The organism is Candidatus Poribacteria bacterium, assembly GCA_021162805.1.
Classification (GTDB): domain Bacteria; phylum Poribacteria; class WGA-4E; order B28-G17; family B28-G17; genus JAGGXZ01.
In genome coordinates this window covers 1-57,671 of record JAGGXZ010000190.1, presented here as the reverse complement: position 1 = coordinate 57,671, position 57,671 = coordinate 1, and the positions used below count along the sequence as shown (strand labels likewise).

The 57,671-nt window shown below is 53.7% G+C and carries 41 protein-coding genes (1 of these 41 running past the window's edge); 22 read left to right on the top strand and 19 right to left on the bottom strand.

What is annotated here, in order from left to right:
• A protein-coding gene (serS, locus tag J7M22_15585; GenBank protein MCD6508029.1) for a serine--tRNA ligase crosses the window boundary here: on the top strand, nucleotides 1–1,068 show its 3' portion. Its footprint begins 207 nt before the window's first position; 1,068 of the gene's 1,275 nt are visible here — the last part of the coding sequence; its start codon lies off the left edge, out of view; its stop codon occupies nucleotides 1,066–1,068.
• Nucleotides 1,069–1,088: 20 nt separating this feature from the next.
• Nucleotides 1,089–1,685: a class I SAM-dependent methyltransferase gene (locus J7M22_15580; protein ID MCD6508028.1), complete on the top strand. Its 597-nt coding sequence runs from the start codon at nucleotides 1,089–1,091 to the stop codon at nucleotides 1,683–1,685.
• Between the two features lie 28 nt (nucleotides 1,686–1,713).
• Here the strand turns inward: J7M22_15580 and J7M22_15575 are convergent, their stop codons facing one another.
• A complete protein-coding gene (locus J7M22_15575) occupies nucleotides 1,714–3,999 on the bottom strand; it encodes a serine hydrolase (GenBank protein ID MCD6508027.1) in 2,286 nt (761 codons plus the stop codon).
• 130 nt (nucleotides 4,000–4,129) lie between these two features.
• Nucleotides 4,130–5,572: a CehA/McbA family metallohydrolase gene (locus tag J7M22_15570; GenBank protein ID MCD6508026.1), complete on the bottom strand. Its 1,443-nt coding sequence runs from the start codon at nucleotides 5,570–5,572 to the stop codon at nucleotides 4,130–4,132.
• 222 nt (nucleotides 5,573–5,794) lie between these two features.
• On the opposite strand from J7M22_15570, the gene J7M22_15565 reads away from it, so the two are divergent.
• From J7M22_15565 to J7M22_15550, 4 genes are all read left to right on the top strand, one after another.
• Nucleotides 5,795–8,632, top strand: a complete 2,838-nt coding sequence (locus tag J7M22_15565; GenBank protein MCD6508025.1) for an alpha-mannosidase — start codon at nucleotides 5,795–5,797, stop codon at nucleotides 8,630–8,632.
• Between the two features lie 111 nt (nucleotides 8,633–8,743).
• Nucleotides 8,744–9,739 carry a M23 family metallopeptidase gene (locus J7M22_15560; protein ID MCD6508024.1) on the top strand — a complete coding sequence of 332 codons (996 nt, stop codon included), beginning with the start codon at nucleotides 8,744–8,746 and terminating at the stop codon, nucleotides 9,737–9,739.
• Between the two features lie 44 nt (nucleotides 9,740–9,783).
• Complete coding sequence (locus J7M22_15555; protein ID MCD6508023.1) at nucleotides 9,784–10,686, top strand: hypothetical protein; 903 nt, start codon at nucleotides 9,784–9,786, stop codon at nucleotides 10,684–10,686.
• 3 nt (nucleotides 10,687–10,689) lie between these two features.
• Complete coding sequence (locus J7M22_15550; protein MCD6508022.1) at nucleotides 10,690–11,979, top strand: hypothetical protein; 1,290 nt, start codon at nucleotides 10,690–10,692, stop codon at nucleotides 11,977–11,979.
• A gap of 38 nt (nucleotides 11,980–12,017) precedes the next feature.
• Here J7M22_15550 and J7M22_15545 read toward each other — a convergent pair whose 3' ends face one another.
• From J7M22_15545 to J7M22_15520, 6 genes are all read right to left on the bottom strand, one after another.
• Nucleotides 12,018–12,830: a tryptophan synthase subunit alpha gene (locus J7M22_15545; protein ID MCD6508021.1), complete on the bottom strand. Its 813-nt coding sequence runs from the start codon at nucleotides 12,828–12,830 to the stop codon at nucleotides 12,018–12,020.
• Nucleotides 12,827–14,029 (bottom strand): tryptophan synthase subunit beta, encoded by a 1,203-nt coding sequence (trpB, locus tag J7M22_15540; GenBank protein MCD6508020.1) that lies wholly within the window; start codon nucleotides 14,027–14,029, stop codon nucleotides 12,827–12,829. Before trpB ends, J7M22_15545 begins: the two co-directional genes overlap by 4 nt.
• Nucleotides 14,030–14,101: 72 nt before the next feature.
• Nucleotides 14,102–15,133 (bottom strand): tRNA preQ1(34) S-adenosylmethionine ribosyltransferase-isomerase QueA, encoded by a 1,032-nt coding sequence (gene queA, locus J7M22_15535; protein MCD6508019.1) that lies wholly within the window; start codon nucleotides 15,131–15,133, stop codon nucleotides 14,102–14,104.
• Nucleotides 15,134–15,135: 2 nt separating this feature from the next.
• Nucleotides 15,136–15,333 (bottom strand): DUF2905 domain-containing protein, encoded by a 198-nt coding sequence (locus tag J7M22_15530; GenBank protein ID MCD6508018.1) that lies wholly within the window; start codon nucleotides 15,331–15,333, stop codon nucleotides 15,136–15,138.
• 33 nt (nucleotides 15,334–15,366) lie between these two features.
• A complete protein-coding gene (ruvB, locus tag J7M22_15525; protein MCD6508017.1) occupies nucleotides 15,367–16,359 on the bottom strand; it encodes a Holliday junction branch migration DNA helicase RuvB in 993 nt (330 codons plus the stop codon).
• A gap of 5 nt (nucleotides 16,360–16,364) precedes the next feature.
• Entirely contained in the window at nucleotides 16,365–17,282 is a 918-nt protein-coding gene (locus J7M22_15520) for a PorV/PorQ family protein (GenBank protein MCD6508016.1), read from the bottom strand.
• 249 nt (nucleotides 17,283–17,531) lie between these two features.
• Between J7M22_15520 and J7M22_15515 the strand changes: the two genes are divergently transcribed.
• The 13 genes from J7M22_15515 to J7M22_15455 all read left to right on the top strand — a co-directional run bounded on the left by J7M22_15515 (nucleotide 17,532) and on the right by J7M22_15455 (nucleotide 30,270).
• Complete coding sequence (locus J7M22_15515) at nucleotides 17,532–18,590, top strand: Gfo/Idh/MocA family oxidoreductase (GenBank protein MCD6508015.1); 1,059 nt, start codon at nucleotides 17,532–17,534, stop codon at nucleotides 18,588–18,590.
• A gap of 5 nt (nucleotides 18,591–18,595) precedes the next feature.
• Complete coding sequence (locus J7M22_15510; protein MCD6508014.1) at nucleotides 18,596–19,147, top strand: Fe-S-containing hydro-lyase; 552 nt, start codon at nucleotides 18,596–18,598, stop codon at nucleotides 19,145–19,147.
• Complete coding sequence (locus J7M22_15505; GenBank protein MCD6508013.1) at nucleotides 19,135–19,242, top strand: hypothetical protein; 108 nt, start codon at nucleotides 19,135–19,137, stop codon at nucleotides 19,240–19,242. Before J7M22_15510 ends, J7M22_15505 begins: the two co-directional genes overlap by 13 nt.
• The gene (trxB, locus tag J7M22_15500; GenBank protein ID MCD6508012.1) at nucleotides 19,239–20,192 is read left to right on the top strand and encodes a thioredoxin-disulfide reductase; all 954 of its coding nucleotides are present in this window, start codon (nucleotides 19,239–19,241) and stop codon (nucleotides 20,190–20,192) included. The genes J7M22_15505 and trxB overlap by 4 nt, the downstream gene beginning before the upstream one ends.
• 22 nt (nucleotides 20,193–20,214) lie before the next feature.
• Nucleotides 20,215–21,033 (top strand): carbon-phosphorus lyase, encoded by an 819-nt coding sequence (locus tag J7M22_15495; protein ID MCD6508011.1) that lies wholly within the window; start codon nucleotides 20,215–20,217, stop codon nucleotides 21,031–21,033.
• 13 nt (nucleotides 21,034–21,046) lie between these two features.
• Entirely contained in the window at nucleotides 21,047–21,697 is a 651-nt protein-coding gene (locus tag J7M22_15490) for a riboflavin synthase (GenBank protein ID MCD6508010.1), read from the top strand.
• A gap of 14 nt (nucleotides 21,698–21,711) precedes the next feature.
• On the top strand, nucleotides 21,712–22,992 hold the full coding sequence (locus J7M22_15485) for a bifunctional 3,4-dihydroxy-2-butanone-4-phosphate synthase/GTP cyclohydrolase II (GenBank protein ID MCD6508009.1): 1,281 nt from the start codon (nucleotides 21,712–21,714) through the stop codon (nucleotides 22,990–22,992).
• Nucleotides 22,949–23,416, top strand: coding sequence for a 6,7-dimethyl-8-ribityllumazine synthase (locus tag J7M22_15480; GenBank protein ID MCD6508008.1), 468 nt, complete (start codon nucleotides 22,949–22,951; stop codon nucleotides 23,414–23,416). The genes J7M22_15485 and J7M22_15480 overlap by 44 nt, the downstream gene beginning before the upstream one ends.
• Nucleotides 23,364–23,843 carry a transcription antitermination factor NusB gene (gene nusB / locus J7M22_15475; GenBank protein MCD6508007.1) on the top strand — a complete coding sequence of 160 codons (480 nt, stop codon included), beginning with the start codon at nucleotides 23,364–23,366 and terminating at the stop codon, nucleotides 23,841–23,843. Before J7M22_15480 ends, nusB begins: the two co-directional genes overlap by 53 nt.
• Nucleotides 23,840–25,615 carry a hypothetical protein gene (locus tag J7M22_15470; GenBank protein ID MCD6508006.1) on the top strand — a complete coding sequence of 592 codons (1,776 nt, stop codon included), beginning with the start codon at nucleotides 23,840–23,842 and terminating at the stop codon, nucleotides 25,613–25,615. Before nusB ends, J7M22_15470 begins: the two co-directional genes overlap by 4 nt.
• Nucleotides 25,584–26,144 (top strand): redoxin domain-containing protein, encoded by a 561-nt coding sequence (locus J7M22_15465; protein ID MCD6508005.1) that lies wholly within the window; start codon nucleotides 25,584–25,586, stop codon nucleotides 26,142–26,144. Before J7M22_15470 ends, J7M22_15465 begins: the two co-directional genes overlap by 32 nt.
• 349 nt (nucleotides 26,145–26,493) lie before the next feature.
• Nucleotides 26,494–26,772 (top strand): hypothetical protein, encoded by a 279-nt coding sequence (locus J7M22_15460; GenBank protein MCD6508004.1) that lies wholly within the window; start codon nucleotides 26,494–26,496, stop codon nucleotides 26,770–26,772.
• Between the two features lie 117 nt (nucleotides 26,773–26,889).
• Nucleotides 26,890–30,270, top strand: coding sequence for a hypothetical protein (locus J7M22_15455; protein ID MCD6508003.1), 3,381 nt, complete (start codon nucleotides 26,890–26,892; stop codon nucleotides 30,268–30,270).
• Between the two features lie 89 nt (nucleotides 30,271–30,359).
• On the opposite strand, the gene J7M22_15450 is transcribed toward J7M22_15455, so the two are convergent.
• The 11 genes from J7M22_15450 to J7M22_15400 all read right to left on the bottom strand — a co-directional run bounded on the left by J7M22_15450 (nucleotide 30,360) and on the right by J7M22_15400 (nucleotide 42,579).
• Nucleotides 30,360–32,048 carry a DUF4910 domain-containing protein gene (locus tag J7M22_15450; protein ID MCD6508002.1) on the bottom strand — a complete coding sequence of 563 codons (1,689 nt, stop codon included), beginning with the start codon at nucleotides 32,046–32,048 and terminating at the stop codon, nucleotides 30,360–30,362.
• 40 nt (nucleotides 32,049–32,088) lie between these two features.
• Complete coding sequence (locus tag J7M22_15445; protein MCD6508001.1) at nucleotides 32,089–32,673, bottom strand: PilZ domain-containing protein; 585 nt, start codon at nucleotides 32,671–32,673, stop codon at nucleotides 32,089–32,091.
• 1 nt (nucleotide 32,674) lies between these two features.
• Complete coding sequence (locus tag J7M22_15440) at nucleotides 32,675–33,010, bottom strand: hypothetical protein (protein ID MCD6508000.1); 336 nt, start codon at nucleotides 33,008–33,010, stop codon at nucleotides 32,675–32,677.
• A 207-nt stretch (nucleotides 33,011–33,217) separates the two neighbouring features.
• The gene (locus J7M22_15435; GenBank protein ID MCD6507999.1) at nucleotides 33,218–34,474 is read right to left on the bottom strand and encodes a phenylacetate--CoA ligase; all 1,257 of its coding nucleotides are present in this window, start codon (nucleotides 34,472–34,474) and stop codon (nucleotides 33,218–33,220) included.
• Nucleotides 34,455–36,419 (bottom strand): BatD family protein, encoded by a 1,965-nt coding sequence (locus J7M22_15430; protein ID MCD6507998.1) that lies wholly within the window; start codon nucleotides 36,417–36,419, stop codon nucleotides 34,455–34,457. Before J7M22_15430 ends, J7M22_15435 begins: the two co-directional genes overlap by 20 nt.
• Before the next feature lie 6 nt (nucleotides 36,420–36,425).
• Nucleotides 36,426–36,950 carry a tetratricopeptide repeat protein gene (locus J7M22_15425; GenBank protein MCD6507997.1) on the bottom strand — a complete coding sequence of 175 codons (525 nt, stop codon included), beginning with the start codon at nucleotides 36,948–36,950 and terminating at the stop codon, nucleotides 36,426–36,428.
• Nucleotides 36,908–37,939, bottom strand: a complete 1,032-nt coding sequence (locus J7M22_15420; GenBank protein ID MCD6507996.1) for a hypothetical protein — start codon at nucleotides 37,937–37,939, stop codon at nucleotides 36,908–36,910. Before J7M22_15420 ends, J7M22_15425 begins: the two co-directional genes overlap by 43 nt.
• A 202-nt stretch (nucleotides 37,940–38,141) precedes the next feature.
• Entirely contained in the window at nucleotides 38,142–39,002 is an 861-nt protein-coding gene (locus tag J7M22_15415) for a sulfite exporter TauE/SafE family protein (GenBank protein MCD6507995.1), read from the bottom strand.
• A gap of 286 nt (nucleotides 39,003–39,288) precedes the next feature.
• Nucleotides 39,289–40,398 carry a tagatose 1,6-diphosphate aldolase gene (locus J7M22_15410; GenBank protein MCD6507994.1) on the bottom strand — a complete coding sequence of 370 codons (1,110 nt, stop codon included), beginning with the start codon at nucleotides 40,396–40,398 and terminating at the stop codon, nucleotides 39,289–39,291.
• A gap of 60 nt (nucleotides 40,399–40,458) precedes the next feature.
• Entirely contained in the window at nucleotides 40,459–42,171 is a 1,713-nt protein-coding gene (locus J7M22_15405) for a carbon starvation protein A (protein MCD6507993.1), read from the bottom strand.
• Between the two features lie 12 nt (nucleotides 42,172–42,183).
• Nucleotides 42,184–42,579 carry a hypothetical protein gene (locus J7M22_15400; GenBank protein MCD6507992.1) on the bottom strand — a complete coding sequence of 132 codons (396 nt, stop codon included), beginning with the start codon at nucleotides 42,577–42,579 and terminating at the stop codon, nucleotides 42,184–42,186.
• A gap of 267 nt (nucleotides 42,580–42,846) precedes the next feature.
• On the opposite strand from J7M22_15400, the gene J7M22_15395 reads away from it, so the two are divergent.
• The 3 genes from J7M22_15395 to J7M22_15385 all read left to right on the top strand — a co-directional run.
• Nucleotides 42,847–47,736, top strand: coding sequence for a response regulator (locus tag J7M22_15395; protein MCD6507991.1), 4,890 nt, complete (start codon nucleotides 42,847–42,849; stop codon nucleotides 47,734–47,736).
• The gene (locus J7M22_15390; GenBank protein MCD6507990.1) at nucleotides 47,729–49,363 is read left to right on the top strand and encodes a sigma 54-interacting transcriptional regulator; all 1,635 of its coding nucleotides are present in this window, start codon (nucleotides 47,729–47,731) and stop codon (nucleotides 49,361–49,363) included. Before J7M22_15395 ends, J7M22_15390 begins: the two co-directional genes overlap by 8 nt.
• Nucleotides 49,364–49,567: 204 nt before the next feature.
• Nucleotides 49,568–57,671: Ig-like domain-containing protein (locus J7M22_15385; protein ID MCD6507989.1), on the top strand; the 8,104-nt coding region annotated here is incomplete at its 3' end.

Genomic DNA, 57,671 nt, shown 5'->3' with positions numbered 1-57,671 from the left:
GAGATCATCTCACAGATGAAATCGGTCTCACAAAGGGTCAGGAAGCTCGAAGATGAGGAGAGAGAGCTTAAAAGGAAAATCGATGATCTGCTCCTGATGATCCCCAACATTCCTCACGAAAGCGTTCCCGTCGGCGAAGACGAGACGGATAACGTGGTGGTCAGGGAATGGGGTGAAAAGCCACAGTTCGACTTCGAACCCAAACCCCACTGGGAGCTCGCCGCCATACATGACATTGTTGATTTTGAACGGGCGGCTAAGCTGGCGGGATCGAACTTCGTCATGTTCAAAGGACTGGGCGCTAAGCTTGAAAGGGCGCTTATAAACTTCATGCTGGAGCTTCATACGTCGAAACATGGATATACCGAGATCTTTTCCCCGCCGCTGTTGGTCAATCGCAGGACGATGACCGGCACAGGACAGCTCCCAAAGCTGGAGGAGGATATGTATCGGTGTGAGGTGGACGATTTTTTCCTCATCCCCACCGCTGAAGTTCCCGTGACCAACATCTTCGCCGATGAGATCATAGATGGCGGGAGGCTTCCCATCTACTACACCGCCTATACCCCCTGTTTCCGGAGGGAGGCTGGCTCCTACGGCCGCGAGACGCGAGGGTTGATCAGGATTCACCAGTTCGATAAAGTGGAGCTCGTCAAATTCGTTCTCCCAGAGACATCCTATGAGGAGCACGAAAAACTCCTTCACGATGCCGAGGAGGTTCTTCAGCTCTTGGGGTTGCCCTATCGCGTAGTCGAGCTTTGTACCGCCGACCTGAGCTTTGCTGCCGCCAAATGTTACGACCTTGAGGCATGGGCTGCCGGCGTCGGCAGATACCTGGAGGTCTCCTCATGCAGCAACTTCGAGGATTTTCAGGCCAGAAGGGCGAACATACGTTTCAGACGGAAGAAGGGGACGAAGCCGGAATACGTTCATACTCTCAACGCGTCCGGCGTGGCCCTGCCTAGAACGGTTATAGCCATCCTTGAAAACTACCAGCAGCCTGATGGAAGCATACTGATCCCTGAGGTTCTCAGACCTTACATGGGAGGGATCGAGAGAATAGGTTGATCGAGAGGGCGGAACACCAATTGCGCCTTCTTGCCAGGCGATACATATTCGTTCCGCCTCTGATCCCCTACATCCTTCCTTTTATCCCTCGCAGGGGATTGATTGTGGATCTGGGGGCGGGATATGGAACTGTTGCGATTATGCTGGCAAAGCAACGCCCGGACTGTCAGTTTATCGCCGTCGACCTTGATAAGACAAGGCTCCGGATCGCCCGCCGCCTGGTTTCATCCCTCGATAACATCTCGTTACTAAGGTGCGATATGATGGGTCAGGATTTCAGAGATGTCTCCGTCTTTCTGCTCATCGATTCCATCGGATATCTATCGCCCCCGAAACAGACGGAGCTGTTGATCAGATGTCGCCGATCGCTTCTACCAGGAGGCTATCTCATAATCAAGACCAACGATCACCGTCCCGCCTGGAAATACAGATTCGCCTTGCTTGAGGAAAAGGTTCTTTCGGGTAGAAGGATGTTCTATCCCGACTCGGCCTGGCTCACAGGGAAACTGCTTGAAACAGGGTATAATATCTCAGCGATCCATCGGGTGTATAAGTTCCTGCCCTATCCAGGTGTGATCTACATATGCCAGTCCCCGCCGAGTCGCTCCGAGATATGAGCGGTGTCCGGCGCCGGCCTGTTCGCGGTTATTGGCCTTTCGATTTTACCTCCCAGTAGATGTAGACCGCCACCTCAGATCCGATCCCTGAGGGTCGAGGCCAGGTTTGATCGCCCCCTTTAACCTGGACGTCGCTCTGAACGACGCTCTTTCCCGTTATGGGATCGAACCATCGGAACGTGTAAGTACCGGCTGTCATCCCCTTCAATCCGATCCCGACCTTTCCTCTCGAGGTATAAGCGATGTAGCTCTCGCCGGGCTTGGCCAGCACGTATTCGGTGTCCCCGCAGCCCAGCTCATCGTGAGGCGCCATCTCGTAAAAGTTGGTGGACTCGAAGAAACGCGCCAGGTGTCCGCATGCCTTTAGATCGTCCGGCGGTGTATGGGCGATATCCATCCTCAGGACCATCACATATGCGCCTCCCATAGCGCAGGCCCATAGCTTTCGTCGCAGTTCCGCGCCTGTGCCGAAGTTCGCCGCCTCCGCCATATTCAAGTTGTACCGCCCGGCAGCATTCCTCCAGGCGGTGACGATCCCATGATGTAGGGCTTCAGCCGTCTTCACGTTGTATTGTATGGCGAACTGATCTATGTTCGGATCATCGGCGAACTCCGAGAAATCCAGCCCATGCAGCTTATGAACGGCTATGGGATGGTCATACTCATCGGCAGCTCGGATCTCGGCGGCAAGGCGTCTCACTCGCTCCGGGCTGAATGCCTCCTGATACTCTTCCGCCACGCACCAGATCAGGTTTCTATGATGCTCGAAACGATCGACGAGTGTATGGATGAACTCACGCTCAGCTTCCTCCACCTCATCTCCTGTGTCCCAGATCCGAGCGCTGTCATCATAGAAGATGAAGAAGATGACGATGCCGTTTCTGTCCATTTCGGTGAACCAGGTTTCCCACTGATCGAGCACCTTGTGGTTGATCCCCTTCGCCGGATCGTGGTCTATAAAGGGATTTTGCGTTTGATCCCCATCGCCGCCATGTGAGCGGACGGCCATCAGATAGATGCAGTTAGCGCCTGTGTCCTTCAACTTATGGATAAGCTCCATCTGATCGCCGTTACGCGTGCCATCGGGATTGAGCCGACCACGATAGAGGAAATCCTCCGGATCGCCAGGACCGCACATGAAAAAAGGACGGCCGTCCCTGTGGCGGAGCCATTGAGGATGTCTGGGATCGGCGATAATGAAGTCGAACGATGAAGGGACGATGCTAACTTTTGATCGCTCCTTTCGAGCGGAAGCGACAATCGGTTGCAGGAAGGGTTTGAGGACATCGTAATGGCCGTCCCAACCGCGCTGCCAGGATCTCCCCGCCCTGGCAATCACGATATCGAGGGAAGGGATAACCACTATCAAACTGTCGTATAATCCCCACGACCAATAGGCATCGCGCGGAACACCGGGTAATGTGCCATCGCCGTTGTTCCACCAGAGCAAACCATAGTGATCGGAGGCGTTGCCGTATTTTTCGGGATCGTATTCGGGCAGACCGATCAAATCGGGTACGGGCCTGCGAACGGTATCTACGAACTCTTTCGGGAGGATCTGTCTCCCGCTCCACCGTCCCTCGCGCAGATAGAGATAGCCGATACGAGCCATCGCGTCCACATCAGCGCTGATGCCCGAACCGAACTCCCGTCGTTTGATGCCGTTGATGGTGTGTGGACGGTAGGCGTTTTCACGCCATTTCAGATCGCTCGGCTTGATGCCCAACGGCGTGAACACACGCTCGAAGAGAAGGTCCCTCAGGTCACATCGATAAACAAGGGTTATGCACTCCACCAGCCAATTCGGGCCGCTGTCGCTGTAATGCCACATCGTCCCCGGCTCGAAAAGCAACTCGGTGTATCCCCCGGGCTTGGCGAAACCCGCCGTCTGTGTTGCAAGGTGAAGGATGGTGATCTCGTTGAGCCAGCCGGTTTTACGGTTGCTCTCGGGCGGCACGCCCAAGCTTGGATGATATCTGATAGCCTTATCGTCCAAGCGCATTTTGCCGTCCTTGATGGCCAGGCCGAGGGCCGTGACACCGATGGATTTCGTGGTGGATTTAAGGTCGTAGAGCCGCTTCGGATCGCCCCAAGCCATAACCACCCTGCCATGCCGGATAATGAGTCCCGAACCACCGCCGCTCAGCGCATAATCCCGAGCTCGACGCAGCAGAGACTCATCCAGACCCATCTCCGACGGTGTGGCGCGGGACCATTCCGGAAGCGGCCAGATCCCTTCATCAAGCGAGGAAACAGCCATCTTTGGAACCACCACGAGCAGAAACAGTATCATGGTGATTTCCTCGATCCTCATGCTTGTCCTCCGTTTGAGAATCTACTGAGCTTTCTCGGAGGGAAATCCTATCGCAAAAAAGGGGGGATTTCAATTTCTTAAATCAATTGCGGCGGTTGATATATTCGCGATACGCCGGAAGAGCGGCAGGTTATCTCTTGATCCAGATGGGGCTTGACCAAGCCATCTCACCATCTATGCGAGTCACCCTCACATAATACCAATCTCCATCTTCGGGATCATCGCTGAAATCACGGACTAACTCTCTGACATTCGGATACTCGGTGTGGAGATCATCGCCGTTTTTCACCAGGTCGATACGCGCGATTGGCACCTCGCTTGCGATCTCCAGGAGAAAATGAACCTCATTGTTCGCTTTCACCTCTGAACCCATCGGCGATCCATCGGCGCTGAATTTAAGGAATATCCTCACATTCGTGGTGGCGAAGACACGGCGGTTCCACAGTGCCTCGAAGATCGCTTCTCGTGTCAGTTTTCTCGCCCAGATGCCCGTTATTCCCTGACGCCAGAGCCTGCGGTAGCTTTCAGGTCTCCGTTGTAGGGTATGCAGTTCATCGCCAGGTCTTCCATCGTGAATATCTCCCCCGCCTACAATTCCGAATCGATAACCTCGCCTGAGAGCATCGACGACGTGTCGTCCATCTCTCTCGCCGCCGTTGACACGTATAGGTCTGGGATTTCCCTCTCTGGCGGGGCGTTCACTATTGCCCCAGATGGAATAAATTTCTACAAGCCGTTCTACCTCCGGATCATGTCCGTTGTCCCAGTTAATGCCCATCTCTTCATTCGCTGAGTGATGGGGAATCAACAAAGCTCCATATTCCCTCGCCGCGGCGTAGAGATCTTCCAAATCGCTGAACTTAGGATCTAGGCATCTCCAGATGGGACCGTAATCTCCGGGGAAGTAGGCGTTCCTGTGACCCCATTTCCCGCTGGTCCACTCCTGCCCCACCAAGGTGACAAACCGCCCCGGGCAGTTAAAATCATTTGTAACGGCCGTGAAGTAGTCCCATTGCCTGTCGGTGAGGGCTTCGGAGTGATCGGAAAGGGCAAATACATCGAGGAAAGCTTCGTCTCGGGCGAAGCGATAAAGTTCCTCAGGGCAGCGTAATCCATCGCTAAAAAACGTCTGGCAGTGAAGATCCGCCCAAAAAAGCCGTTCCTCGGGCTCTCCGGGCGAGACTCTGATGGGATTGCTCACGAACGTATTTCCACTTCCGGTTTCGATGATCTCAATGAATTTAGTGCCCGGCCTTGAGAAGCTCAAACCTTCTATCCGTGCGATTGGTCTTCTGTCCCCCGGGAAAGGGCTTGTCTTACCATCAAACACAAATCGTTCAGGCCCGTTATAATCCTCCCCTCCGCGGATTTCGATTGTCCCTTGCCACTCAGGTGGAACGTTATCCATGTAAATGATTCCGCGTGGGGACGAATTAAACGGGCTTTTCACCGGATGGGAGTGCATATAGCAGGAAGCGCCGACAAAATAAGGATGCGTGCAGATCTTAACCCCAATGGAGAACCTCTCCCCTACTTTGACCGTTGAGGGCGCCACAGCAAATATGTTTAACATCGCTTTCTCCCCTCGAAAAAGCGGAATTCCTCATCTAATCCTATCAGAACCTGGGGGAAAAGTCAATAAGTAATACCAGTTACGGTGGGTAGCAGCCTCGAGATCCCCACGCCTGACGGTGATATGATCGGCACAATACGAGCAAATAGATTTGACCCCTTCCGCCGTATAGGTTATAATCAAGATCGATCTTCAGAAATCCATCATCGTCAGGAGAGAAGAATGGAGGAACGGCTTGAATCGATAAGATCTTCGGTCAAAGGGGAGAGGAGATACATCGACAGGTTCTATCACGAGATCCGATTCTCCTTGGGGTTATGTGAGGCCAGGCCCGAAAAAAAGGAGGAGTGGCAGCGGCTTATAGAGAAGGCCGTTCAACATGTGGAGTCGAAGCTTAAGGAAGGGGAATCGGACCTAAAGTCCGCCGTCGAAGAGGCCGAAAAAATACTCAAACCGATCGGGAAGGTGGCGAAAGAATACACGATCTACTGCGTCGGGCACGCTCATATAGACATGAACTGGATGTGGCCTTGGCCGGAGACGGTCAGCGTCATAAACGACACTTTCTCCACGGTGGACAGGCTCATGGATGAATTCCCCGAATTTCGATTCTCTCAAAGCCAGGCTTCCACCTACATGGCGTTGAAGGAGTATCTGCCCGAGCTCTATGAGAGGGTTAAGGAGCGTTTTAAAGAGGGAAGATGGGAGATCACAGCCAGCACCTGGGTGGAGGGAGATGAAAACCTCAGCTCTGGCGAGATGATCTGCAGACATCTGCTTTACACTAAAAGGTTCATAAGTCAGGAGTTCGGAGTGCCGGTTGACGCCATTAAGATCGACTGGGAGCCGGATCTCTTCGGCCATCCTCACACGATGCCCTCCTTTCTGGCAAGGGCCGGAGTGAAGAGGTATTACTTCTGCCGCGGCGGGAAGGGTCATAAGCTGTTCTGGTGGCGGGGCCCGGACGGATCTAGGGTGCTCGCCTACGATGATTCAGAGCTCTGGTATATCGGCCACATGAACCCGGCCGATAAAACCCCTATGGGCGGACCGACTGGAGGGGACATAATCTCTGCCCTGTTCAAGTTCGAAAAAGAGACGGGTTTGAAAGACTACCTCTTCGTCTACGGCGTCGGAGACCACGGAGGCGGGCCGACGAGACGGGATCTGATGAACGTCATTGAGATAAACTCCTGGCCGATCTTCCCGAAAATCAAGCTCAGCACTACGGAGGAGTATTTCTCGGTTATAGAGCCTAAGCTTCCTGAAGATCTAACGGTCGTGGACGATGAATTGAACTTCGTCTTCAGAGGGTGTTATACCTCGCAGAGCAACATCAAACGGGCCAACAGATATAGCGAAAACCGCCTCTTCGAGGCTGAGGTGGCTGCCGTCATCGGCTCCCGGCTCTTAGGGATGCCCTATCCCGTGGAGGATCTCGCCGTGGCCTGGCGAAACGCCATGTTCAATCAGTTCCACGACATACTTCCGGGCTCCGGAGTCCATGCCACATATGAATACTCACAGGGTCTTTTCCAGGAGATACTTGCAAGAGCCGGTATGATCAAGACCAGAGCCCTACGTTCACTGGCATCACGGGTGGATACAACGGGGATGAATGGATCGGCCGGAGATCTCGGCGATAACATCGGGGCGGGAGCGGGAAACGAGAGTGCCCTCGGAAAAGTCTCGAGCATCGGGACCGGCGCGATACCGATCGATCCTTTCATCGTCTTCAACCCCAATCCGTGGGAGAGGGATGAGCTGGTGACGGTTAAAGTCTGGGATAAAGATCTCCCCGCCGATCGCGTTAAGGTCATCTCACCTTCAGGCGAGGAGATACCCGGCCAGGTGGTCGAGCAGGGCGGATACTGGGGACACCGGTTCACGAGCGTTCTCTTCCCGGTCAGGAAACTGCCGCCGGTCGGATATAGGGTTTATGCCGTCGGCCTTTCCGAGTCATCCCTTAAAGCCGAGCAAGCTGTTAAGGTTGAGGAACCGAACGTGATCGAAAACGAGTTCCTGAGGGTCGAAGTGGACCCGAGCTCGGGGGCGATCTCCTCGCTGGTGGATAAGAGAACGGGATACGATCTAGTCCCCGACGGCGGCAAACTTGGCCTGCTTCGATGGCTGCTTGAAGAGCCACACGGCATGACTGCATGGGAGATAGGTCAAATAGTCAAACAGGTCGATCTCATCGATGGCGCCACGTTGGAGGTCGTTCATAAGGGGCCATATCTGGGCCTCATCCGAGCTCATCGGAAGCACAATGAGTCGCGGTTTACAACCGAGATCTCGCTCAAGGCGGGGATCCCCTGGGTGGAGCTCAGGCTTGCCATCGACTGGCTGGAGATAGGCAGACCCGATTACGGCGTGCCGATGTTGAGGATCGTCTTCCCCATAGCGGTGCGCAGCGGCAGAGCCAGGTTCGAGATTCCCTGCGGCCATATCGAAAGGCCCACCAACGGCGAGGAGGTACCGGCGCTGAGGTGGGCCGATCTGACGGGCGAGAGGCTGGACGGCAAAGGCAATGTGGGTGTGACGCTCCTGAACGATTACAAATACGGCCATAGCGCGACCGAAAATGAACTCGCACTGACGCTCATACGCAGCAGCTACGATCCCGATCCCCTGCCGGAGCTTGGACGGCATGAGATAAAACTCGCTCTCCTGCCGCACGGAGAGGATTGGACTCCGTCCTATGCTATCAGAGCCGGATATGATTTCAACCGCTCCATTGAGATCGTGGCGACCGATGTGCACGAGGGCGATCTGCCGAAGGAGAAAGGATTTATCGCCGTCCATCCCTCCAACATCTTCATATCGGGACTTAAGAAGGCTGAGGACGGGGATGGGCTTGTGATCAGGCTGTACGAGACTGAAGGCAGAGCCACTGAGGCCGAGATCAGGATAGATCCCTCGCTCGTCAAGCCCGACTCCGAGGTCGTCGAGGTCGATCTGCTGGAGAGGCCGATCCGGAAGGAGACGTTGAAGATGGAGGGAGATCTTTTGAAGATTCAGGTTCCATCTTTTGGCATAACCACGATTAGGATCGGGTAAGGGAGGTATCGGCGGGGTTTTACGCCCCGCCGGAAAATTTATATTGACCTTTCATTAAAAATCTGTTAATATTTAGTCACCTTCACATGTCGGCATTTCAGGAGGAGATTCGTGGGTGAAGGTCGCAATTTCAGGCTATGGATGTTCGTTATATTACCTCTCTTCATCGCCTTTATCCTTACGGTTATGAATCACCGCTCTCCGGTTCAATCATCAGAAACTCCCCCCCTTGCTTTGAGACAGGCGGACTCTGTCCTTTTTGAGGAGATTCCCTCGGTCAAAGGCGAGGAGATATTCGGCGGGGATGAGTTCAACGTCATAACCGATGAGGAGAAGAGGGAGGCTCGCAAATATCCCCCGGTTAAATTCCAGGAGTATAAGGTTAAAAACGGTGATAACATCTGGAAGATAGCCAAGAGATTTGGTCTGGACTTCTATACCATTTTGAGCGTCAATAGGTTGAGAGATGCCAACTATCTCAAGCCGGGGCAGAGGATCCGCATTCCGAATCAGAGGGGCGTGTTACATAAGGTGAAGCCGGGGGAGACACTCGAGGACATATCGCTCATGTATGACGTGAGCATTGCGAGGATCGTAGGTGCCAACGGTATCACCGATCCGAACCAGATACATGCCGGTGCTGAGCTTTTCATACCGGGCGCTAACCTCACCTATAGTAAGCAACGGGAGATAGCCGCCTCCAGTAACATTCTCCCGACCTTCATAAAACCGGCTTATGGCAGGATCTCCTCCGGATTCGGCTACAGGATTCACCCTGTCTATCGCAGGAGGATGTTTCACGCGGGCATCGATATCGCTGCTAGATACGGAAGCACGGTTTATGCGGCGAGGTCGGGCAGGGTGAAATATGCCGGATGGCTCGGAGGATATGGGAAGGTCGTGGTCATAGATCATCGGGATGGATATGAAACCCGATATGCACATTGTTCATCCATTTTGGTCCGGAAGGGCCAGTGGGTCAGGCAGGGCCAACCTATAGCGAGAGTGGGCAGGTCGGGCGTGACGACCGGAACCCACTTGCACTTCGAAATACGTCGTAACGGGAAACCGGTCAATCCGATGAAGTTTCTCTCTCGTCATCGATAAGGAATTCCTACCCCCTAAAAATAAAAGGGAATCGGAGGTTTTCTATGTCTCGAAGATGGTTCATCTCCTTAGTCGTTTTCACCCTCTCACTATCTCTCTTCGGCTGTGCTACTAGGGAAAGGGAGGAGATAACCGCCCCCGGTTCAACTCCAAAGGCCGATGAGGCCGTTATGAGGGCGGAGCAGATGATGGAGTCGGCCGGAATATCGATATCCTTCGATGAGCTGGGCTCAGTGGCGGATCTGAAGGAGATTCTACCCGAGCCGATATTGATAGCGCAGCTCGAAAAGAGCACCGTCGAACAGTCGGTCTCATCCCTCTATGAAGCCCTTGACGAGCTCGGCGATGTGACCACGCCGGCGGGAATGGCACCATCTGTTAGCGGAGAAGTCTCACGAAGCGATCTGGCCATGCTCCATCTGCATATAGCATACCTCTACGTCCTGGAGGCTGTTAGAAGGCTGATGATCGTCAGAGATAACATGTATACGATAAGCTTTCCTAAGGAGGTGGAGACCGAGAACATGGAGATCTACCAGTTCGAACTTTCGCCTCAGGCTGAGGCGAGGTTTAAGCAGCTCGATGCCGATCCCACCGCCACGCCTTACGATTACCTGAAGGAATTCAACGAGGATCAGAGACAGGCGATTTTGGACGCTCTGGTGCTTCTGACAGGCGTGGAGGTCTACATCGAAGCCAACCCATCAGAAGGTATAGTCGCTCAAAAACCAGATGTGGATCGGACGATCTTCCGCCGAGATGCCCTCTATCATCTGGAGAAAGCGCTGGGATACGCCGTCAAAATCGCCCCCGCCCTGCAGGATGCCTTCGTCGAGTTCAAGAGGACCGTCGAAGAGCAGTTCTCCTATAAGCTGCTGGAGGATGCCAGAAAGTGGGGATTCACCGTCAACAAGGAAACCTTACCTGAGGATCTGAAGAGGGGGTGAGCTATGAAAACCGGAACGGTCCTGATAGTTCTATCTCTTCTACTCTCGATCCTCCTTGCTGGCCCATCATTCGGCCAGGATGCTCCGCTGATGATGTACAGAGATGCTAGGGCGATGGGGATGGGGAACGCCTTTGAAGCGATAACTTCCGATACATCGGCCCTCCATTACAACCCGGCAGGGCTTGCAAGGGCTGAGAAAACGAAGTTTGAATTCCTCCTCTTCAGAGCTCGGATATCATACGATCTCGCCTCTGAGCTGAAGGAGACCAACGATCTGATCGATAACATCCGCGATATAGTAGCCAGCGATGATCCCCTTAAGGATAAATCGTTAGAATCACAGAGGAGATACGTCGTTGACAGATTGGAGGAGATGTTGACCGAGAGGCTTGGAATGTTGGGCGAAACCCCCGGACTGGCGCTTGTGGTGCCCACTCGGATAGGTAGAATGACCTTATCTCTGGCCGGAGCCATATATACCCAGGGCAGGTTCTCGATGTATATAGAGAGAAGGGGCATCAGATGGAGCGATCCGATCAAGGACATGCTGGACAACTACATCATCTATGACCTCTCGGCACAGCTTAACTACCAGTTCGCCTGGGCGGTCGGCCTGCCCCTCGGGCCGACAAAGCTGTACGCTGGGATGAGCTTTCGAAAGATCAACCGCCATGTCTTCACCGATATGGGAGATCCCATGACGGTGGAGGATATGCTTAATCCCGATGGGCCGGATGGGATACCGGGAACTGAGGACGATTTCCAGAAGAGGTTCTTCAACTACGAGGAGGAGGATCGAGTCAAGCTGATCCGTGAATCATTCAAGAGCGCCCCCGGGTATACGATGGACTTCGGACTGGCATCCGAACTGATGGATGGATTAAGCGTTGCGATGGCGATCAGAAACCTAGCGGGCAATATCAGATATCCGGACGGCGATAGGAATATACCTCGGAACACCGTCATCTCCGCGTCGATTCAACCGATGAAGCTTTTGAAGATGAAGAGCAGGCTGTTGGATTTAACCCTCAGCGCAAGCTATGATAACCCGAACGGCGATGACGCCCTCGGAGATTTCAAAAACGACGCTCTCAGCGATCACGTCCATCTGGGCGCTGAGGTGATCCTGTTCCCCGGAAGCTCGCTCTCGATCGGCGCGAGGTGGGGGAACAATCAGGGATATCTGACGAGCGGGCTGACGCTCAAACTCGGCGGGCTCTACATTGACGCGGCGAGATATGGCGATTTGGAGGCAGATTGGCGCGTCCTATCCGTCAAGCTCGCTTTCTAGCGGTAGGGGCGAGGCATTCATAAGGAAATGCCTCGTTTCTACTGATGTGCCGCTTCGGCCAGAGACGAGGCAAATCTCTCGACGGCCCATATGGGGTCTCGACCTGATTTGATGGCTTCCTCCATCGTCCGTATTATAGCGCTTCCAACTATCGCCGCATCGGCCACTTTTCCCACCTCTTTGACGTGTTCAGGGTTGGATATGCCGAACCCGACCCCGATGGGTTTATCGGTCAGTCTCCGAAGCCTCTCCACCATCGGCCCTATCTCATCTGAGAGTCTCTCCCTTGCCCCTGTTACACCCGTGATCGATACACAGTAGATGAAACCGCTTGAGGCCGACGCTATCAGCCTGAGCCTGTCAGGCGAGCTTGTGGGTGCGGCCAGAAATACAGTTGCCAGCTCATACTTGTTCGCCAGTTCCAGATACTCGATCGCCTCTTCGGGGGGCAGGTCGGGGATTATCAATCCGTCAACCCCCACCGATGCGGCGTCACGGCAAAACCTCTCCAGGCCATACCTGAAGGGCAGATTGTAATAGGTCATGAGAAATATCGGTATCCCGCTTTCACCTCTGATCCCTTCGACCAGCGAGAGGATCTTCCTCAAGTTCGTTCCGGCCTTCAAGGCCCGTCCCGTGGCCCGCTGTATGGTCGGTCCGTCGGCTATCGGATCTGAGAAGGGAACGCCCAGCTCCAGTATGTCGCTCCCCGCCCTCTCCAGGACAAAGACGAGCTGTCGGGTCACATCAAGCGAAGGGTCCCCCGCGCAGATGTAAGGGATGAAAGCCGTTTTCCCTTCAAGACGCAGCTTCCTGAAGAGATCTTCAACCTGTTTGATCCCTCCGCTCATAGGCTACCTCCCATGATCCTCGAGACCGTTTCGACGTCTTTATCCCCCCTTCCGGAGAGGCATATGATGATTATCCGATCGGGATCGAGCTTCGGCGCGAGTTTGGCGGCATATGCTATCGCGTGGGCGGATTCGAGCGCAGGGATGATCCCCTCCGTCTCAGATAGCAGTTTAAACGCCTCAAGCGCCTCCTCATCTCTAACGGCCACATATTCTGCCCTTCCCGTCTCCCGATAAAAGGCGTGTTCCGGTCCGACGCCAGGGTAATCCAGCCCGGCCGAGACGGAATGGGTGGGATGGATCTGACCCTCTTCATCCTGAAGCTGGAAGCTTTTTGCCCCGTGAAACACGCCTACCGATCCGGCGCAGATCGAAGCGGCATGTTTTCCGGTCTCGATCCCCTTCCCCGCCGCTTCGACCCCGATGAACTTCACCTCTTTATCCTCATAGAAGGGGTGAAAGAGCCCTATGGAGTTGCTCCCCCCACCCACACAGGCTATGAGGTAATCGGGAAGCCTTCCCTCCTTCCGAAGTATCTGCTCCCTGGCCTCACTGCCGATGACGGACTGAAAATCTCGGACGATCATCGGATAAGGATGGGGTCCGACGACCGATCCTAAGAGATAATACGTCGTTCGAACGTTGGTAACCCAGTCGCGCAGCGCCTCGTTAATGGCGTCCTTGAGCGTCCTGGAGCCCGAAAGCACCGGCTTAACTTCCGCACCCAGGAGCCTCATCCTGAACACGTTAAGCGACTGGCGGTGCATGTCCTCCTCACCCATGTATATCTCACATTCCATCCCGAAAAGCGCTGCGGCGGTAGCCGTGGCAACGCCGTGTTGGCCCGCTCCCGTCTCCGCGATGATCCTTCTCTTACCCATTCTACGGGCTAAGATCGCCTGACCGATCGTGTTGTTTATCTTATGGGCGCCCGTATGGTTGAGATCCTCGCGTTTGAGGTATATTTTCGCCCCGCCGAGGCGGCGGGTGAGATTCTCCGCCAAGTAAAGCGGAGATGGTCTCCCAGCATATTCACGAAGATAGTAGCTCAGTTCCTCCTGGAAATCGGCTTTCTCCTTAAGTTCCAGGTAGGCTTTCTCCAGCTCCTCCAAGGCTCCCATCAGCGTTTCGGGAACAAACCTCCCGCCATATGAGCCGAAATATCCTCTGTCGTCCGGTAACTTCGTCGATGTTTTCATCTCCTCGGCATCTCCCTTACGATGGACTAAGCGGGGAAATTATCGTTTAAAACCTCCGGATTTGTCAACTTTTCAGAGTATCAACATCGCATCGCCATAGCTGTAGAATCTGTATCTCCTCTCAACTGCTTCCTTATAGGCTTTCATCACGAACTCCCTGCCCGCGAAGGCACATACCAACATCAGGAGGGTCGAACGGGGAAGGTGGAAGTTGGTCACCATCCCGTCCACCACCTTGAACCTGTATCCCGGATATATGAACAGATCGGTGTATCCGCCCGCGGGGGCAACGTTGCCCCTTTCATCCGCCACGGTCTCAAGCGTTCTGACAGAGGTGGTTCCCACGGCGATAATCCTGCCACCTCTGGATCTGGCATCGGTTATCGCCTGGGCGGCCTCTTCTGGAACGTGGAAGAACTCCGAATGCATCTTGTGCCTTTCGACCACCTTCACCTTCACCGGCTGAAAGGTTCCCAGTCCCACATGCAGCGTTATCCTCGCAATTTCGACTCCCATCCTTTGGAGCTCATCCAGGAGCCTCTCCGTGAAATGCAGTCCGGCTGTGGGTGCAGCGACGGAACCGTTTTTCTCGGCATAGACGCACTGATATCTCTCCCTGTCCCTATCATCAGGTTCTCGTTTGATATAGGGAGGTAGGGGCGGTTTGCCGATCCGATCCAGGATCTCCCTCAGCTCCCCCTCATATCTCAGGCTGACCGTAAAAACCCCGCTTGGCGAGCGGCCCAAGAACTTCGCCTCCAGCTCCCCGTCCCCGAACTCGATGATCACGCCGGGGTAGAGCTTCTTGACGGGCTTGATAAGCACCTCCCATATCCTGGGCTTCACCTCCCTTAAAAGCAACATCTCCACTCGTCCGCCCGTTCTCGCCTTCCTCCCGAAAAGCCTTGCCGGTATGACCTTTGTGTCGTTTATCACCAGGAGATCTCCGGGACGCAGATGCTCACCTATCCTGTAGAAAAGGGTATGCCGTATACTTCCATCGGATCGGTTTAAAACCATCAGCCTCGATCGGTCGCGCTGAGGCGATGGATACTGCGCTATGAGCTCCTTAGGGAGATCGTAATCAAAAAGATCAACCCTCATCTTCATCTCCTCAGAATCACCCTGAGGATCAGCGAGAGAAGGATGCTCAGGATTATGCAGGTGACGATGGGGAAGTAGAAGGTGAAGTGTTTACGTCTTATGTATATATCCCCTGGAAGTTTGCCTAGGAAGGGGGTCTTATCCACAAACAGGAGGAACAACCCCAAAAACACCAGTATAACGCCCATTAGAATGATCATCTTGGCTATGGGCGTAAACCCGGTCAACACCGCTCACCTCCACAGCATCTCCTGTTTTTCGTCTCCGCAGGGAATTCCCAGATGTTCGTAAGCGGCTCTGTTCACGACCCTGCCCCTGGGGGTGAGGGTTATGAATCCGAGCTTGATGAGATACGGCTCATATACGTCCTCGACAGTTCTGGCGTCCTCACTGACGGCGGTGGCTATGGTGTTCAGCCCGACCGGGCCGCCGTTGAACTTCTCGATCATGACCCGCAGTATCCTGCGATCCATATCCTCCAGCCCCAGTTCGTCTATCCCATACATCTCCAGAGCTTCTCTGACGGTCTGAAGCGTGATGACACCATCCCCTTTAACCAACGCGTAGTCCCATACCCTCCTCAGATGTCTCTTGGCGATCCTCGGCGTCCCGCGCGATCGACATGCGATCTCATAGGCCGCATCCTCCTCTATCCTTATCCCGCCTTTTTCGGCGTTCATCAGTATGATCGTTTTAAGCTCCTCGGGCCGGTAATAGTCGAGCCTGAGGTGTATTCCGAACCTGTTTCTGAAAGGAGCCGTCAGCAACCCTTCCCTCGTGGTCGCGCCGACGAGCGTGAACTTCGGAAGAGGAATTCTGACGACATTTGCGCTCGGCCCCTGTCCTATTGTGATGTCCAGAACGTAATCCTCCATCGCCGGATAGAGGGTCTCCTGGACGACGGGTTTCATCCTATGTATCTCGTCAACGAAGAGCACATCACCATCCTGCAGGTTGGTCAGAATGGCCGATAGATCCAGCCTTTCCAGGGCCGGGCCTATTGTGGGCTTGAAGCTGACGCCCATCTCGTGGGCTATGATCTCGGCAAGGGTGGTCTTACCCAGCCCCTGAGGACCGACGAGGAGAACATGTTCCAGAGGCCGCCTCATCCTTTTAGCGGCCTGTATGGCGATACGCAGTTTATCCTTGACACCCTCCTGACCGACGAACTCGTCCAGGTTTCTGGGGCGCAAGGAGTATCCTTCGAATTCCTCCTCCATATTCATCACCGTTAAAACTTCGCCAGAAGCGAGAATCTGTGGGTGGGGCCGAGCTCTCCGTAGCTGGCAAAGGCGTAATCGATCTGATAGTTCTCGATGCCGAATCCCAGTCCTATCCTCAGGCCCGAGAGGGCGCCGAGGTCGTTTCCTCCGACCTCATATCTATATCCGGCCCTCAACGATAGGAGCCTCAGCGTCTTGATTCCGATGCCGAATCCTATAGAAGGCGAATCGTCCAGCGGTTTCCTCAGATCTGCCGAAAAGGCCATGTTCCCTCCCGCCAGCCTGTAGGCGATCCCTCCGCTGAGGATAACCGGCATGGAGAACTCCTCCTGTGAGAACCTCACCTTGGAACCCAGGTTATGCGCCGTCACTCCGAGCGACATCGGGCTTCCCGGCAAATCGTATATCACGCCCATATCGATCCCAAAAGCATGTGCGGAGCTTTGGTCTATCTCCTCGTTAACCGATTTGCCGGTTACGCCCATAAACAGGGTGTCGGAGATCCTGATCCCCGCCGACAGGCTCAACGCCAGATCATATGGCCTGAAAGTGCCCATGAGGTTGCCCTGAGTGTCTCGACGATCGATCTGTCCATATGAGAGATAATTAACCGTCACGGCGAATCCCCCAACCTGGCCGATCGGATGTGCGAATCCCGCGAACTCGTGCTTTATACCCTCAAACCACTCGCCGTGCATAAACCCGATCTGGCTCTGCTGCACGTAGCTCAGACCGGCCGGATTCCAGTAGGCTGCGTAAAGATCGCCCGTCAATGCCGTGACCGACTCGCCCATGCTTATCGCCTCAGCACCGATCCCGATTTTGAGGAAGGTCATCGCCATCGTCCCTGAACTTTCATCCACATCCCCCCTGGCGAACGCCGCCAAGATGAGGAGAACGAGGCAAACCCCGCCTTTCCGGATCAAAGTCGAACCTCCATCATCACTCTGCATCACGTAGATTATAGCCTGTAGATAGGGATTTGTCAATAAAGCGATGCAGCCGATCTCCACGATCAAAATGAGAGGAGGTTAGCCTATACGCCCGCAGCTTCTTGGGCCCTGGTATGTTTTAAACCATCGTGAATCGAGAACACCCTGGAAAGGATGTATTTGACTTAATTCGACCGATTATGTTACATTATACCTGTGAAAATCGAGCATGGAGAGGATAAAATGGCAGATAGGGAGATTGGATTCGGCGTGGTCGGCCTGGGCATGGGTAAACACCACGCCAAGGCGATCGTACAGGCTAAAGGGGCAAGGCTTATCGCCGTATGCGATGTTGACGAGAACAGGTTGAATTCAACAGCACAGGAGTTCAACGTCAAGGGATATAAGGACTACGATGAGATGCTGAATGATCCCGAGGTGGAAGTGGTCAACATCTGTACGCCCAGCGGCATGCATGCCGATATGGCCATAAAGGCCGTAAGGGCGGGAAAACACGTGATCGTGGAAAAGCCGGTCGATATCTCCGTTGAGAAGATCGACAAACTCATAGAGGAAGGGCATAAGGCTGGGGTGAAGATGTCCGGCATATTTCAGTCCAGGTTCACCCCGCTTAACAAACGGATCAAGAAGGCCATCGATGAAGGCAGACTGGGTAAGCTCACGGGGATACATGGACTGGTACTGTGGTGGAGAGCGCCCAGCTACTATCAGGGGCCTCACGGAAGCTGGAAGGGCACTTGGAGCGTGGACGGCGGCGGATCGCTCATGAATCAGGGCATTCATACCGTAGACCTCATCCAATGGTTCGGCGGTCGAGTCAAATCCGTCTACGGCTCCTTCGGTGTCTTCGGCCACGATATAGAGGCGGAGGATAAGACCGTGGCGGTGCTGAAGTTCGAAAACGGAGCGCTGGGGACCCTTACCACGACCACAGCCGCATATCCCGGCCTTTCGACCTACATGTACATCCACGGGCCTAAAGGGAGCATAGTCAAGGAGGACGACACGCTGAAGATATGGAAGATCCAGGGGGAGGATATGCAGAAGGAAGAGGAATACATGTTGAGCCTCTATGGCCCAAAGGAGAAGCGCGGCGTCACAACCTCCTCCGATCCCATGGCCGTCGGATCGACAGGGCACGTCGGACAGATCGAGGACATGGTCCAGGCTATACTGGAGGATCGGGAACCGTATATCACGATCGAGAGCGCCAAACATGCCGTCCAGATCGTCAACGCGATATATGAATCCGGCCGCACGGGCAAGGAGATCTTCATCTGAGTAGGATGCGATATCACGATCTATCGACGCCTCTCAGCGATAAGGATATCGCCAAGCTGCGATCAGGGGATAGGGTCAGATTGAGCGGGGTGATCTACACCGCCCGCGACGCAGCTCACAAACGGATGGTGGAAACCATCCGAGCCGGTAGATCCCTCCCTTTTGATCCGCGCGGAGGCGTAATATATTACGTCGGCCCGGCACCCGCTAAGCCCGGATCGATCATCGGCCCTGCCGGGCCGACCACTAGCTCACGCATGGACCCATATACGATCCCACTGCTGGAGCTCGGGCTTAAGGGGATGATCGGAAAAGGCGAGAGGAGCGAGGAGATTAAAAGAGCGATGCGACGTTTCAAAGCGGTGTACATGACGGCTGTGGGAGGGGCTGCTGCCCTGATATCGAAACACATAATCTCCTGCCAGATCATAGCATACCACGATCTCGGAACCGAGGCCATTAGAAAGCTAGTTGTACGGGATATGCCCCTTTTCGTCGTCAACGACATATACGGAGGCGATCTTTATGAAGAGGGAAAAAAGAGATGGCGAAGGTGAGGATATATTCGAAGGCGGGATGCCCCTTCTGCGTGAGGGGCAAGAGGATGCCGGACAAACACGGGATCGAATACGAGGAGGTAGAGGTAAGATGATCGAGGCCGATTGGGATGTTGCCATCCTGGGCTCAGGACCGGCTGGATTGACGGCGGCCATATATTGCGGCAGGGCCGAGCTTAAAACCGTGGTCATAACCGGAAGGGAGATAGGCGGGCAGATCGCCCTCACTGAAAACTTGGAGAATTTCCCCGGCTTCCCCGAGGGAGTGCCGGGGGCGGAGTTCGTCCAGCTCCTGCAAAAGCAGGCTGAGAAGTTTAAAGCTCAGTTCGAGTTTGATGAGATCACGGAGGTGGATCTATCGTCCCATCCCTTCAGACTGAAAACCTATGGGGGAGAGTTTACCTCCAAATCGGTCATAATTGCCACCGGGGCTTCGCCCAGAAAACTGGGGGTGCCCGGCGAGGCGGAGTATACCGGAAGGGGAGTTTCATACTGCGCCGTATGCGACGGATTCTTCTACAGGGATAAAAAGGTGGCCGTCGTCGGGGGAGGCGATAGCGCCGTCGAGGAGGGGATCTACCTCACGAAATTCGCCGACGAGGTGATCATCATCCACAGGCGGGATCGGCTCCGCGCCAGCCAGCTCCTGCAGGATATGGCCTTCGCCAATGAGAAGATCAGATTCGTGTGGGACTCCGTCGTCGAGGAGATAGTAGGGGATGAGAACGGGGTCAAAGGCGTGAAGATCAGGAACGTCAAGACCGATGAGCGGTCTTCACTCGATGTGGAAGGTGTGTTCATCTACATCGGACATGAACCTAACACGAAGATGTTTGAGGGTCAACTCGATATGGACGAACGCGGTTTCATACTGACTGACGACCGCCAGCGCACGAATGTAGAAGGGGTGTTCGCGGCCGGGGATGTCCAAGACCCGCTGCACAGACAGGCGGTCGTAGCCGCCGGAACGGGAGCGGTGGCGGCGATAGAGGCCGAGAAGTTCATCGCTGCCCTCGAAGGGAGGTCCTATCCGGGAGGACCATAGGCGATGGGTGGGAGGGGAAAAGATGAAGGTGAAATTCCTGGGCACGGCCGCCGCTGAGGGCTGGCCCGGGGTTTTCTGTGAGTGCGAGAACTGCCGCAGGGCGAGGGAGGCAGGCGGCAAAAACATCAGAACGAGATCCTCACTTCTGCTTAACGATATCTATAAGGTCGACCTGCCGCCCGATACATATCTGCATGTGCTGAAATATGGCCTTAACCTGGCCGAGATCGAACATATATTCATAACCCATTCACACCAGGACCACTTTTACTTTGAAGAGCTGAACATGAGACGTCCTCCTTTCGCACATATGGCCGAGGGCAGGGTTACGACCATATACGGCAACGATAAGGTGGGCGACGCTATCGCCTCTATGGTCGAAAATCCAGGATACAGGCTGAGGTTCAGAAGATGCGAGCCGCTCAGAAGCTTTACGGCGGGAGATATGAAGGTTACGCCCATGAGAGCCGATCACGCCTACGATCAGGTGGCGATGTTCTACCTGTTCGAATATCTGCCCGAGGGTAAAACCGTGCTGGTCGGGTTTGATACAGGATGGTATCCGCCCGATACATGGGAGGCCCTGAGCCAGTTTAGATTGGACATGGCCATATTCGATTGCACCAACGGGGCACGTGAGGGCAGAAGGGGACATATGGGGATAAGCGCTGTCGTGGAGCTGAAGGTGGAACTTGAAAAGATGGGTGTGCTGAGGGCCGATTCCCTCTGTTTCGCCACCCATTTCTCGCATAACGGCGGGCTGCTCCACCACCAGCTCGAGGAGGCGCTCGGTCCATACGGGATCCAACCGGCATATGACGGGCTGGAGGTAGAGCTTTAACGGAGAGAGGGCGATGTTCACGGGCCTTGTCGAGGAGATGGGTAAAATCGAGAGGATATCGACACAGGGTGAGGGGAAGAGGATGAGGATATCCGCCGAAAAGGTGTTGGAGGAAACGAAAGTAGGCGACAGCATCGCCGTCAACGGCGCATGCCTGACGGTCACTCAGATCGATGAAGATGGATTTGCGGTGGATCTCTCTCCTGAAACCCTGCGCCGATCTAACCTCGGCGATCTATCCCCCGGAGACATGGTTAATCTGGAGCGGCCGATGAGGTTGAGCGACAGGTTGGGTGGGCATCTGGTTCTGGGACACGTCGATGAGGTCGGCGTTATCCGATCGATAGCGAGGGAGGGCGAATCGGTAGTAATGGCGGTTCAGGTCTCGCCCGGTGGGATGAGATATATCGTGGAAAAGGGTTCGGTGTGTATAGACGGCGTGAGCCTCACCATCGCTGCCATAAGGGATAACACCTCCTTCGAGGTGGCTTTGATACCACATACCTTAAAGGTGACGACCTTGGGGCTAAAAGGGCCGGGTGGCAGGGTCAATGTGGAATATGATATCATAGGAAAATACGTCGAGAAGCTGCTGACCCTGAAGGAGGATCAGGATAAAAGAGGGGTCACGATTGAATTCCTTAGGGAACACGGTTTTATCTGAGGGGTGATGTCCGGATGAAGAAGGGAGATGAATTCAAATTCAACACGATCGAAGAGGTGATAGAGGATATCCGTCGGGGTAAGATGGTGATAGTGGTCGACGATGAGGATCGGGAGAATGAGGGTGATCTCCTGATGGCGGCTGAGAAGGTGACGCCTGAGAGCATAAACTTCATGGCCAAATACGGCAGGGGCTTGATCTGTCTTCCGGCGACGCGGGAGAGGCTCGAGCAGCTCGATATCCCGCCGATGACCAGCAGAAGCAACGCCCATCTCAACACCGCCTACATGGTTTCCATAGATGCCAGTGAGGGCATAACCACGGGGATATCCGCCTATGATAGGGCCGTGACGATCAGGAAGTTCACCGATCCGAACGCGGTACCCAGCGATTTCGTTCGACCTGGTCACGTCTTCCCGCTTCAGGCGGTCGAGGGCGGGGTTCTCAGGAGGGCGGGGCATACCGAGGCGGCGGTCGATCTAGCCAGATTAGCGGGACTCTTCCCGGCAGGGGTTATATGCGAGATAATGAAGGATGATGGAACCATGGCGAGGCTGCCGGATCTGATGCGGTTCGCTCGAGAACATGGCCTTAAGATCATAACGATCGCCGATCTGATAGAGTATCGAAGGAGAACTGAAAAGCTCGTCAGGAGGATCGCATCGGCCAACCTGCCGTCGATCTACGGAAACTTCAAGCTTCTGGTCTATCAGAGCCTGCTGGACGGCAAGGAGCACCTCGCCCTCGTCAAGGGAGACGTATCAAGTGACGAGCCCGTTCTGGTCAGGGTGCACTCCGAATGCATGACGGGGGATCTGTTCGGATCGCTGCGGTGTGACTGCGGCGAACAACTGCGCCAGGCTCTCAGGATGATCGAGAAGGAGGGCAGAGGCGTGCTGGTCTATATGCGACAGGAAGGGAGGGGAATCGGGCTGGCCAATAAGATCAAAGCCTATGAGCTTCAGGAACAGGGATTGGATACGGTCGAGGCCAACGTGAAATTGGGATTCCCGCCCGATCCGCGCGACTACGGCATCGGAGCTCAGATACTGGTCGATCTCGGCGTTAAGAAGATCAGGCTTATGACCAACAACCCACGCAAGAGGGCGGGCCTCTCCGGATACGGCCTCGAGATCGTCGAACGGGTCCCGATAGAGGTTAAACCCAATAAGTTCAACAGGAGATATCTGGAGACAAAACGCACAAAGCTCGGTCATCTCCTGTTTAACCTCATACCTGAGGAGGAGAAAGATGGCGAAGGTACACGAGGGGAACCTGGTAGCGACGGGTCTTAAATTCGGCATCGTCGCCAGCCGGTTCAACGTCTTCATAACCTCACGACTGCTTGACGGAGCCCTGGACGCCTTACGTCGACACGGGGCGAATGAGGAGGATATAGAGATCTTCTGGGTGCCCGGATCGTTCGAGATTCCCCCCATGGCTAGAAAGCTGGCTCTATCGGGGAGATACGATGCCGTGATATGCCTTGGGGCGATAATTCGGGGCGCCACTCCGCATTTCGAATACGTTAGCAGTGAAGCGGCTAAGGGAATCGCCCAGGTCGCCATGCAGACCGAAGTGCCGACGATCTACGGCATCATCACCGCCGATACGATCGAACAAGCCATAGAGCGTGCCGGTACTAAGATGGGCAATAGAGGTGCCGATGCCGCTGTCGCAGCGATCGAGATGGCCAATCTCTATAAGGAGATGGGCTGAAAAGGTGACCAGAAGACGACTCGCTAGAAAATATGCCCTTAACATGCTTTATCAGTCTGAGCTCAGACCTGACGAGCCTATAGAGGAGATCATCTCCCAGTTCCGGAAGAGGGTGGATGTCGATCCGGAGATCAAGCGGTTCGCCGAGCTACTGGTCAGGGGAACGATGGAGCATCTTCAAGAGATAGATGGGGTTATAGAGAAACACTGCGAGCACTGGGAGATACATCGCATGGCCACGCTGGACAGATGCATACTCCGGTTCGCCGCCTTCGAGATCCTCTTCCTTGATGATATTCCCCCTGCAGTGACCATAAATGAGGCGATCGAAATTGCAAAGGAGTTCTCCACGGAGGATTCCTCCAAGTTCATAAATGCCCTGCTCGACAGGATCAAAGATGATGTGGTGAAAGGAGAGGAGCCGTGAGAAAAACAGCTGTAGTCCTCCTGATCCTCCTTCCGTCTCTTGCCTTCGCCTTGGGAGGAGTGGATGTTCTCTCGCAATTCGGGGGAAAGGGTGAGGGCGATGGCATGTTCAGCCGTGAAACCTTCTGGGAAATCGACTCAAAAGGAGATATCTACGTCTCGGATCAGGAGCTCAACAGGGTGCAGAAGTTCTCGCCTGACGGCAAGCTTCTACTCAAGATAGAGCAACCCATAAAGAGCCCAAAATTTAGATTCAGATCCATATCGGATATCTCCATTGATTCGTCGGGCAGGATATATCTCCTGGATTGGAAGATAAAGCCCAGGAAAGGGAAAGAGGTTTATGATTATCTGGTCTGCGTTCATATCTTTTCTCCGGAAGGCAAATTTATCAGGGATGTAGATCTGAGCGGGATCGGAATGCCGAAATATCGACTGGCCTCCGCCGCCTTGGCCGTCCTGCCCGACGGCGAAAGCGGCCTCCTCATCCCACATGGGGATCCTAAACGCGAGCTGCACATGGATGTATCCCCTCTGGGCGATCGGATCTACGTGTTGGATGGAAGGGAGATATACCTCTTCGATGGGAACGGCAAGCTGTTGGGCCGTTTCGGCATGGATGGGCTGGATTCGCCCGTCGATATCAGCTTCGATGGCAAGAACATATGGGTTCCGGACGATAGCATCCACAAAATCTTCAAGCTGTCCCCTGACGGGAAGATCGAACTGTCGATCGGGGGATACGGTTACGGGAGGGGGAAGTTCATAAGCCCGTTCTGGGTTTCCACGCTGAAGAACGGATCGATCGCCGTCCTGGACAAAGCTGCCCTTAAGCGATTCGCCCCGACTATCTTGAAGCGTCGCACGGGTGAACCGGTTAAGATCGATCCCGATATGCCTGAGGAGCTGATCAAATCGACGAACAGGGTGGAGAAAGTGATCTTCAGGAGGATTCAGAGGTTCTCGCGAGATGGAGAATTTCTGGGACAGACGACCATCAGACTGGATGAAGGAGATCTGATGAAAGGAGGGCTGCAGCCTCTATGTGTCGGGCCAAACGGAGAGATATATCTCCAAAACCCCGAGACCCTCCGCGTTTTCAGGGCGATCCCCGCTCACCCCCTTTCAGAGCTGCTGAGGCGTTCGGAAAGGGAGGTATCGCTCGGCCTCGATCTGATAAGGGGAAAGGTGGAAATCGATAACCCCGACGATCTGGACGCAAAGCGAGATTATATCGAACAGGCGAAGGCGACGAGGTTTACGGGAGGGCTTAACCTGAGACATGACCTGGATGAGAGGACAAGGGCTGAGCTTTCGGGATTCGGGTACTATATATTCTATCGGTATGAGGATCACTATTCGCAGATGGACATAAGGACTAGGATGAACCAAGATGATAAAACGCTTGAGGAGATCGGCGGGGTCATGGGGCAAATCAACCTGGATATCAAGCTCAGCCCGGAGCCCTACGATTACCGTACCGCCTCCTTCTACGCCTTCATCGGCCGGGGGATATACAACTTCGTCAATGATGCATTAGCCCCCAGTAATAGGAGATACCTGGATTGGAACATGTGGTATACCGATTGGGGGGGAGGACTGCGATATGGCTTGAGCAAAAACTGGAATTTCGCCCTTTCGGTTCTCAGCACCCCCGCCTGGTATTACGACTATGAGGGAGACTACATAGACGAATACGGTTTGTTAACCAACACCTTCGCTTTAAGGGGGAGATATACAGTTGTTAGGTTTTACCTTCAGGGGAATCTCTAACGTCATCGCGGTCATTCTAATCTCCTTTCTCCCGATTGTCTGGGCTGCGGAGAAGGAAGTCGGGCTCAAAATCGGCCAGAAGGCGCCCGATTTCTCGCTCAAGGATGTCTATGACAAGGAGTATCGGCTCTCCAAGATGAAGGCCACTCTGATCATCCTGATATTCGGCAACAGAAAAACCCGTAAGGAGGCGGATAAATGGGCTATGTCAGTTAAAAGGGAGTTCGGGGATCAGCTCAAAGAGCGGGGGAAATTGATCGCCCTACAGGTGGGCGATGTCAGCAGTAAACCCTTCTTCATAACCCGATCCTTCGTTAAGAGATGGCTCAGGCGTAACAAGACGATCCTACCCATGCCGCTGGATTGGGATGGTAGGATCTTCAAGCTCTATAAGATCCCCAAGAATAGGCCGATGATCTACCTCATCCAGAATGGAAGGATCGTCTGGAAAATGGCATCCAAAATGGAGAAGGAGAAGCTCGAGGAGTTCAAAACGGCTGTTAAGCGGTTTATGAAGCCGGATACGTAAGATTTTCTCACCTCTAAGGCTGTTCCATTCTGTCTAATATTTCCTTCGATCTCTCCTCCCGTCTTTTAAGATATGCGGAGAACCTGCCAGAGTTTACAGCTTTGCAGAGCAGCTCGTCCTCCTTAGCCCGTCTCTCGAGATTTGGATCACGTTTGTCAAGGAGCGATTTCCGCTGTTGTAAGCGCAGCGCCCAACACCCCTACGGGGATACAACATGATAGGATGTGAGGTCTTGTGCTTCTAAAGTTCTCCCATCAGATATCCGATATGTAAGATGGAGAAATCTAAAGCCCAGCGCCCAAGGGGAATAAGAGCAAATTGATAAGAAGCCTAAAAAGGGGTGAGTTATGTGAGAGCCGGTCGGCTTGATGCCGCTCATCAAAATATCATGGGCAATCTGTTGAGCACCCATAGGGTGAATCGACTTCAGGATATCTCGCTCTCCAATCAGGAGAATCGATTCATCCAACAGCTTCAGCGGGCGATCGAGGAGTCCAAACCTAAGGTGAAGTCCACCCCTCAGACACAAGGCAAGAAGGTCAAGGAGAGAGAAGCCGGAGGCGGCCGTCATCGAAGGAAACGGGAGGATGAGGAGGATAAGGAACATAAGGTCGACCTGATGGTATAAAGTCCGAGTAAACCCACCATCGCCGGAATATCCTTGACAACTTAGCCCCGTAGCTTGTATAGTTCCCTTGTAGCGAAATAGCTGAATGATGAACCTCCATGAAAAGGTGCAGGTGGGATGGAGAGATCAGAAGAGATAAAACGCGAGCTGAAAGGGTTAAGCATAAGGTGGAAACTGCTTATCTTACTCGGCGGATCCATGTTATGGCTGGGCCTTTCCCTTATCATATTCGGATCGGTATTTCTGTTGGTTCGTCTGCCGATGCCGGGGATCGCGAGGTTCACGCTTTTCCTGATCGGCGTTGCCGCGACGCTGTTGCTGTTCTGGAGGTGGATCATCAGAAAGGTATTGGCCGACACGTCCCCGTTAAATATGGCCCGCAGGATCGAGAGGATCTACCCGAACTCGAACGCTGCCGTTATAACTGCCCTTCAGCTCGGAGATAGTCCCGAAGTTGAAAGGCTTGGATATCTGCGGGAGTTCCTCGATGAGACGATCCGACAGGCTGCGGAATTTATGAGGGGGATCGATCTCCGAAGGATCTACCTCGATGAGCTGAGATCGATCAGACGATCCACCCCTATCCTTCTGATCGGAGCGGTTCTGTTTTCCCTCTCCCTTCTCCTCTCGTCCGATTCGCTCGGTTTGATCTTTGAGCTGTTTCAGGGGAGGGCTGAATCGCCGATCAGGATCCTATCGCCTAAGATCGTGGAGGTCTCCCCCGGGAATTATCAGGTCAGATCAGGGCAATCGATTAAGGTGATGGCCAGGGTCGTGGATAACATCAGGGATCACCCCGTCATGCTTTTCTATCGGCTGGAAGGCGGGGGATGGCATCAGGCGATCATGACGAAGGAGGAGGCGGAGATCTACGGGATGAAACTCGAGAACCTCGCCCGTTCCATCGAATATTACGTTTCGGTTTCCGGCTCCGAATCGCCCAGATATAGGATCTCCGTCATACGGGAGCCGATGCTGAGCCGATTCAGATATGAGATCGTATATCCCGCCTATACCGGACTTTCGCCTCAGATGCTGGAACCGAACTCCGGCGACATAAAGACGCTCATCGGGAGCATCGCAAAACTCACGGCCGAAAGCACCAAACCGCTTCAGAGGGCGAGCATACAGTTCAAAAGTGGAAGGAAAGTCGAGCTGAAGATCACCGATGGCACCTCATTATCGGGCCAGTTCAGGCTGGAGAAAGAGGACAGATATCACTTCGAGCTGCTCGATACGGAGGGGATCTCCAATTCCAACCCTGTCCGTTACATGGTGACTCCCGTCGGGGATGAACCGCCTAAGCTCCAATTCATCTCACCCGAAAGGGAGGTGATCCTGGATGAATCGATGCTTTTGCCGATCCAGGTCGCCGCTGAGGACGATTTTGGGATCGCATCCCTGAGCCTCGTTTATAGGATAAAAGGAGGTGAAGAGGAGAAACGGATTGAGTTGAGAAGGTTCGATAAACCTATTACGGCGATAAACTTCGATTACACCTGGGATCTTTCAAATCTGAACCTCCTGCCCGAGGATGAGGTTCATTACTTCGTCGAGGCCAGGGATGCGAATGATCTTACAGGGCCGGGGATCGGAAGGACTGAGGTCTACATCGCCCGGATGCCCTCAGTGGAGGACCTGCTGGCGGGATTTGAGGAGAAACAGCGGAAAGGGGAGGAGACGTTGAGGGAGATGGCGCGTAGAGGGGCTGAGATCCAGGACGTCGTGGACAAGATCATCGAGAAGCTTAAAAGGGGCGAGCCGCTTTCATGGGCCGAACGTAAAGAGTTGGAACAGGTGATCCAGACACAGAGGGAGCTCGATGCCCAACGCCGAAAGATGGCCGATACCCTCAGACAGCTCACAGGGGAGATAGAGAAAAACGATCTCTTCTCGATCGAGATGGTTCAGAAGATACAGGAAATGCAAAAGCTGTTTGAGCAGGTCGCCTCGGACGAATTGAAAGAGGCGATGCGTAAATTATCCCAGGCGCTTGAAAAACTCAGCCAAACCGATCTTCTTAAAAACCTCCAATCCGCGAGATTGAACCAGGAGGAATTCCTCAAGCGGATAGAACAGATGATCGAACAGCTCAAACGCCTGGCCGTCCAGCAGCAGATCGAAAAAGCTGCCAGGATCGCTAAGGAAATAGACGAGACACAGCGCAAGATCATATCCGCCCTGGAGGAGATGCTCAACCGGGACAGGGTCGAGCGGACAAGGGAACTGGCAACTCAGGAGGAAAACCTCTCACAGAAGCTCGGATCGCTTCGGAAGCAATTGGATAGATCCGTGGAGGAGACGAAAAAAAGGAACGCATATCAGGAGCTCATCCCATACATGCAGAAGATAGGTGAAGGTGTTTCGTCTGAAAGCCTTAAAGATGATCTGAGCTCCGCGGCGCGGTATCTGCGCTCTTCCAAACCTCAAGGGGCTCTAGTTCCGGCTGGTAGGGCGATGAAGGAGCTTTCCGAGATAAGATCCGCCCTTGAGAACCTGCTGGAGACGATGCGAGGACAAGATGCATCCGAACTGGTCAACGCAATAGATTCGGCTGTCGAGGAGGGACTGGTATTGCTTGAGAGACACTCATCTCTCACGAAGAGGATGGAAAGGCTGATCAGGTCGGGGTTCATATCCGACGAAATACAGGAGGAGTTCAGAACGCTGACGCCCGAACAGCAGGTCATATCCGAAGGGGTTGGAGCGATAGCGGAAAGGTTGTCCGAGATAGGAAGGAAACAGATGGGCTTGGACGCTCAGATCATCTGGCAGATGGAATCGGCGCAGGATGGTATGAGAAGATCGATTCGGGCGATCGAGGACGGAAGACCAAACCTCGCCCTACCGATCAGCAGAGAAGCGCAGAACGAGCTCTCCTCGACGATCCTGAAGCTCCTTCAGACCCTGGATAAGATCAATCAGCAGATGACAGCCGCTGGCCTGGAAAGGATGTTCGAGCAGCTTCAACAGTTGGCACAGGAGCAGGCGAGATTGAACGAAATGGCACAAAATTTATATAACCGGATCAGGCAAAGGGGAATGACCCCAACGCTTGAGAGACTGCTTAAACAGATGGCCCTCGAACAGCAGATGATCCGTGAGGCACTTGAAAGGCTGGCCGACAGAATGGATAAACTCTCCCAGGTTCTCGGAAGCCTTAAAGATGTAGCAAAGGAGATGAGAGATGTAGAGGGGAACCTGAGAAGGAAACGTCTGAATCAGGAGACCCTTCGAAAACAGAAGGAGATCCTCACCAGAATGCTTGAAAGCGAAAAATCCCTTCAGAAACAGGACGAAAAGAGCAGGAAGCGGGAGGCGACAACCGCCAAACGGATCTTTACCCCTTCAAAGGCGAAAGGGATAAACCCCGATCTGCTCAAGGTCAGAAAAGAACTTCAAAAAGGGCTTCAGTCCGCCTTCGATGCTCCCATACCTGAGGGATATCGCGACTTGGTCAGAAGATACTATGAACTGCTTTCGGAGAGCGTGAGATAGAATCAATATACCGCACGTTAGGACGTTTAACGCTCCAACATTCAACGTTCTAACGCCTCCAGGCTGAATGCTGATAGCTCCTATAATGACTACAAATGGCTATCAATGACAACAAATGACATCTCTTGGAGGAAACTGAAGAACTCGGCGAGATCATCGGGAACGCGGTCGAATTCCAGCTTCAGCATCTCCCTTATCAGACTCAACGGATGATTTCCGTCGGCCCACCACCAGGCCGCCAGATATGGTCCCCACCATCGTGGACTGCTCCTCACAACCCTCCATCTATCCGGTGGGATTCCATCCAACGTCAGGGGACCGACGAGATATCGCCTCGGTCCCGATCCGGGTTTGCCCTGAGGGATTTTCATCGTGAGGGAGGAACTGAGATCGTCGGGCAAAACCGCGAGACCTTCGTTATAAAGCTTCTCGATCTGGCGTCGATCGAATGATGCGAGGATATAGGCAACTCCTGCAGTCAAAGAGGCCAGATCCTTAAGCGATCGGGGATCAACTTTATCGGGGGTATCCTCGCTGTTATGCCAGTAATCCCCTCCATCACCCATCTCGAACCACAGGTTGGGAACTCCGATAAGGGGTTCACAGAGGAAGTTATCCCCAGCGAGGGTATACCTGTGAAACCTCAGTTTATCCGGCCTGTGGGCGATCCTCTCATAGAAGATCTGAGCGATCCGGACTACGGCGCCGTCGATCGGAGAACGACAGCAGAGGGGATTGAGGTATATTGTCAGATTTGAATCGTCCGAATCGTAATCCCCTGCCCCACCATCGACATTTATAGCCGCCGGGGATCGGCGAAGCCTTTCGATATTTCTCGTCGTAAAAGCCATCATACCATATGATTCGGGCATCATCAGGAATCGTATGGATCTAGCGGGAGGTATCAGTTTTCCCGATCGGATCATCTCGCCCAACGCTCGAGCGGCCTCGATGAGAGCGGCTGCCCCGGAAGCGTTATCGTTGGCCCCCTGTTCGTTTATATGGGCCGTCAGGAGTATCTCCTCATCAGGCTGCTCCCTCCCCACGATTCTACCGGTAGCATATGCCAGTTCACCTTCATATAGCTCGCTCGACACGATCGCTTTGGCTTTAAGCTCATATCGGCGTGCGAGCCGGCGAAGCCGATTCCCCTCCTTCGGCGATAGCATAATCCCCCAGATCCTGCTATCCCCCTTATGCATCACCCATCCGCCGGGCGAATCGCTCCATGTGTTAATCCACTGTATTGCGTCGGGGAGTTCCTTTGATCTGATCCAATCGCTTATGATGCCGAGGGCACCTTTACGGGCAGCGATCGACTTGATGGAGACGGGATTCGACGGCGTGAAGAGAATACAACCCTTTATATCCCTCCTCTCGATTTCATCCGGAGTGCCTCTCTCAAGCAGGATCAACCTCCCCTCAACGCCCTCCGGCCTTGTGGGGGCGCTCCACATGACGAGCCGATTGGGGTTCTCCTTAAGTGTGAAGGTAAAGCGTTCATCTGTGGAGACATCGATTTCCAAGCGTGCGGCCAGCGGCTCCCATGAGAGCGGCATGATCCAATCGCCGAATTTAGTCTCGCCATCGGCCGGAAATGTGATCCTCTCACTCTCCTCCATTCCGAAGAGCCAGAGCATATCGGCGCAATATTCAGCGCTCTTCCGATATCCGTCGAAGCTCGACCACCTGTCGCGTGAGTATATCTCCGACATATATCCCCACGCCCGCTCTCCTGAAACGTTCCGGTGGATATATCTCAAAAGCTCTTCAATCATGACGACACCTTCGAGATTTCGCTCAGGGGAAACATAAGCGTTATATCTTCCTGGGTAGAGGTGTCCTGGGAAGCAAAGAGGGTTTTCCCCTGCGAAGCGAATTACAATATTCGACGATGATCTCCCTGTCCCTCTCGTTTATCTCCACGAAATCGCAGGCTATCTCCATTTTCTCTGAGAGTGAGGTTTCCCTCCTCACCGAGATCACCCTGGCCAGGAGCGATATATCGCCTAAGGACGGTATTTCCAGGGTCAGCTCAAGGAGCTCATCCTTCTCCGCCCTCACCCCTCCGGTAAACCTGACTCCCGAGCCGCTGAGGTCAATCGTCCTGCCTCTGTTGAAGGTCCGTGAGCTTCTCAGTTCAATTCCAAGGTGATCCATGATAGCGTCGAGCTTACGGTTGATTTCCTGAAGTATCTGGAGTATGGCAAGGTCGAGCTCGCGCGAGCGGAAGGAGGTGGAAGAGGATAGGGCGCGGGGGCTCATCCGTGCCCTCTCCGAAGAGGGGTGAAGCCGGATGAGCTCGCGCATACTTTCAAGCTCGGCCTCGGATACAGCGCGGTAGTAGATTGGGATGGAGGTCTTGACTCTTATGAACCTTCGTTTCTCGTCTATAATCTCCATCTTATCCGAAGGCGCTTTCGCCAGGGAGGGGCTTATTTTCACTTCGGGCGTAATCATAAAGCTGCTGACATAAGGTCAGCACATCCTCTATCAGCTCTATCCCGCAAAGCTCCCTCGCCCTTATCCAGAGGTCAGCGAACTCCACGGCTGCGACAGCGTTATCCATGAAGTTCCTCCTGAGCAGCCCACCGGCTAAAGCGTACTGCCTATCCCTCCTTGGCCAATCGTCCATCCTATCGTCCAAATACCAAAGGTCCACGAGCAGAACATCGAACGGGACCTTCACATTGAAGGATAACATCCTCTCGAACAGAAGGTTCTTGATCTCTGCAGCCATGGCGATGCTCCCTAGGCCCAAGAGAATTGGCGGTTTAACGATGTAAATTGTGAGCAACAATCATGCCAGATTCCAACATCCGCCAGGAACCCAGCGGATACGGACGTTCACAGACCTGAAGTTTAATTCGATAAACACCATCTTGCACGATCCGTGCAAGCATTTGCATAATCTGTGAAGACATTTTCACAGATCATACCTTGACCTTCAAGCATGGATTGATCTGGGCTCGACCAGCTTCACCTGCACCGGGATGCCGAGCTCCCCCTCGAGAACCTCCCTCATTCTCTCCTCCAACTCCATCAGCTTTCTGACCTCATCCACAAACATCCCCGATGACATCTCGATATGTACCTCGATCCCCTCCGGGACTCCCTCGCTTTTGAGGAGCACCATCTCAAACCGCGGTTTTTCGCCCTGGATTTCAGCCAGGATTCTTTCGATCTGTGAAGGGAAGATATTAACGCCTCTTACGACGACCATATTATCAGTTCTCTCCATAACTCTGCTCATCCTCACCGTCATCCTGCCACAAGGACATGGAGATCGATCCAGGGACGTGAGGTCTCCGGTGCGATATCTTATAAGCGGGAACGCCTCCTTCGTTATGGTGGTCAGCACCAGTTCTCCCATCTGCCCGTCAGGCAGTCTCTCCCCCGTGGATGGATCGATCACCTCGGCTATGAAGTGATCCTCGAAGATATGAAGGCCGTTTTTCCGCTCGCATTCCACGGACACCCCCGGCCCTATCACCTCGCTCAGGCCATAGCAATCTATCGCCGTTATATGAAGTGTGTCCTCGATCTTCTCCCGTACCGATTCGGGCCATGGCTCGGCTCCGAAGATGCCCACCCTCAGAGAGAGCTCCGCCGGAGCGACGCCGGATCTCTCCACAGTCTCGGCTATCTGCAGAGCGAAAGAGGGCGTGCAGGCAAGGGCGGTGGTCTTGTAGTTTCGCATGATCTCCACCTGCTTTTCGGGCGAGAGTCGGGAACATGGGATGACGGTCGCCCCTATCCTCTCAGCACCATAGTGAAATCCCAAAGCGCCTGTAAAAAGCCCATAGTCGAATGCTATTTGAACCACATCTTCCTTCGAGACGCCGGCGGCGTAAAGCGATCTCGCCATGAGCTCCGTCCAATGTTCAACATCGTTGCTCGAATATCCAACCACTATCGGCTCACCTGTGGTGCCCGATGTAGTTTGAAGCCTCACCACCTCCCTCAGCGGCAGGGCGAACATCCCATAGGGCTGATTGACGCGGAGGGTCTCCCTATCCGTGAAAGGTATCCGTCCCAGATCATCAAGCGATGTTATCTCCTCGGGGGAGATCCCCGCCTCATCGAAAAGCCTCCTGTAAAACCCGACGTTCCTGTAAACTCTGTTCAAAACGGCTTGAAGCCTCTCAAGTTGGAGCTGTTCTATCTCCTCCCTGGGGAGGGTTTCATATTCGCTCCATATCATTCCATAAGCCCTCCTGATCAAGAAGAATTAGCTTCTCCCTTTTAACCCATCCTCTCTCACCTGAGGGGATGGTTACTTTGAACCAGCCCTGCCTTCGAGATTCGATTCTGACCTTCGATCCGGCATGAAGTTGGATAAAAGCGGAAGCGGATTCAACCGGCATCTCTTTCACCTCAGCGCTATCAGCGACGATAACCCCCTCTTCATGGTTCATCGTAACCCTGAGGCCAAAAGCCAGGAGTGAGATCGCCAGAAGGAGGCCGAAGATCCGTGCCAAATTCCTCCCGATAACCCATCCCCCCCATAAATACAGGTTCAGGAAAAGGAGCGATAACCAATATAGGGTGAGGGAAAGACCGATAATCTCAACGCCGCGTATCCTTTTCAGAAGATAAAATGGGCCTGAAAGATCATCGGCGAAATCGAACCTATCCCTCCTGAGCGCCCTGGCATACATCAACGCTTTGATAAGATCATCATCGCGCGGCATCGTCTCATGGGCCCTTTCCAGCCATAGAATCGCCCCCGCCGGATCACCCATCCTCAGATATGTCAAACCGATGTCGTAATACAGCTTGCCATCCCTATACCTTTCGGCAAGGAGCAAGTATCTATCGAGCGCCTCGTCGTAGTCCCCTGACTCATAGAGCTCCGTCGCCTCTTTGAGGATCGGGTGTGGATCGATCGAGGCGAGCGCCGAAGGCAGGACGAAGATCGCCGCCACAGAGATCAACCTCCTCAACCATCGTTTTATCCTCTGGAATGTGATCTCCCTTATCACCCGGACAACTTCCCTTTTCACCCCCGGATCGATCCTGCCTCCGGGCGAAAACCTGGACATCTCACACCGGGCGAGCAGTTCGTTGAGATCGGAGACGGATTCACCGTCAAATCCCATTTCCTTAAGTGCCGATATCATCCTCGCCCTGAAGGGAGATATTGGGGAGCCGAGGATCTCCTCGATGTATCCGCGGACGGCCCTGATGATACCATCAGGATCATCCCCGATTCCGCCAAGCTCATCGGTAAACCGTCTCATCGCCAGCCAGTTCTTCATTGGCTCGTGTTTTCCGACCAGGATGAGGATCAACGGGAGAAGAGGTAGGATCTGAAGGGAGATGAACCAGGTTTCGGAGTAAAACGGCTTATCATCCTCCCTAAGCCGCTTCGGCCTTTTGAGCTTTGGAAATCCTAAACCGGGTATATCGAGACCGGTGAGCCGGAGCGCCTTGGATCGAAGCGTATGGATCCGACCGTCATGAGGATCGAAGACGGATATCTCTGCCGGTGGAATTCTCAACTCGCCGGCGCCTCGAGGTATGAGCGAATATCTGAATATGGCCTCGCTTTCGAGTTTCGGGGTGCCGATTAGGATCCGGCGATTCTCGCCGATCATCTTGACCTCTAGCCCTGAAGGCCAGCTTATCCTCGGCCTGGGGATCAGATCCGGATCGCCATCGCCGACCAGTTGGATCTCACATCCGATCTGAGTTCCCAAGAAGGTTCTATATGAGCTCAGGCGCGTCTCGATCCTCCATCTCCCCACTGGGCCGGAGAATCCCGGAGGAAGGGGATGAACCTCAAGGGAAACCTCATTTCCGATGATCTTCTCATCTTCCAGGGAGGCAGCCGCTGGCGGTATATGGATCGGCCCCGGCTTTTGCGGGAAGAGGATATACCTGAAGGAGTCAACCCTGTACTCCCCGCCGAACCGGTTCTCATATCTCACCTCAGGTTCCTCCGAGACCGCATAGGACTTCAGACCGGCTGAGGCGAAATCCGGTTCATCGAGGACGATCCCACCTGAAGCCGGATATATCCTGTATATGACCTCAATCGTATAGATCACCCTCTCCCCGACCGAGCATTCGGATCGGTCGAGATGGGATCTTACGATCAGATCGGGTTGAGCGAAGAGAAGGAGGACATATAGGGTCAGGATCATAACATCTCACCAGTCAGGCCCAGCGGCGTTTTCTTCCGTCCAGTCTGATCTCATCATTTCATCCCATGCGAGGGTTTCGCCGTGGGATGTACCCGGGCTTATCCCTCCTGGTTTAACCTTCTCTGCCTCACGCCCCTCGCGCTCTCTCCTTCCCGATCCGGCGGATATGTCGGAGAGCCGAAGGGCGATTTCGAGATTGAATTTGGCGTCCATATCTGACGGATTGATAAGCAGGGCATTCTCATAGCAGCTTATGGCCTCAGAGGGCCTACCCGATTTCAGATAGCAGTTTCCGAGGTTATAGTACGCCATCTCCAGCGTCTCAGGGTCCTTTGATTCAAGCGCCCTCTGATATCGATCCATAGCCGCTTCGAATCTTCCCTCATCGTATAGATCGTTCCCAGCCTGGAGGTTCGAGCGAGGAGTATCCCTCCGGAGAGCGCCTATGAGAACGGCGATCAGCCCCGCCATCAGGATAGCTGAGCCAGCTAGGAGTTTGAAGGCGTCCTTTCGATCTCCACCTTGACGCATCTGTAACCGGCCTCCTCATAGGCCTCTATGAGCCTACAAGCATCCTCCTCGCTCCGATACATAACTATAACCGCCCCGCCTGAGCCGGGAAATTTGGACGGCAGGCCTAGATTCCGAGCGATCTGGATCATCTCCAGATTTCTCCGCCCGATCGCCTCATCGCCATATATCTGACGGCGCAGATCGAAGTTGGCGTTCATAAGCTCGCCGACCTTGTCGTAATTTCGTCTTATCAGGGCATCCCGCATCTCGTCCGTAAATTGAGCGAAACTCCTCATCGCTTCGATCACCTCTGAATCCCCGCTTTGGAATCGGTACTTCACGTTACTGTGGATCTTGCCCGATTCAGAGGGTTCATCCGAGTAAGCGAGCAGAAGAGGAGGCATCAGACCGGAATCTATCGGCTCATATCGTCCATATCCCCTTTTTTCCATGAACTCCTCAGAGAAATCCATATATACCGTTCCGCCGTAGACCTGCACAACCCTATCCTGCAGACCGGCGCTTATGCCGAGCTCCTCCGTCTCAACGCTGAGGATCAGGTTCGGGAGTATAGGTTTCGGGATGGCGGCATATGAGATACCGTAGAACTTCATCATAGCCTTGACGGCGGCCGTGATGATGGCGCTTGAACCGCCCAATCCGACCTGTCTGGGTATGTTGGTCTCATACTCTATGGTGAAGTTCCTATCATCAAGCTCGATCTCATGTCTATCACAGAACTCCTTGAACTTCTTCCCGGCAGCGAAGAGCAACCTCAATCCACCGTAGTATCCATCTCGAATCGCCACCTCATATAGCTCTTTGAGGCTGGAGAACTCGGTCGGATCGTAAATCTTATGAGGTATTATCTGAAGTTTCGGGCTTTCCCAAAGCGTCACCTGGGCGTAGAAGTTGGTGATCGTGCTCGATATGGTCTTGCCGTAAAATCCATCCGAAGGATTCCCTATAAATCCTATCCTGGCAAACGCCTTCTCACGGATTATCATGGTCTAAGAACCTCCAAGCGGTCGATCTAGCCTTATTATACCAACCTTCAGCCCTATTTGAAAGGCATCTTGTCCCCGAGCGCGACTATAGATTGCTCCATGGCATCTCTCGCTTAAAATGATATTTCCTAGCTCAGGATAAGTCAACCCTGGAGGCGGAGATACCCATCATCTCCAGGGTATGGCTCCTTCTGCGATTAGATCAACGGAGGGTCCTGATAAGCTTGAATATCACCATCCCTGCGGCGGCGAGGGTCACGACGGAGAAATATCCTCTTATCCTTCGAGCTTTAACCCTCGATGTGAGAGCCGCACCGACCTGAGCTCCCGCTGTAGAGCCTATCATCGTATAGATCACCAGTTGAAGACTCACGTTTCCGCTTAGGGCATGACCTATCGTGCCCACAAACGCTGAGCATAGAACCAGGAAAAGGCTCGTTCCCACGGCCATTTTGGTCGGCACACCCAGAAGATAGACGAATATGGGCATGATCACCACTCCTCCTCCTATCCCGAGAAGGCCCGTCATCAGACCGATGATGAATCCGGCCATCAATATCATGGGTATGGAGACTTCGACCTGTTCCGCCACGGATATCTTGGGCGAGAGGCCTTTAAACCTCGTTCCAGGTTCACTTTCCCTTCCCGTCCACCTCCTCGCCTCCAGCCCCATCATCACCCCGATTCCCAGGAGCAGGAGGGCGAAGATGAGATTTAGGATCAGGTCCAAAGCGTTTATAGTAACGGAACCGATCCTGATCTGAGCCATGGATTTAAGCCCGTTAAGGAGATGAGTCCCCGCGAGGACGCCGGCGACGTTGCCCCCTAACATGATCAAACCGAGCTTATAGCTGATGTTGCCCAGTCGATGATGCCTTCTGAGGCCGGAGATGGAGGTGCCGATCATCTGACACAGCCCGCTTCCCACGGCTATATTATAAGGGATGTTCAAGATGATGTTCAGGGTGGGTGTCAACAGAAATCCGCCGCCGACGCCGAAGAAGCCTGAAAGCAACCCTATGACCGCTCCCACGATGATCGGTCCGATTGGATTAAGGCTCATTTTCTCCCATCTATTTACACTCAAATTCCCTTTGAGTGTAGCGGTTACCCATGAGGAGGAACGAGGAGAAAGGAAATCCGTTGCACGTTCAACGTTTAACGTTGTAACGTTTTCCGCTTCTGGTTCCTCCTTCCTTTTCGCCCTGAGAAATAAGCACTTTTGACCTCTCAGATCTTTGCTACACTCGGCGATAATATGAGCGTTTATTTAAGGTGGGGAATACCGCTGGATGCGAGAAGGGGGAAGAAGGCTCACATACACCCCCTTCCCCCTTATCAGATCACCTTTAGTAATTTTTGTACCACTCATCGGAGCCGCCGAACCCGGCGTCGGCATAGCTCTTGAATTTTCTGTGTTCGAACCAGGGTTTGGCGGCGGTATATACCTCGTAGATCTTCTTGAAATTGTTCACCCCGCTGGTCATAAGCCATTTCTCCATGGCCTCCAAATCGGGGTAGAAGTTGACGGCTTCCTTCCAGATCGCCCTTCCACAGAGCAATCCGGATGCCCCCGCTTCGGTGGCGAATTTCACGTTCTCAACGAACTCCTCTATGTCAACGCCTGCGCTCAGGATCACCCATGGTACCTGTGAAGCCTCGTCCACAGCCTTACAGAAATCCTTAACGGCATCGAGGTTATAGACGGGCTCTCTGTCCTTGCCGTCGAAAGTTCCCTTGCAGTATTCCTCCGTATACTTCAGATCGGCGGGGAATTCCAGCTTGAGTATATCGACCTTATATTCGGGCTTTGAGAACTCCTCGGCGGTGCGTCTGACGATCTCCGGTTTGCGTTTGGCGTAAACGGGGGTATCATTTGTGGGTTTAGCCGGATCGGGACTTGCTGCCACCTCATCCTCCAGAAGCGGATAGCCGACCAGTTCGAGGAGGAAGGGGATATCGTACTTCTCGCACTCCTGCCCGACGAACTTGATGAAATTCTGTTGGTGCTCGAGGGTCTCGTCTGACGCTTCGGGACGATAATAGATGAGCAGCTTGATGGCGTTGGCGCCGGCACGAACCGCCTTTTCAACCGACCATCCCTCTATCTGTCTGGATCTGCGTTCAAGCCCGTTGGCGCCGGCCTTTTCATATCCTGTTTCCTCAAACGCCAGGAGCAATCCGACGTCCCTAGGGATATAATCCACCGAATAGGGATAGCCGTAAACCGGATCGGTTAAGGTCGCGCTGGAATACGGCGAAAGGACCTTGGTGATCATCATTTTGGTTTTAGCCAGATCCTCGTACTTTATCTCGCTCGGATCCACCCCTAAGACCTTGGAAAGCATCCTGACCATTGAACCTCGCTGATCAATGGCCATCATCCTGAACTTGCCATCTGAATCTGCAAGAAGCTTTATCTTCCTCTTCTTTCCTGCCGAGATGAGAGTCTGTGACATCTTACCTCTCCTTCTTGGATTTTAGTCTCTTCATCACATTCGAGATTATACCATATTTACTCAGCTATAATCCACCTCATATTTGCCTCTGGTGAGGGCGATGATCGCCTCCACCACCAGCCAGATCATCAGAGCGAAAACCACCCAGCCGACGCAGAAGAGCAGCCAGTTATGCGTCTGATAGAACTTCTGGATGTTCTTGATCATCGCCCAGCCGGTCATGAAGATCATGAAACTCATCGGTATTCCGGTCACCCACGGTTTGGCTTTTCTGAAAGCCAGATAGAGGGTAGTCACCGTGAGCGCCAATCCCGCCAGGAGCTGGTTTATCGCTCCGAAAAGGGGCCACAGGATAAGTGCCCCCTGTCCTCCGGGCTTGACCATCGCGAGGGCGAAGGCCGAGATGACGGCGATCAAAGTGGCGATGTGTTTGCCGGTCAGCCATCCCCATCTGATGCTTCGTCCGAACTCCTGTATGATGTATCTCTGGGCTCTGGTGGCCGTGTCAAGGGTTGTTCCGGCGAAGCTGACAATAAAGACGCCCATGATGGTCATCATCAGTTCACGCACGTATCTGCTGTGGCCGAAGACATATCCGAGCATGTTCGCGGATCCGGTCACGAACGCCCCTATCTTGGCCCCCAGCCCGCTCGCCGCGGCCCAATCCTTATAGTGAGCGGCCCAGGCAGCCGATCCGGCGCTAAGCCCTTTCCCTATAGCTCCGAAACCGGCGGCAGCGGCCAAAATAACCAACGAGGCCAATATCCCTTCAGCGATCATCCCTCCATACCCGATCAACTTCGAGTCAGATTCCCTATCGATCTGTTTCGATGAGGTTCCAGAGGCGACGAGGGAGTGGAACCCGGAGATGGCACCGCAGGCTATCGTTACAAACAGGAAAGGCCAGATCGGAGGTGCTCCGCTGGGCGATGGGTTGATGGCCGGCGCGGCGAAACCGAGATGGGCGGGATCGCGGATGAAAGTTACCACCGCTCCCAGAAAGATCAAAAACATAGCGACCAGAAGCTCATGTGAATTGATATAATCCCTCGGCTGAAGTAGGGTCTCAACGGGCAGCGTGGAAGCGATGTAGGCGTAGATCATCAAGATCACAAGCCAGATCACGACCGCCTGCCCCCCGGGGATCTCCACCGGTATGAAAACACCTATGGCGACCGTGGCGTACATCGCCAGGAGCGCTATCCATGACCATAACTCCAGGCTCTTGCCTCTCCTGAAAACCATATACGAGAGGATCACCGCTATCGGTATCTCCATCCACACGGGGAAAACGGAACTGGGATACATCTTGAACAAAATCCCCATTATCATGGCGAAGATCGCTATGACCACCCACAGTTCCAGAAAGATTATGCTCATGAAGAGATACTTGGCCCTTCTGCCGATGATCTGGGTGGTGATCTCACCTATGGACATCCCCTTATTCCTGAGCGATATGACAAGGGCGGAGAAATCATGCACCCCACCCAGGAAGACCGTCCCCAACGTCACCCACAGCACAGCCGGCACCCATCCCCAGATTATCCCTATGGCCGGACCAACTATCGGACCTAAGCCCGCTATGGAGGTAAAATGATGTCCCCAAACCACCCATTTGTTCGTCGGCACGTAATCCACGTCGTCCCTAAGCTCATGGGCCGGCGTGACCTTGGAATCGTCCAGCTTGAAAATCTTTCGGGAGAGAAATCCGCCGTAGAATTTGTACATGGCGAAGAACCAGACAAGCGAGAGAACGAATATCCCAAAGGCCATATCTCAACCTCCTTAACATGGGTCCAGGCTCATCGCCCTTTTACCGAACTCCCTCAGATCGTAGACCTTGACCTTATAATGCTGGGAGTTCATCCTTTTGATCTTTCTGACCTCGTCCCTGAGCCTATCGGCCCGCTTGAATTCGATTTTCCCCTTAAGGGCAGAGCGGGTCTTCAGGTATTCAAGTACCCTTTCGCCTAGGGGTTTCCTCGCTATCAGGTACACCTTTTTGACGTTCTCATTCTGAGTGTACTCCTCAACGCCCTGAAGGTCAAGTATGCCGATCTCATCGGCGAAACCGACGAAGATCTCCTCTTTTCCCTTCTTTTTAACCCAGAACTTCATATCTTCACCGTAAGGCCGTTGTTCCTCACATATGCTAACATGAGCCGGGATTAATGTCAACATGGGCAATCTGAGTATCCTGACCAGGGCTTTTCAATGATTTGGCATAACCAGGTGTGGTAAGGACATTCCCCTGTGCGTGCCCCTGAATCTGGCAGGCATGGGGGCTTGCCACTACAGCGCTGGCGAAAAGCGTTGAAAACCCCTATATCCTGACATGGACATTTGATTTCATCCGCGAGAGCTGATAAAATTTATTGTGAGGATTTCCACGGTAAGGCGCTAGAGTCCAAATGACGTTTGGAATAATAGAAGGAAATAGGCAGTATCATGCGTGGGTTTTATGTGCTTTTATCAGTTACACTTTGTCTTGCCCTTCAGGACTTATCCCCCGCTGAAACGCGAAACCTCGTGCTTCAATTGGACGGCAAGGATGATTACGTCCAACTGCCCTCCGACATCTTCAACGATCTCTCCCAAGCCACCGTGGAGGCGTGGGTCAAATGGGAGAGGTTCGGGTATTTCTCCCAACCCCTCGGTTTCGGCAACGGGGAGAAATGGCGGGCAATGGCGATAAATAACAACATGTTCGGCTCAGACCTGCAGTACTTCATCTACGACAACCTGAAGTTGAACCTCATCAAAGTGCCCAGTATCCTGAAAACAGGGCAATGGTGTCATATCGCAGCCGTCTCGGGCAGGGGAGGGATGAAGCTATACCTCAACGGGGTCATGGTCGGAGAGCACGAATATAGCGGCAGCTTCTCCTCCATCGGAAATGACGAGCACAACTATATCGGTAGGCCGCTGTGGTCGGCTAATGAGTATTTCAAAGGGCAGATCGACGAGGTGAGGGTTTGGGGCGTGGCCCGCAGTGGGGAGCAGATACGGTCGGATATGTTCCGAAAGCTGAGGGGAGATGAGAAGGGATTGGTGGGGTTATGGAACTTCGACTCTGGGGATGCCCGTGATCTATCGCCGAATGGGTATGATGGCGCGCTGAAGGGAGGAGCTCACTGTGTCGAAGCAGAACTCCCAGCGCCGGGTGATCTACCCCGTCCGGCAGTGCTTTCGGGTAAAGTCACAGATAAGATGGGCTCTCATCTCAGCAAAGCTACGGTTCAACTTGAGCAGGATGGGAGGGATGTGGCGAGCGCCATTACCGATAACATGGGGAATTATCACCTGGTTTTTTATCCCAACTCCAAACCTTACGATCTTTCTGCCACATGGGAGCAGAAAGGGAGTTGGAGGCTTGGGATTCGGGTTCTGCCTGGTGAGCGTCGGGTTCTCAATCTCAGCGTGATGCCGGCAGTTAGCATCTCAGGGGTGCTCCTGACATATGATGATACCCCTCATGGGGGCATAGTGGTACAAGCGGTACGGGCATCTCGTGTCGCATCCACCACATTAAGCGATGAGAACGGTCAGTATCAATTCGTTAATCTAAGGCCAGGGAAATATCGCGTGAGATGCTACACGGGCAGAGGGTATCTATATTATCCGCATACTCTGAGGGTCGAGGGAGGTAGAACGCTTTCAGGTATTGACTTCCGGTTCGCCCCATTTAAGAAGGGTACATGGCACAACTATACATACCTCGACGGATTGGCGAATGATAAAGTCTACGCTATTCAGAGCGATAAAATGGGTAATCTGTGGTTTGGGACTGCCGAGGGCCTCTCGCGCTTCGATGGAGAAAGCTTTGTCAATTTCACGAAAAGGGACGGATTGGTCGCCAACCGGGTGACAACTATCTATGCTGATAAGGACGGCAGTTTATGGTTCGGCACCCGATATGGCGGTCTTTCGCACTACGACGGGGAGAAGTTCCTCAATTTCACCAGGGATAACGGACTTATATCTGATGTAGTTCAGGCAGTATACCGCGATTCTGATGGAAATCTGTGGATCGGTACGGATAAGGGGGTTTCCCGATATGACGGAAAAAGTTGGATCAGCTTCACCGAAAAGGATGGTCTTCCGAATGATAACGTCAGGGCGATCACCCAAACCTCCGATGGGGCGCTCTGGTTTGGGACTTCCAAAGGCCTCGTCCGTTATAATAAGGGCCGGTTCAGGGCTTTCACCTCTGAGGACGGGCTTGTAAGCGAAAACATATATGTCATCTATCGAGATACAGACGATGTTCTGTGGATCGGGACAAGGACAGGGCTTTCACGCTACGATGGTAAAACGTTCGTCAATTTCACAGTTCGAGACGGATTGTCGGATAACCACGTATATGCGATCGCCAGGGGTAAAGATGGAGCCCTGTGGATCGGGACTGATGCCGGCGTATCGCGTTACGATGGCGAAGGTTTCATCAGTTTCACCGCTCAAGATGGCTTGACCTATTCCCAGGTGAGGGCTATTTACTGTGATAGATATGGGAACTTATGGTTTGGAACCTACCGTGGTGGAGTCTCCAGATATGACCCTAATTCATTTGTTAACTTCACCACTCAGGATGGGTTGCCTCATAATAGGATCCTCTCGATCGTCGAGGATAAGGATGGCAACCTGTGGTTCGGCACGAGCGGCGGAGCATCCCGCTATGACGGAAAGAGGTTTGTCAATTTCATCTCCCGGAACGGTCTGCCGAGCGACTCGATCCAGAGCATATATCGAGATTCGGATGGAACGTTATGGTTCGGTACCAATGGCGGAGGGATATGCCGATATGACGGACGCCGTTTTAAGATCCTCAACGAGGGAAATGGGCTACAGTATAATCGGGTTACCGTGATCGATGGTGCACCCGATGGGACGCTATGGGTGGGAGCAAGAACGCGGGGCATCTCTCGTCTGGATCCGAAACAGCTTACTTTCGAGAGACTGGATTTCGGCGCCGATTCGTTGTACTGCCATGTCAGATCCATCTACATCGACCCGGATGGGATACTATGGTTCGGAACTGAGAAGCGAGGGGTGTATCGGTACGACGGGGACCGTATTCTGAATTTCAGGGTGAAGGATGGGTTGCTGAGCGATAAGGTTGAGGCGATTCATCGTGGGATCGATGGAATGCTCTGGTTCGCTACGAGCGAGGGGATCTCCCGCTATGACGGACAGCGCTTCCTCAGCCTCACGAAGGAGGAAGGGTTGCCGGACAACCAGGTTTGGGTGATGTACACCGATTCCAGGGGGAGGCTCTGGCTGGGGACGGATTCCGCCGGAGTTGCCGTCTATGACGGCACGGCGTGGATGTCGCTGAACACCCGTGATGGGCTCGCGAACAACACGGTCTATTCCATCTATGAGGACAGGGAGGGAAATCTATGGTTCGGCACAAACGAAGGGCTTAGCCGTTATCATCCCAGTTTCTCACCCCCTACGGTTCATATCGTTTCGGTGCAGTCAGATCGGAGATACACCGATCCGAGCTTGATTCCGGAGATCACGGCGGGGAGCCGGGTGACGATTGAGTATCAGTCCCTTGACTTCAACACCTATCCGGGAAAACGTCGGTATCTCGTTCAGATCAAAGGGGCTGGAAAGAAAAGGGAATTTATCACCTCATCCCCCTATTTCGATTGGAGGCCTCAGAAGCCGGGCTCTTATCTCTTCGAGGTTCAGGCGATAGACCGGGATCTGAACTACTCCGAACCGGCCCGTATCCCCCTGAAGGTTGTCCCGCCGTGGTATTTCAACGGTTGGATCGTTATCCCCTCGGCGGGGGGTTTTCTGGCGTTGATAGCTATCGCCTCAATTCTGGGCCTCCGTTATTACGCCCAGCGGGGGGTGTCGCGTAGATTACGGACCCGGTTGCTCGAGCAGGAGCGTCGGAAGAACGCTCAACTTCAAAAGGCAAAGGAGGAGGCGGAGGCAGCCAGAAGGGCCGCGGAGAGAGCCAACCAGGCCAAGAGCATCTTCCTGGCCAACATCAGCCATGAGATCCGGACACCGCTGAATGCGATCCTGGGATATACTCAGATCCTCAAGCGTGACTCCAGTCTCTCCCCCTATCAGCGAGCAGCGATTGAAACCATCGAGGAGAGCGGAAACCACCTGTTAGCCCTGATCAACGATGTGCTCGATATCTCTAAGATCGAGGCGGGGCGGTTGGAGTTGCAGGAGGCGGAGTTCGACCTCTTCCGGCTGATCGATGGGTTATCCGTGATGTTCCAGCTTCGCTGTGAACAGAAGGGACTGGCTTGGCGGGTGGAATGGGATGTCGCTCACACACATCCACTGGTTTACGGTGATGAGGGCAAACTCCGCCAGATACTGATGAACCTGCTCTCCAACGCTGTGAAGTTCACGGAATCGGGTGAGGTCGTTCTGAGGGTATGCGAGGAGGGGGAAGGCCTCTTCCGCTTTGAGGTTATCGATACCGGCATCGGCATACCTCCTGAGGAGAGACAGGGGATCTTCGAGCCCTTCTCACAAGGCGTGAACGGCGCTAAAAAGGGAGGCACCGGCTTAGGGCTTGCGATCGTAAGGGAGTATGTCCGCCTGATGGGAGGGGAAATCAGGGTGGAATCCACGGTAGGGCGGGGGTCTCGATTCTTCTTCTCCCTGCCGCTTAGGCTCATCGGGGAAGAACGCTCGAAGCATCTGACTGATTCCGAACGGGTGATGCATCTGGCGGATGGTTATGAGGTTAAAGCTTTGGTCGCGGACGATAACAGGGAGAACAGGGAGGTACTGTCGCAGCTTCTTTCGGATATCGGGGTTTCGGTGATAACGGCCGAGGATGGGAGAGAGACGGTGGAGGCCGCTCGCGTCCATAGACCCGATATCGTGTTCATGGATATACGCATGCCGGTCATGGATGGAATCGAAGCTGCTCGACGCATCCTGGAGTTCCCCGATTCACCTCCCCCCAAGATCGTCGCCGTCTCGGCCTCCGCCTTGATCCACGAGCAGCGCAGATATCTCGAGGCTGGGTTCGACGATTTCATAGCCAAGCCCGTTCGCGCCGAACGGGTCTATGAGTGTTTGGCACACCTCTTGCATGTTAAATATGAGGTGAGGGACGAAATAGCAGCTCTTACTCCCGTGGATCCTTCGAGGATAACCCTCCCGGAGGGCCTTATCTCGCGCCTGAGGGAGGCGGCAGAGTATGGACACGTGACGGAGCTGGAAAGGTTGCTCCAGGAGGTTGAACAGATAGGGGAGGAAGGTGCTCGGTTGGCGGAGCAACTGCGTGAGCTAAGCCGAAACTTCGATATGGAGGGAATCCTAAGCATTTTAGAGGTTGTCCGCCATGAATAGACAGCCTTTGATCCTTATCGTAGATGACGTTCCGGCGAACCTGAAGGTGTTGCGTGATGTTCTGGAGCCAGAGGGCTATAGCATCCTCGGCGCCTCCAGCGGCAAGGCGGCGTTGAGAACGGCAAAGGGCGTCCTGCCGGATCTGATCCTCCTGGACGTCCTGATGCCGGGGATGGACGGCTTTGAGGTGTGCCGCAGGCTGAAGGAGGACGAGACCACACGTCATATCCCCGTGATCTTCGTGACGATGCGGGATGACAAGGAAGGCATCCTCGAAGGGTTCCGAGTGGGCGGAGTGGACTATATCACCAAGCCATATGAGACCGAGGAGGTGCTGCTCAGGGTCAAAACCCATATCGAGATCAAGCTACTGAGGGATAAACTGGAGGAGAGGAACCGCGAGTTGGAGAAACGGGCCGCTGAGTTGGAGCAGGCCAATCGACGGCTTCAACAGGAGATCGCCAGGCGCAGAGAGGCGGAGGTGGCCCGCGATCGGGCGGAGGAGGCCTTTCAGAGGGTGGACGAACATCTCACGCTCATCTCTCAGCGGGAGGCCGAACGTTGGGGGATCGAGAGCTTCATCGGCAAAAGTAAAACCATCGCCGGAATATTGGATGACGTCCGTAAGCTCCAGAGCGTGGAGAGGACGAGCGTGTTGATCATGGGGGAAAGCGGAACCGGCAAGGAGCTGATCGCACGGGCGATACATTTCGGCGGCAAGCGTTCGAAAGGTCCCTTCATCGCCGTCAACTGCTCGACCGTTCCCAGGGACCTGGCCGAGTCGGCCTTTTTCGGGCATGTGAGAGGTGCGTTCACCGGAGCCACCTCCAGCCGTAAGGGATATTTTGAGCTGGCAGATGGGGGGACGCTCTTCCTGGACGAGATCGGCGATATGCCGCTGGATCTGCAGCCTAAGCTGCTGCGTGCCATTGAAACGGGCTTGATCCTCCCCGTCGGGAGCACGCGTGAGAGACAGGTTGACGTGAGAATACTGGCCGCGACGAACCAGAACCTCAAGGCTAAGATCGCCGAGGGCAGTTTCCGGGAGGATCTTTACTTCCGCCTTGCCCGGTTCACCGTTACCATACCTCCTCTGAGGGAGCATAGAGAGGACATACCGCTTCTCACCGAGCATTTCCTGCATATGTTCGCCTCGGAGATGGGGATAAAGGAACCGGCCATCACCCCTGAAGCCCTCTCTTTGCTGGAGAGATACAGCTTCCCTGGGAACGTTCGCGAGCTGAAGAACATCATCGAGCATGCGCTGATTAAGAGCGGCGATGGGGTCATTCGACCGGAACATCTGTACTTCATCACATACGGTGGAATTTCCTCATCCCCCGCCATTATCTCGGCCGGTCAAATCGACGGAGCTCTATCTGATCTCGAATATCTCAGAGAGCTCGTCGTCAAACGGGCTCAAAAACGCTCTTCGGGTGATGGGGTGAGTGACGAGGAGAGGATATTGGAATATGTGGAGAAACATGGGAGCATCAGCAACTCGGAGTGCCAGCACCTGCTTTCGGTAGATCTGCGCCGCGCCTCCTACCTTTTGAACAAGCTGTATGAGTACGGCCTGCTCAAACGCGAGGGGGAACGGCGTTGGGCGCGATATAGGCTCCCTTAACATGCCTATTAACACCTTATTAACATGCTATTCGTGTTTTAATAACATGTTAATAGCGCCCCGCCTTTCCGGAATCGGCGTATATCCTGAATTCCCCTTAGGCATGCACCTTGCTTACCCTAAGCATAAGCGACTTAGCTTGGGATGGCTCATAACCTAGGTATATGAACCATCCCCTTAGCTTCAAAATGGAGGAACAGCGCTATGAAGGTGAATAGGACCGAGGCCTACAGGCATTTATTTCTGGTCTTAATCCTTATCGTCTCAGCGATAGGGACGCTCGGATTTAATCAAGCGCTTGCGTGGGAAACTCACTATCGAGATGAGAATCACACAGATACAACTAATGGCTACTATGATGAGAATGGTGGCATAGTCATAGACAAGGGCCAGTATGATGGAAACAAATATGTGATGGAGGCCAAAGGGCAGGAGTACAATTACTACAAGGAGAACGGCGGCGATTGGCAGTGTAAGGATCTAGGCCACGCCATCCGCCTCTCCGATGCGAAGGTCGCTTATTTCTTTAAAGTGCCGCAGGAGCTATATGACCATAGGCTTATCAAGTGGATTTCGATCGAAATAAAATATGACGGAACAGATTACGGGGATTCGAAGTACGGCAATGAGGACCGTCCGCCGAAGTTTTACGTCAGGGATTTCCGAAATGCGGAGTACGATGAGAAGGGGGAGTTCCTGAACAACATCGCCAACAACGATTATCACTATAAGAGCACAACATTATATGACGTCTACACCGATCAGAGTCAATATCGCATCGGCTCCCCGGACGGCAACAGCCCATATGAGATCCATGTGAGGATTTACGCCCCTGATGGATACGGATCAGCACCTGATGATGACGACGCGGAGATAGATATCGACTACGTTCGGGTCTATCTCCACCTGAGCCAGCAGCACCCACCGCAACTCCGGCTCGTCTCACCCGAGATGGGACCGAACCAAAAGGTGAACGTCCCGCTGGGAGATGAGAGTAGATCTTTCACCATAGAGGCCGATGATCTAAGCGGTTCGGGGTACCCCTACCGTGAGTATTATTGGACCGATCCCGAAAATATACCGCTGGCGACTAATCCTAAACCATCTTTCTCGGATCTCACGTGCGAAACAACTGAGCCCAATATGAGTTACACTTTCAATAAATCTGCCAGCGACTATGTAATCTACTGCTACGTGCTCTACAAGAAAAATTCAAGCTCCACTAAGATGAAGGAGACGATAATATCGGAAATGCTGGAGATCCCCGTTCGCGTCTGGCAACGCCCGACGGTCTCCGACGCACCCCCTCAGGACGTCATCGATTCAGGGGATGTCTTCTGGTATAACGGCAAATACATCGGAGTTGCGGGACAGCCGGTCCGCCTGATGGCGAACGGCGAGGCGAAGAATAGCGTCGATGAGATCGATAAATTCATCTGGAGTTTCGACAACACCGAGCTGGAACAGGGAAGGGATGAGGTGGTCTCCTACACGTGGAACTCAGCTCAAAGCTATCAGCTCAAGTGTAAAGCGGTCACCAACTACGGCATCGAGAGCGAGGAGAAGACCTTTACAGTGGCCGTTTACCCCATCCCCCAACTGGACCCGGGAGGAATAAACGGACAATATTCGGGAAGGACGAATAAACCGATTAGACTTAAGGGTAATCTCACCAACACCACCAGCTATCCAGGCGCCTCTGTGGAGTATCGATGGCGCGTCAACGGCGATATCCCCATCCCGCAGCTCAAGGGCGATGCCGTGGATGAAGGAGATTATATCAGATTGACGGAGGCCCAAAACGGTCAGGTCGAATACGTTAACATGCCTATGAGCGATGACTTCAGCGTGACGGGCGAGTTTTGGTCAGGCGGAGGTAGTCATGCTGACGCCTTCTACGTTTATCTCTGGGCCACCGGTACGCCGACATCGGAAAACGACGCGAAAGGTCAGTATACTATTGCTTTCGACGAGCGGGATGAACAGATCCAGCTCCTCGATAACGGCAGCCGCTTGAAGACTGTGGATCTGACGAAACCGCTCGATAACGCCCAGTGGCGGCCGTTCAGGATCGTGTTCAAGCAGGGGAAGTTCCAGGTCTATATGGATCATAAGCTGAAGCTGGAATATGACGTCGGAGACGCCTATCAAAGCCGCATGAACGATTCAACCCACAACCTGTTCGGCTTCGGCGCACGAACGGAAAACCTGAACAACGAACATAGGGTTAGAAATATGATGTGGACGCCGGGAGAACCCATAGACACGACGGGCAACGGCGAGGCGGAATACACGTGGACCGAGGAGGGAACCCATAAGGCGGCTTTCACCGTCACGGTGACCACTCCGGAAGGGTTGATCCTTGAGAAAACCGGGTTCGTGGATGTGAAGATCGAATCCGGTGTGCCCACGGCGATGCCCGGAGGACCATATAGGGGGGGCATCCAGGGTGGAAACTATTCGCCGATCCAGTTCGAGGGGAACGATCCCGATTTCGTTGAGGCGGACGATATAGGACACATCAAGGACTGGACGTGGTTTTTCCCGGACAACGGTGGCTGTTCGCTGAAATTGAACGGCGGAAATGATCACGTCGAATTGAATAGCTTCAGCGACTTCCCCACAAATGCCATCACGGTGGAATTCTGGATGCGATCGTCGGATAAAGCTAAAAAGGGAACCCCTATCTCCTATGGAAGCGCGGACGATCTCCTGATCTACGACTATGGTGACCTCAAATTCCGCATCGCCGGTGAACAGGTAACGCCCAGCGACAGTTCAACGAAGGTGCCTGTCAACGATGGCAGATGGCATCACATAGCCATAACGTGGCAAAGCTCAGATGGACAGTTCAAACTCTATGAGGATGGCGCCGAGGTTAAGGACTACTCGGTCACGGTCGCTCGGGATGAGACGTTAACCCAGGGTGGTACCCTAATCGTAGGTCAGCCGCAGGGTAGCTTCGGAGAGGCGTTTGTAGGTTTCATAGATGAGGTGATGATCTGGAACGTCGTCCGAACGGGCGACGAGATCCGAAGCGATATGGACGGTGAACTTATCGGTAACGAGAGCGGACTCGTGCTCTATTGGAAGTTCGATGAGGGTGAGGGAGACACCGTTAATGACGAAACTGGGCAAGGACATAACGGATCTCTACTCAATACCGCTGATGCCTGGGCCTCTGAAGGACATCCGGTGGTTGTACATGGCATCTGGAACCCAACGTATGAGTTCCCCGAGCCCGGGAATTATGAGGTGGGGTTGAAGGTGCGCTCCGAGTACGGAAAATGGAGCACGATGGCTGTAACGCGTGTTAAGGCGATCTCAGGTAAGATCGCAGGGTATGTCCGAGCCGCCGACCTGCGCACCCCTGTGAAAGGGGTGCGATTGACGCTCACCTCAAGCCATGTCGATGAAAACGCGCTCATTCGGGCGGCGAACTCCGATGATCGGATGCATGTCGGCTCTGGCTGCATATGGACGGAGACGGACGATAAGGGATATTATGAGTTCACCCACCTGCCGCTCGGGAGCTACCGGATCCGGGCCAGTAAGGGCGAGGGGGACAAAGCTCACGAGTTCAAGAAGGCCGTCCAGGTTGTCGAGCTCACGCTTGATCTGCCGAATCAACTCGCAGTTGACTTCGTTGACCTCAGCGTCTTCTCCGTCGGCGGACGGATCGTCTATAGCATCAAGAAGAACGAGGCTGATGTCCTGGTCAGCGGGGTCAAGGTGACCGCCCAGCCCGTCGGTTCCACCAGCCTTATAAGATCGTTGCCCAGCACGAAATCGCTTTCCTCCCCCGCTAACACGAATTACAGCCTTCCGCTGTTCGCCGGGAAATATCTCTTCCTCGCCGAGAAGGAGGGGCATGATATCCGCCTGGCGGGAACCAATTCGGACGATACGACCCACACACCGCCGGACGGCTATGATCCGGACACGGGCCTCATCACCATCGATAGGGCTCGAACCGATATCGACTTCGTCGATTATACGACCAGGGAGCTGACGGTGATCGTCCAGGACTCCGGCGGGAACCCGATAGCCAAATACCCGGATAACTTCTCCAACGCCGGCGATCCGATCAAGGTCACAGTCGAGGGAACTAACGGGGCGGTGAACGACGAGCCTGTCGTTCAGGAGGGTGATGAGTTAGGGACGCTTAAACTCACGCTTAACCCGGGCAAGTATACCGTATATATCAAGGGAGCTAAGCCGGAGAGAAAAGAGGTGGATCTGACGGGGGAAGATGGCAAGGTCACCATGATCATACCGGTTAGGATAGAACTGGCGGTCTATCCAGATCCTAAGCTATTCGATGTCGAAAGCCAGAAGTTCCTGGAGCTCTTCGGCCTGACCGAAAACGATAACCCTGAAGGATACATGTACTATTATCCGCCCAAACCCCGCTCACATACCTATACCATCGAAGCCACTGCAAATGGACATCCCGTGAAGAATTTCGTCCTACATGTGACTGATAACGTCAGCATGATGACCCCTGATGAGGCGGAGGAACAGAGGATAGAGGTCGTGACCGATTATAAGCCTGAGGGGGATCAGGGCAAAACGGAATACACAATTATAGCAGGATTGCCCAAACAGACGGACGACGACCCGCCTCTTGCGGCGCCGAAGACGGTTACCTTCTGGGCTGAAGCCGAGGGATATGAAGACAGCGATACGGTGACCAAAGAGGTGACCGTGTTGGGGGTGGTCTCAAAAGGTGGAGCAGCAAAGATCGTCTCCGTTCCGGTGGTCAACTATACCGTCCTGCACGATCCTCCAGGGGACCACAGCTATTCTTTCCTGGACGATACGATGACCGTCAAAGGCATAATCACGGATATGCGTATAAAGATCAAGGATAAGGAGATACCGGTTTATCCGTTACCATGGAGCGACGAGCGATCCATAGAGGGTTTCAAGTTTGAGAAATCGCCGGATTCCGAATCCGAATTTAAGGATCTGAAGGATAAGGGGCTTTTAAGCTATGAGGAGCCCGACTCCGTGCAACACAAGTTTATCATAGGCGCCGCTTACGCCGGTGTAACAGGATCAACATTGGTCTTCAGTGGACCTTTATCCTACCTCCTGCTGCTGGCTAAAATAGGTGTGACAGCCTGGGGATTCAAGAGAGGAGATACGATACCAGGTTTCGGGCATTTCGTCCAGTATGAGATCACGCCGAACCGTCAGCTAAGGACGCCTTCCGATGACACCCTACCAGACCTGGTTGGCCCCGGTAAAGGCGATATCTACTTCGGTGAAGGATGGACCTTAGGACTGCAGACCAAATACTTCATGGGCATCCGATGGAACAAGAACGAACGAAAATGGGAACTCTCGACAGAGGAGGTTAAAACATATGACATACTCGATGTTAGCAACCAGTATATCTATACCATCCGGGATATCGAGAACATCATAGATGATCTGCAAAGGACGATAAATGATATCGGAGATGACCCCGATAGGCAGGAGGAGAAGAAGAAACTCCAGAACGCCTATAACACATGGAATACTCTGCTTGAGAATAACCTCGCCTACATCTGGAACAGGGACTACGTCCCATATCTGCACGATCCGGATGAGAGCAAAAGGAAAACGTTCGACGATTTCGCCAAAGATCATAACCTGAAGGATATGGATATGCTCATTTTCAGCGCCGGTCCCGCTTTTGAATATTCCCGTAAGATTCAAGCCGGAGATTTCTCCTATTACTCGATTGACACGAGCGTTGGCTCCTCCACTTCGATAAGCAACTCATCCATCGTCAGCGCTGGCGCCAACTTTTTCGGCTCAGGGGCTTTCATAGAGTTCGCTCTTACCTCATCCGCCGGTCTAACTACCACTCACACGCTTGGCAGAAACTGGGAAGGTGGAAAGGGCACGGAACAGAAAGTTGGGTTCGTTCTCCAGGACGACGACGTAGGAGATAACCTCGCCGTTAGGGTCGGCGCCGATCCCAGATGGGGAACGCCCATCTTCTTCCAAGACCCCGGAAGCTACACATCCGATCCATGGGAGGCGGGCACCAACAAAGCCGTGGACTTCACCATGGAACTCGTTCAAAACACCGCGGATACCTTCGACTATCATGAAGGCGCCCACTATAAGGTTAAGCTTACATACACGGGGCAGCGATCTTTAGAAAACAATGGCTATATCAACTTCATCATGTACGAACGGCTCAACGACGGCGAGGAGGATAACCCCACGGTCAGGTTCAACGGAGATATGGCCCCCTACAGGGTGAAACTCACCAAGCAAGGTTCCATCGCTTACGTTAACGTCTCCGTCTATCCGCCCGAAGCCGACAAAGATAACTCAGGTGAGAAGCAGTACACGGTTAGGATTATCGCTGAGGAGGAGGGAGATCAACACATCAACCGATCGGTCACACTCTACCCGAAGTTCGCCGATCTTAGGGCGCCCAGGGCTGTCGTGGTCGCCCCATATGATGGCGAACGAATCAGCCCCGAATTCTTCCCATCAGATAATCCGTTCAAAATCGAGGTCGTCTCCGAAGACATGGATATCGCTAAGATACAGCTCCAGATCCGATCCAAGCGGCCCGACGGCGTATGGGAGGAATGGTGTGACCTTTCAGGCATGGAGTGGGAGGAAGAAAAGGATAACTCCAACGTCACAGTGTTCGACAGGCTCGACAGAAGACCCCCCAGAAGGGAGTTCACATTCAGGTGGCCGGAGGATCAGATACGGAACCTCGGCGTTGGCGAATACGCCCTGAGAGCTGTCGCCGAGGACAAGGCCTCCAACAAAGACCTTGACCCGCCGTTCGTCACCTTCATGGTGGATGACGCCAAGCCGTCAGTTCTGTGCACCGTCCCCGACTATCAGGCAAGGGATAGCGAGAGGATCTACCACGGAGAGCTCAGCGTCACCTTCACCGATGACATGAGGGCGACCGACTTTTCAGATAGAACCTTCTATGTCACGGATCTCCTGGATGGAGGTAAGATGGTATCTGGATACGTCTCCTACAGCCCAGCGCTCCGAAAAGCCGTGTTCGTGCCCATCACGCCTTTCAAGCCCAATGGTTTCTACCGCGTCGAGATAAAGACGGACGTCCATGACCTTGCGGGAAATCCCCTGGACAACACCTTCATATGGACCTTCCGAACAACCGACGCGCCATTCGAGCCAACATGGTCTCTCAACTGGAGGGTCACCGATGGGGTCACAACCGATTCCAACAACATAGCCGGAGTTGAATACGGAGCTACCGACGGTAAGGATGAAAAGGACGTCAGAGCCGTTCCCGCTCTGACCTCGACCTCCCAATCCCCAATAAGTTTGTCCTTCCTCATTGATGGGGACAAGAAGAACGGGTTTGACCGTGATATCCGCCCCGCAGACGGCAGATTGGCACACCACTGGTTCTTCGTCATCGATAACGCCAAACAGGGGGCCACCGTCACGCTCGAATACCAGCCGTCCGTTAGGCTCACCAAGACGACACGTCAATATCAGATTCTACGATTGGTGGAGTTCGACCAACAGGGGAACGTATCAAACGTCATCACCCTCGATCCAACCCAGGCGCCTACAGACTCCGTCACTGGCGAGATCGGCTACGTGGTGGCATATCAATACACGAATCAGGGCGAAAGCTCCAGATACTTCCGACTGGACGTGCAGAAAGCGGAGTATGTGGCAACGGAATGGGAAAAAGGAACTTCTGGTTGGAAGTTCTTCTCCGTCCCCATAACACCCCAACGGGCTGAACCCTTCGTCAACCTCGGTGATGACATCGATCCGTTCCAGATGTTCCAATACGACACTCAAAGCGGAGGATATAAGGTCTACCCCTATGACATCGGAGAGGTTGCCCTACAGACAGGCCATGGATATTTCACTAGGCTGGCTGAGGACGTGGAGGTCGACGTCGGAGGGGCGATGAATCAGGGCGACGTGACGCTCACGCTCCAATCCCCCGGATGGCACCCCATAGGTAACCCCTTCATCAAGCCCGTCAAGGTATCCGACCTGAAGATAAATGGGGAGCCGTTTGATAACGCAGTTAGCGATGGGATTGTGGAGGGAACACTATACAGATGGAAGATCGTCACGGAGGAAGAGAAGGGTACGAAGAAACAGGCCGGCATAGAGGTATCAGATGAGTATCAGACCGTTTCAAGCGACGATACCCTAGAGCCATGGGAAGGGTATTGGCTTAAGACAAATCAAGCAGATGTGACCCTGACCATCCCCGCACCTGCGGATCTACCCGATCGAGCCCCAACGCCTGATTACCTGAAACCGCCTATGGCACCGATGG

What these genes read in the sequence shown, in the direction of transcription:
- J7M22_15555 (MCD6508023.1), top strand. Translation starts at nt 9,784, where the DNA reads ATGTCTCGAAGATGGTTCATCTCCTTAGTCGTTTTCACCCTCTCACTA.
- J7M22_15415 (MCD6507995.1), bottom strand. Translation starts at nt 39,002, where the DNA reads ATGAGCCTTAATCCAATCGGACCGATCATCGTGGGAGCGGTCATAGGG.
- J7M22_15405 (MCD6507993.1), bottom strand. Translation starts at nt 42,171, where the DNA reads ATGGCCTTTGGGATATTCGTTCTCTCGCTTGTCTGGTTCTTCGCCATG.
- J7M22_15420 (MCD6507996.1), bottom strand. Translation starts at nt 37,939, where the DNA reads ATGATAATCCGTGAGAAGGCGTTTGCCAGGATAGGATTTATAGGGAAT.
- J7M22_15550 (MCD6508022.1), top strand. Translation starts at nt 10,690, where the DNA reads ATGAAAACCGGAACGGTCCTGATAGTTCTATCTCTTCTACTCTCGATC.
- J7M22_15575 (MCD6508027.1), bottom strand. Translation starts at nt 3,999, where the DNA reads ATGAGGATCGAGGAAATCACCATGATACTGTTTCTGCTCGTGGTGGTT.
- J7M22_15480 (MCD6508008.1), top strand. Translation starts at nt 22,949, where the DNA reads ATGGCGAAGGTACACGAGGGGAACCTGGTAGCGACGGGTCTTAAATTC.
- trpB (MCD6508020.1), bottom strand. Translation starts at nt 14,029, where the DNA reads ATGAAAACATCGACGAAGTTACCGGACGACAGAGGATATTTCGGCTCA.
- J7M22_15450 (MCD6508002.1), bottom strand. Translation starts at nt 32,048, where the DNA reads ATGATTGAAGAGCTTTTGAGATATATCCACCGGAACGTTTCAGGAGAG.
- J7M22_15545 (MCD6508021.1), bottom strand. Translation starts at nt 12,830, where the DNA reads ATGAGCGGAGGGATCAAACAGGTTGAAGATCTCTTCAGGAAGCTGCGT.
- J7M22_15530 (MCD6508018.1), bottom strand. Translation starts at nt 15,333, where the DNA reads ATGATCATTCTAATGGGCGTTATACTGGTGTTTTTGGGGTTGTTCCTC.
- J7M22_15390 (MCD6507990.1), top strand. Translation starts at nt 47,729, where the DNA reads ATGAATAGACAGCCTTTGATCCTTATCGTAGATGACGTTCCGGCGAAC.
- J7M22_15435 (MCD6507999.1), bottom strand. Translation starts at nt 34,474, where the DNA reads ATGATATGGAGCGAATATGAAACCCTCCCCAGGGAGGAGATAGAACAG.
- J7M22_15495 (MCD6508011.1), top strand. Translation starts at nt 20,215, where the DNA reads ATGAAGGTGAAATTCCTGGGCACGGCCGCCGCTGAGGGCTGGCCCGGG.
- J7M22_15515 (MCD6508015.1), top strand. Translation starts at nt 17,532, where the DNA reads ATGGCAGATAGGGAGATTGGATTCGGCGTGGTCGGCCTGGGCATGGGT.
- J7M22_15455 (MCD6508003.1), top strand. Translation starts at nt 26,890, where the DNA reads ATGGAGAGATCAGAAGAGATAAAACGCGAGCTGAAAGGGTTAAGCATA.
- J7M22_15490 (MCD6508010.1), top strand. Translation starts at nt 21,047, where the DNA reads ATGTTCACGGGCCTTGTCGAGGAGATGGGTAAAATCGAGAGGATATCG.
- J7M22_15425 (MCD6507997.1), bottom strand. Translation starts at nt 36,950, where the DNA reads ATGCGTCAAGGTGGAGATCGAAAGGACGCCTTCAAACTCCTAGCTGGC.
- J7M22_15565 (MCD6508025.1), top strand. Translation starts at nt 5,795, where the DNA reads ATGGAGGAACGGCTTGAATCGATAAGATCTTCGGTCAAAGGGGAGAGG.
- J7M22_15410 (MCD6507994.1), bottom strand. Translation starts at nt 40,398, where the DNA reads ATGTCACAGACTCTCATCTCGGCAGGAAAGAAGAGGAAGATAAAGCTT.
- J7M22_15445 (MCD6508001.1), bottom strand. Translation starts at nt 32,673, where the DNA reads ATGGAGATTATAGACGAGAAACGAAGGTTCATAAGAGTCAAGACCTCC.
- trxB (MCD6508012.1), top strand. Translation starts at nt 19,239, where the DNA reads ATGATCGAGGCCGATTGGGATGTTGCCATCCTGGGCTCAGGACCGGCT.
- J7M22_15570 (MCD6508026.1), bottom strand. Translation starts at nt 5,572, where the DNA reads ATGTTAAACATATTTGCTGTGGCGCCCTCAACGGTCAAAGTAGGGGAG.
- ruvB (MCD6508017.1), bottom strand. Translation starts at nt 16,359, where the DNA reads ATGAATATGGAGGAGGAATTCGAAGGATACTCCTTGCGCCCCAGAAAC.
- J7M22_15505 (MCD6508013.1), top strand. Translation starts at nt 19,135, where the DNA reads ATGGCGAAGGTGAGGATATATTCGAAGGCGGGATGCCCCTTCTGCGTG.
- J7M22_15440 (MCD6508000.1), bottom strand. Translation starts at nt 33,010, where the DNA reads ATGGCTGCAGAGATCAAGAACCTTCTGTTCGAGAGGATGTTATCCTTC.
- J7M22_15395 (MCD6507991.1), top strand. Translation starts at nt 42,847, where the DNA reads ATGCGTGGGTTTTATGTGCTTTTATCAGTTACACTTTGTCTTGCCCTT.
- nusB (MCD6508007.1), top strand. Translation starts at nt 23,364, where the DNA reads ATGCCGCTGTCGCAGCGATCGAGATGGCCAATCTCTATAAGGAGATGG.
- J7M22_15400 (MCD6507992.1), bottom strand. Translation starts at nt 42,579, where the DNA reads ATGTTGACATTAATCCCGGCTCATGTTAGCATATGTGAGGAACAACGG.
- J7M22_15430 (MCD6507998.1), bottom strand. Translation starts at nt 36,419, where the DNA reads ATGATCCTGACCCTATATGTCCTCCTTCTCTTCGCTCAACCCGATCTG.
- J7M22_15510 (MCD6508014.1), top strand. Translation starts at nt 18,596, where the DNA reads ATGCGATATCACGATCTATCGACGCCTCTCAGCGATAAGGATATCGCC.
- J7M22_15485 (MCD6508009.1), top strand. Translation starts at nt 21,712, where the DNA reads ATGAAGAAGGGAGATGAATTCAAATTCAACACGATCGAAGAGGTGATA.
- queA (MCD6508019.1), bottom strand. Translation starts at nt 15,133, where the DNA reads ATGAGGGTTGATCTTTTTGATTACGATCTCCCTAAGGAGCTCATAGCG.